Annotated in this window: 45 protein-coding genes and 1 tRNA gene; 16 read left to right on the plus strand and 30 right to left on the minus strand. The window is 72.2% G+C overall.

What is annotated here, in order from left to right:
• Positions 1-206: 206 nt before the first annotated feature.
• The 3 genes from ACFY1P_RS24900 to ACFY1P_RS24910 form a co-directional block, all read right to left on the minus strand.
• Positions 207-1,100 (minus strand): cellulose-binding protein, encoded by an 894-nt coding sequence (locus tag ACFY1P_RS24900; RefSeq protein WP_390751916.1) that lies wholly within the window; start codon positions 1,098-1,100, stop codon positions 207-209.
• Between the two features lie 192 nt (positions 1,101-1,292).
• Entirely contained in the window at positions 1,293-4,412 is a 3,120-nt protein-coding gene (locus tag ACFY1P_RS24905) for an SUKH-4 family immunity protein (RefSeq protein ID WP_390751917.1), read from the minus strand.
• Positions 4,413-4,419: 7 nt separating this feature from the next.
• Complete coding sequence (locus ACFY1P_RS24910; protein WP_361533222.1) at positions 4,420-5,397, minus strand: SMI1/KNR4 family protein; 978 nt, start codon at positions 5,395-5,397, stop codon at positions 4,420-4,422.
• Between the two features lie 365 nt (positions 5,398-5,762).
• Between ACFY1P_RS24910 and ACFY1P_RS24915 the strand changes: the two genes are divergently transcribed.
• A complete protein-coding gene (locus ACFY1P_RS24915) occupies positions 5,763-6,302 on the plus strand; it encodes a YwqJ-related putative deaminase (RefSeq protein WP_361533219.1) in 540 nt (179 codons plus the stop codon).
• 4 nt (positions 6,303-6,306) lie between these two features.
• Complete coding sequence (locus tag ACFY1P_RS24920; protein WP_361533216.1) at positions 6,307-6,813, plus strand: SUKH-3 domain-containing protein; 507 nt, start codon at positions 6,307-6,309, stop codon at positions 6,811-6,813.
• 76 nt (positions 6,814-6,889) lie between these two features.
• Here the strand turns inward: ACFY1P_RS24920 and ACFY1P_RS24925 are convergent, their stop codons facing one another.
• On the minus strand, positions 6,890-8,266 hold the full coding sequence (locus tag ACFY1P_RS24925; protein WP_361533213.1) for a histidine kinase: 1,377 nt from the start codon (positions 8,264-8,266) through the stop codon (positions 6,890-6,892).
• 162 nt (positions 8,267-8,428) lie between these two features.
• On the opposite strand from ACFY1P_RS24925, the gene ACFY1P_RS24930 reads away from it, so the two are divergent.
• The 5 genes from ACFY1P_RS24930 to pth all read left to right on the plus strand — a co-directional run bounded on the left by ACFY1P_RS24930 (position 8,429) and on the right by pth (position 12,573).
• Positions 8,429-8,499, plus strand: a tRNA-Gln gene (locus ACFY1P_RS24930).
• Between the two features lie 118 nt (positions 8,500-8,617).
• Positions 8,618-10,084, plus strand: coding sequence for a bifunctional UDP-N-acetylglucosamine diphosphorylase/glucosamine-1-phosphate N-acetyltransferase GlmU (gene glmU, locus ACFY1P_RS24935; protein WP_361533210.1), 1,467 nt, complete (start codon positions 8,618-8,620; stop codon positions 10,082-10,084).
• Positions 10,085-10,157: 73 nt separating this feature from the next.
• Entirely contained in the window at positions 10,158-11,135 is a 978-nt protein-coding gene (locus ACFY1P_RS24940) for a ribose-phosphate diphosphokinase (protein WP_116212181.1), read from the plus strand.
• A 185-nt stretch (positions 11,136-11,320) separates the two neighbouring features.
• Complete coding sequence (locus ACFY1P_RS24945) at positions 11,321-11,899, plus strand: 50S ribosomal protein L25/general stress protein Ctc (protein WP_361533207.1); 579 nt, start codon at positions 11,321-11,323, stop codon at positions 11,897-11,899.
• 83 nt (positions 11,900-11,982) lie between these two features.
• Positions 11,983-12,573 carry an aminoacyl-tRNA hydrolase gene (gene pth / locus ACFY1P_RS24950; RefSeq protein ID WP_361533204.1) on the plus strand — a complete coding sequence of 197 codons (591 nt, stop codon included), beginning with the start codon at positions 11,983-11,985 and terminating at the stop codon, positions 12,571-12,573.
• A gap of 211 nt (positions 12,574-12,784) precedes the next feature.
• Here the strand turns inward: pth and ppc are convergent, their stop codons facing one another.
• Positions 12,785-15,538, minus strand: coding sequence for a phosphoenolpyruvate carboxylase (ppc, locus tag ACFY1P_RS24955; protein WP_390751970.1), 2,754 nt, complete (start codon positions 15,536-15,538; stop codon positions 12,785-12,787).
• 213 nt (positions 15,539-15,751) lie between these two features.
• On the opposite strand from ppc, the gene ACFY1P_RS24960 reads away from it, so the two are divergent.
• Positions 15,752-16,732 carry an acyl-CoA desaturase gene (locus tag ACFY1P_RS24960; protein ID WP_390751918.1) on the plus strand — a complete coding sequence of 327 codons (981 nt, stop codon included), beginning with the start codon at positions 15,752-15,754 and terminating at the stop codon, positions 16,730-16,732.
• Positions 16,729-17,421, plus strand: coding sequence for a TetR/AcrR family transcriptional regulator (locus ACFY1P_RS24965; protein ID WP_361535032.1), 693 nt, complete (start codon positions 16,729-16,731; stop codon positions 17,419-17,421). The genes ACFY1P_RS24960 and ACFY1P_RS24965 overlap by 4 nt, the downstream gene beginning before the upstream one ends.
• 167 nt (positions 17,422-17,588) lie before the next feature.
• On the opposite strand, the gene ACFY1P_RS24970 is transcribed toward ACFY1P_RS24965, so the two are convergent.
• Entirely contained in the window at positions 17,589-18,383 is a 795-nt protein-coding gene (locus tag ACFY1P_RS24970) for a trans-aconitate 2-methyltransferase (protein WP_361532699.1), read from the minus strand.
• A 153-nt stretch (positions 18,384-18,536) separates the two neighbouring features.
• On the opposite strand from ACFY1P_RS24970, the gene ACFY1P_RS24975 reads away from it, so the two are divergent.
• Entirely contained in the window at positions 18,537-19,034 is a 498-nt protein-coding gene (locus ACFY1P_RS24975) for a MarR family transcriptional regulator (RefSeq protein ID WP_361532696.1), read from the plus strand.
• Here the strand turns inward: ACFY1P_RS24975 and ACFY1P_RS24980 are convergent.
• The 4 genes from ACFY1P_RS24980 to galT all read right to left on the minus strand — a co-directional run bounded on the left by ACFY1P_RS24980 (position 18,993) and on the right by galT (position 23,239).
• Positions 18,993-19,769: a LuxR C-terminal-related transcriptional regulator gene (locus tag ACFY1P_RS24980; protein ID WP_390751919.1), complete on the minus strand. Its 777-nt coding sequence runs from the start codon at positions 19,767-19,769 to the stop codon at positions 18,993-18,995. The two genes, ACFY1P_RS24975 and ACFY1P_RS24980, sit on opposite strands and share 42 nt — an antisense overlap.
• Positions 19,770-20,088: 319 nt before the next feature.
• Entirely contained in the window at positions 20,089-21,243 is a 1,155-nt protein-coding gene (gene galK / locus ACFY1P_RS24985; protein WP_390751920.1) for a galactokinase, read from the minus strand.
• Complete coding sequence (gene galE / locus ACFY1P_RS24990) at positions 21,240-22,202, minus strand: UDP-glucose 4-epimerase GalE (protein ID WP_361532687.1); 963 nt, start codon at positions 22,200-22,202, stop codon at positions 21,240-21,242. Before galE ends, galK begins: the two co-directional genes overlap by 4 nt.
• Complete coding sequence (gene galT / locus ACFY1P_RS24995) at positions 22,199-23,239, minus strand: galactose-1-phosphate uridylyltransferase (protein ID WP_390751921.1); 1,041 nt, start codon at positions 23,237-23,239, stop codon at positions 22,199-22,201. Before galT ends, galE begins: the two co-directional genes overlap by 4 nt.
• A 103-nt stretch (positions 23,240-23,342) precedes the next feature.
• Between galT and ACFY1P_RS25000 the strand changes: the two genes are divergently transcribed.
• Positions 23,343-25,013 (plus strand): sodium:solute symporter family protein, encoded by a 1,671-nt coding sequence (locus tag ACFY1P_RS25000; protein ID WP_390751922.1) that lies wholly within the window; start codon positions 23,343-23,345, stop codon positions 25,011-25,013.
• Positions 25,014-25,049: 36 nt separating this feature from the next.
• A complete protein-coding gene (locus ACFY1P_RS25005; RefSeq protein WP_361532678.1) occupies positions 25,050-25,283 on the plus strand; it encodes a hypothetical protein in 234 nt (77 codons plus the stop codon).
• Here the strand turns inward: ACFY1P_RS25005 and ACFY1P_RS25010 are convergent.
• The 14 genes from ACFY1P_RS25010 to ACFY1P_RS25075 form a co-directional block, all read right to left on the minus strand.
• The gene (locus tag ACFY1P_RS25010) at positions 25,240-25,989 is read right to left on the minus strand and encodes a LuxR C-terminal-related transcriptional regulator (protein WP_361532675.1); all 750 of its coding nucleotides are present in this window, start codon (positions 25,987-25,989) and stop codon (positions 25,240-25,242) included. The two genes, ACFY1P_RS25005 and ACFY1P_RS25010, sit on opposite strands and share 44 nt — an antisense overlap.
• A gap of 312 nt (positions 25,990-26,301) precedes the next feature.
• On the minus strand, positions 26,302-27,699 hold the full coding sequence (locus ACFY1P_RS25015; protein WP_390751923.1) for a PQQ-binding-like beta-propeller repeat protein: 1,398 nt from the start codon (positions 27,697-27,699) through the stop codon (positions 26,302-26,304).
• Between the two features lie 1,059 nt (positions 27,700-28,758).
• Positions 28,759-30,570, minus strand: a complete 1,812-nt coding sequence (locus tag ACFY1P_RS25020; RefSeq protein ID WP_390751924.1) for an ABC-F family ATP-binding cassette domain-containing protein — start codon at positions 30,568-30,570, stop codon at positions 28,759-28,761.
• A 642-nt stretch (positions 30,571-31,212) separates the two neighbouring features.
• Positions 31,213-33,705, minus strand: coding sequence for an ABC transporter permease (locus tag ACFY1P_RS25025; RefSeq protein ID WP_390751925.1), 2,493 nt, complete (start codon positions 33,703-33,705; stop codon positions 31,213-31,215).
• Positions 33,706-33,812: 107 nt separating this feature from the next.
• The gene (locus ACFY1P_RS25030; protein WP_390751926.1) at positions 33,813-34,004 is read right to left on the minus strand and encodes a DUF397 domain-containing protein; all 192 of its coding nucleotides are present in this window, start codon (positions 34,002-34,004) and stop codon (positions 33,813-33,815) included.
• A complete protein-coding gene (locus ACFY1P_RS25035; protein WP_390751927.1) occupies positions 34,001-34,810 on the minus strand; it encodes a Scr1 family TA system antitoxin-like transcriptional regulator in 810 nt (269 codons plus the stop codon). Before ACFY1P_RS25035 ends, ACFY1P_RS25030 begins: the two co-directional genes overlap by 4 nt.
• Positions 34,811-34,918: 108 nt before the next feature.
• Positions 34,919-35,836 (minus strand): 4-(cytidine 5'-diphospho)-2-C-methyl-D-erythritol kinase, encoded by a 918-nt coding sequence (locus tag ACFY1P_RS25040; RefSeq protein WP_361528893.1) that lies wholly within the window; start codon positions 35,834-35,836, stop codon positions 34,919-34,921.
• Positions 35,837-36,639: 803 nt separating this feature from the next.
• The gene (gene rsmA / locus ACFY1P_RS25045; protein ID WP_390751928.1) at positions 36,640-37,512 is read right to left on the minus strand and encodes a 16S rRNA (adenine(1518)-N(6)/adenine(1519)-N(6))-dimethyltransferase RsmA; all 873 of its coding nucleotides are present in this window, start codon (positions 37,510-37,512) and stop codon (positions 36,640-36,642) included.
• Positions 37,509-39,017, minus strand: a complete 1,509-nt coding sequence (locus ACFY1P_RS25050) for a ubiquitin-like domain-containing protein (protein ID WP_390751929.1) — start codon at positions 39,015-39,017, stop codon at positions 37,509-37,511. Before ACFY1P_RS25050 ends, rsmA begins: the two co-directional genes overlap by 4 nt.
• Positions 39,018-39,115: 98 nt before the next feature.
• Positions 39,116-40,033: a TatD family hydrolase gene (locus tag ACFY1P_RS25055; RefSeq protein WP_361528899.1), complete on the minus strand. Its 918-nt coding sequence runs from the start codon at positions 40,031-40,033 to the stop codon at positions 39,116-39,118.
• Positions 40,034-40,066: 33 nt separating this feature from the next.
• A complete protein-coding gene (locus ACFY1P_RS25060) occupies positions 40,067-40,540 on the minus strand; it encodes a hypothetical protein (RefSeq protein ID WP_361528901.1) in 474 nt (157 codons plus the stop codon).
• A 162-nt stretch (positions 40,541-40,702) separates the two neighbouring features.
• Positions 40,703-41,581 (minus strand): 16S rRNA (cytidine(1402)-2'-O)-methyltransferase, encoded by an 879-nt coding sequence (gene rsmI, locus ACFY1P_RS25065; RefSeq protein ID WP_361528903.1) that lies wholly within the window; start codon positions 41,579-41,581, stop codon positions 40,703-40,705.
• Between the two features lie 425 nt (positions 41,582-42,006).
• Positions 42,007-43,626: a penicillin-binding transpeptidase domain-containing protein gene (locus ACFY1P_RS25070; protein ID WP_361528905.1), complete on the minus strand. Its 1,620-nt coding sequence runs from the start codon at positions 43,624-43,626 to the stop codon at positions 42,007-42,009.
• Positions 43,627-43,801: 175 nt separating this feature from the next.
• The gene (locus ACFY1P_RS25075) at positions 43,802-45,562 is read right to left on the minus strand and encodes a dolichyl-phosphate-mannose--protein mannosyltransferase (protein ID WP_390751930.1); all 1,761 of its coding nucleotides are present in this window, start codon (positions 45,560-45,562) and stop codon (positions 43,802-43,804) included.
• 127 nt (positions 45,563-45,689) lie between these two features.
• On the opposite strand from ACFY1P_RS25075, the gene ACFY1P_RS25080 reads away from it, so the two are divergent.
• Positions 45,690-46,253: a hypothetical protein gene (locus tag ACFY1P_RS25080; RefSeq protein WP_390751931.1), complete on the plus strand. Its 564-nt coding sequence runs from the start codon at positions 45,690-45,692 to the stop codon at positions 46,251-46,253.
• 3 nt (positions 46,254-46,256) lie between these two features.
• Here the strand turns inward: ACFY1P_RS25080 and ACFY1P_RS25085 are convergent, their stop codons facing one another.
• Positions 46,257-46,577, minus strand: coding sequence for a hypothetical protein (locus ACFY1P_RS25085; protein WP_390751932.1), 321 nt, complete (start codon positions 46,575-46,577; stop codon positions 46,257-46,259).
• A gap of 261 nt (positions 46,578-46,838) precedes the next feature.
• Here ACFY1P_RS25085 and ACFY1P_RS25090 point away from each other — a divergent pair, with 261 nt between their 5' ends.
• Positions 46,839-47,318, plus strand: coding sequence for an SRPBCC family protein (locus ACFY1P_RS25090; protein ID WP_390751933.1), 480 nt, complete (start codon positions 46,839-46,841; stop codon positions 47,316-47,318).
• A gap of 250 nt (positions 47,319-47,568) precedes the next feature.
• Here ACFY1P_RS25090 and ACFY1P_RS25095 read toward each other — a convergent pair whose 3' ends face one another.
• Together ACFY1P_RS25095 and ACFY1P_RS25100 are read right to left on the minus strand one after the other, a co-directional pair.
• A complete protein-coding gene (locus ACFY1P_RS25095; RefSeq protein WP_361534278.1) occupies positions 47,569-48,354 on the minus strand; it encodes an SDR family oxidoreductase in 786 nt (261 codons plus the stop codon).
• 33 nt (positions 48,355-48,387) lie between these two features.
• Positions 48,388-49,560, minus strand: coding sequence for a serine hydrolase domain-containing protein (locus ACFY1P_RS25100; protein ID WP_361534281.1), 1,173 nt, complete (start codon positions 49,558-49,560; stop codon positions 48,388-48,390).
• Between the two features lie 548 nt (positions 49,561-50,108).
• On the opposite strand from ACFY1P_RS25100, the gene ACFY1P_RS25105 reads away from it, so the two are divergent.
• Complete coding sequence (locus ACFY1P_RS25105; protein ID WP_390751971.1) at positions 50,109-51,200, plus strand: HoxN/HupN/NixA family nickel/cobalt transporter; 1,092 nt, start codon at positions 50,109-50,111, stop codon at positions 51,198-51,200.
• A gap of 108 nt (positions 51,201-51,308) precedes the next feature.
• Positions 51,309-53,348, plus strand: a complete 2,040-nt coding sequence (locus tag ACFY1P_RS25110) for a DHA2 family efflux MFS transporter permease subunit (RefSeq protein WP_390751934.1) — start codon at positions 51,309-51,311, stop codon at positions 53,346-53,348.
• A gap of 1 nt (position 53,349) precedes the next feature.
• Here the strand turns inward: ACFY1P_RS25110 and ACFY1P_RS25115 are convergent, their stop codons facing one another.
• The 3 genes from ACFY1P_RS25115 to ACFY1P_RS25125 all read right to left on the minus strand — a co-directional run bounded on the left by ACFY1P_RS25115 (position 53,350) and on the right by ACFY1P_RS25125 (position 57,650).
• A complete protein-coding gene (locus ACFY1P_RS25115; RefSeq protein ID WP_361534287.1) occupies positions 53,350-54,546 on the minus strand; it encodes a MarP family serine protease in 1,197 nt (398 codons plus the stop codon).
• 199 nt (positions 54,547-54,745) lie between these two features.
• Entirely contained in the window at positions 54,746-56,947 is a 2,202-nt protein-coding gene (locus ACFY1P_RS25120; protein ID WP_361531412.1) for an MMPL family transporter, read from the minus strand.
• Positions 56,948-57,047: 100 nt separating this feature from the next.
• Positions 57,048-57,650, minus strand: a complete 603-nt coding sequence (locus ACFY1P_RS25125; protein ID WP_361531409.1) for a TetR/AcrR family transcriptional regulator — start codon at positions 57,648-57,650, stop codon at positions 57,048-57,050.
• Positions 57,651-57,671: the final 21 nt, after the last annotated feature.

Below are 57,671 nucleotides of genomic sequence, written 5' to 3' on the forward strand. Positions count from 1 at the left end.
TCCCCAGCCCGGAGGCCCCACCCCCGGCACCCACCACCACCCAAGCCCGGCCGGCGATTGAGGCCGCCCGCCGCAGGCGCACACAACCCGCACCCGACAACGGCGAACCCCACAACCACAGCCCGGCCGGCGCTTGAGGCCACGCCCGAAGGGCGTCCCGCCGCAGGCGCGAACCGAGCCGCACCCAACAACGAACCGCACCCCCATCAATCCGCCGCCTCCCCCACCGGCTTCCCCGTAAGCGCCGCCAAAGAATGCCGCACATGCGCCATATGCGACCGCAACTCCTCCCGCCGTTCCTCGTGCTCACGAAGCACCCGCTCCGTGTCACGGACGATCCGCTCCTCACGCACACGAGCCTGCGCGATCAGAGCCGCGGCCTGGGCGTCCGCGTCCTCCTGCCCGTGGCGGGCCGCTTCCTCCGCCTCCGCGTAGCGGCGCTGGGCCTCGGCCAGGGCGTTGCGGCCGTACTCCTCCATGGCGGCGACGCGGACGTCGAGCGCGGCCTCGTGTTCGGCGATCTCGTGGCCCGCCGCGTCCCAGCGTTCCGCGTGGTCCTTCTCCTGCTCGGCGAGGGCGTCGGCGGTGCGCTCGCGCATCTCCTTCAGGGAGGTGACCGCCTCGGTGCGGCGGGCCTTCGCCTCGCGCTGGGCGACGGCCCGGACGTCGTCGGCGACGGAGTGCGCGGCCAGTCCGGCCTGCCGCGCCCAGTCCTCCGCCTCGGCGCGGACCTCCGTCGCGTACTCGTGGGCGGCGTCCCGCACCGCCCGCCCGTGGGCGTCGGCGGCGTCCATCAGGGACGTCGCCTCCGCCTCCGCCCGCTCCTGCAGGCCCGCCGCCTCGGCCTGCGCGGTGAACAGCAGGCCCTGCGCGCGGTGGCCCAGCGACTCGTACGTCTGCGGCGGCAGCTGCTGCACCAACTGCCGCAGGCGCGCGACCTCGTCCTCCATCTCGCGCGCGAGCACCGTCAGCCGCGCCGCGCGCTCCCACGCCTCGTCGCGGCGCCGCTCGCACTCGACGAGGGCACGGTCCACCTGTTCAGGGCGGTAGCCACGGCCCCGTACCACGGTGAAACCGTCAGGAGATACCGATGAACTCATCCTCGAAGCCCCTCATATCCCGGACAACCGAATGACGCGGTCCGGCGCACATCATTCCTGGACGGCGTGAGTGCCCAGAACCCGACACTCCGCCCGCTTCCTCCCGCAAGGTTGTGCCGACCGACGACGCGGGGCGCCCGCCCCTTCGTCCAAGGGTCGAACGCCCCGCGTCGTCGACACATCGGCCGGCCCCTAGAAGAGACCGTCCCACATCTGCTCCACCAGCACCGCCCACCAATTCTCCGGCGACGCCAGGGCGGCCGGGTCCAGCGCCGCCAACTGCTCCTGGAAGTCCACGGTCCAGCGGCCGGCCTGTTCCGGCGTCAGGCCGTAGCGCCAGCGCCACATCTTGCCGAGGAGCGCCAAAGAGCGAACGAACTGGGGGAGGCTCGTGTTGACGAACTGCGGCGCCACGGAACCGCCGTCCGCCCCCGCCTCCATCGGCACGGCCACGATGTGCGCCGTGCCGTACTGCACGCACAGCTGACGGCCGTAGTCGCTGCCCATCACCAGATACGAGCCGGCGTCCGGCGCCGGGCGCACCCCGCGCTCCGCCGCCAGCTCGGCCAGCGTCGGCACCGGGCGGCCGGGCTGTGCCTGGCCCCAGAAGAACGGGCCGAGGTCCATCGGCAGGCCCGCCCAGACGAGCGTCTGCGCCACGATGTCCGGCACGCCCTGCCGCGACACCGCGCGCTGCTCGAAGCGGAACACACCCTGCGGACCGAACGACTCCGCCAGCTCCCGGCCGATGACATCCGGCCCGACCGGCGGCAGTTGGGCCGAGCCGGACAGCGGCACCCGGTTCGGCGCCGGCCGCGCCGGGCCGTCGGCGACCTGGTGCAGCTCGCCCTGATGCTCAATCAGGTGCCGCATGCCCTGCTGCCGGGTCGCCAGGTCCCGGCCGTACGCGGCGGTGTGGCTGATCCGCACCTGCGGCCAGGTCTCCCGCACCATGCGGGCGCAGTAACCACCCGGCAGATCACAGGACTCCAGCTCCGTGTGCAGCTCCAGCACCTGCTGCGGCGGCACGTTCATCGCCCGCAGCTCGTGCAGGATCTGCCACTCGGGGTGCGGCGTCCCCGGCGCGCTGCGCCGGATCAGCTGCTGCTCCGAACCGTCGGCGGCGCGGTAGCGCAGCACGGCCATGTAGCCGGGCCCCACGGTGGGCACCCCGGCGGGCTGCGGCGGATAGCCGTAACCCTGCGGGGCGGCGGGTACCTGCGGGGCGCCGGGAGTGCCGGGGCCCGCGAGCATGGTGGCCGCGTGGTGCACGGGCGCACCGGGCGGCTGCCCGGGAACGCCCGGGGCACCGGGCGCGTGCGGTACGCCGGGGCCCGGCGTACCGGGACCGGCGAGCATGGTCGCCGCGTGGTGCACCCCACCGGGCCCCTGCGGCGGCCCCTGCGGGGCACCGGGAGGCTGGGGTGCGCCAGGAGCCGGCGGGGCGCCGGGAGGCCGGCCCGGTGCACCGGGAGCCCCCGGGGCGGCGGGCATGCCGGGGGTGCCCGGGGTGGCCAGCATCGTCGCGGCGTACGCGGCACCGGGGCCCTGCGGGGTGCCGGGGGGACCCGGGGGCTGCGGGGCGGCCGGGCCCTGAGCGGCACCCGGGGCGCCGGGAGCCCGAGGCGCCCCAGGAGGCTGCCCCGGAACACCGGGAGCACCGGGGGCATGCGGAACCTGCGCCGCACGCGCACCGGGCTGCCCGGGGGCAGCGGGAGCGCCGGGCATACCGGGCCCACCGGGCTCGGCGAGCATCGTGGCCGCCGCGTGCGCCGCACCGGCGCCGGGCGCGCCAGGCGCACCGGGAGGACCGGGCGGTACGGGCCCGCCGACGCCCGGAGTCCCCGGCGCTGCCGGGGCGTTGGGCGGCTGACCGGGCACGCCAGGCGCACCCGGAGGCCGCGGCACGCCCACACCAGGAGCCGCCGCTGGACCACCCGGAGCAGGCGCCGCCGGTCCCTGCGCACCCGGGCCCGCCGGGTCGTCGAGCGCCGGGGCGATCGCCGTACGCGGCAGCGCGCTGCCCGCGGGCATCAGCGCCGTCTTGGCGTCGGGACCGACGCCCGGCACCGGGAAGTCGTCCTCGTCCGTACCGGACAGGGCGGGGGCGAGCACCGTGGCGGGCAGCCCGACGGAACGGTCCCCGTCGTCCTCGCCCGCGTTCGTGTCGGCCCAAGGAGTCGCCGACGCGTCGGCGGCCCCGCTCGTGGCCGACGACGCACCCGCGTCCGGCCACACGGAAGCGTCGGAATCCGCCCCCGGGGCGGAGGAAGCGTCCGGCCAAGCGGCCGCACTGACCTCAGGCGCACCCGAGACCCCACCGGCCGCACCCGAAGCACCGTCAGCACCCGGGGCAGTCGCGGGCGCTGCCGCGCCCGGCGCGGAGGGGGCATCCGGCCAAGCGGAACCCGCCGCCACGGAAGCACCCTTCGAACCCGCGCCCGCCGCAGACGCACCGGCAGACACACCCGCCGACCCACCGGATCCGTCTTCCGACGCGGAGGCAGCATCCGGCCAAGCGGCCGCACCGGCCGCAGACGCACCCGGCACCGCAGGCGCACCGGCGACCCCAGCACCCGTCCCTGAAACACCATCAGCACGCGACGCAGGCGCAGGCGCCACAGGCGCACCCGGCACCGCAGGCGCACCCAAGGCCCCAACGCCCGCACCCGAAGCACCGGACGCCGCCGCAGGCGTGACCGCATCCGGCCCCGGCGCAGCCGAAGCAGCCGAACCCGCAGCCCCACCGGAACCCGCCGCCACAGCCGCGCCCTTCGAGCCCGCGCCCGCCGCAGGCGCACCCGCAGGCGTCACACCCCGCCCCTCGGACGAATCCGTTCCGGGGGCCGACGTCGCGTCCGACCAGGCCGGGGCCGGCCCGCTCGGCCCGCTCGGCGCGGCCGACGTGCTCGAAGACGACGGGCGGCGGTCCGGGATGCCGATCGCGTCGGCCGCGTCCTGGAGCCACTGCGGCGGGCTGAGCAGGAAGGACGTCGCCTCCAGGTCCAGCCGCTTGGGCGGCGCGTCGGACGGCGGCGGCAGTTGTTCGTCCACAGCCCCGTACTCCTCCTCGTACCGGCGGATCACCTCGCCCACCGGCAGACCCGGCCAGAGCGTCGTCTCGCCGCTGTCCCGGGCTATGACCAGGCGGGCCCGGCCGCCGTCCGACGTCGGGCCGTCCTCGCGGTCCTCCGCCCAGACCACGAAGCCCAGGTCGAACTCCCGTACCCGCACCTCGCGGTGCAGATACGCCGGCACGTCGCCGTTGACCCAGCGCTCCGCGCGCTCCTGTGCTTGCGCGAACGTCACCATCCCGCGCTCACCCCTCCACCGGGACGGCGTACGCGAAGCCACCGTCGACCATCAGGTTCGCGACGGTCTCCAGCTCCGGCGGGCCACCGGCCAGCCGGGAGAGAAACGCGTCGAAGTCCTCACCGCAGGGCAGCAGCAGCCGCTCCACCCGCTCCTGCACCGTCCAGCCGTCCCGGTCGCGGGCGTCGTCGAACGGGCAGAACCACACCGTGCCGAGCGACTCGCCCTTCACCTTCACCGCGAGGACGCCGCCCTGCACGAAGCCGACGCCCAGATAGTCCTTGGTGAAGTGGTCGCGCAGGCACTTGTTCACATAGACCAGGTCGTTGACGGCCGCTTCGTCGCGCACCGTGAAGAACGGCTGGTCGATCAGGAGCCCGAGCTCCGCGTCGAGCGCGGCGCCCACCGGCGCGCAGCCGCCCGCGGCCTTCAGGAAGGCGCGGTACGCGCCGGGCAGGCGGTAGCCGAGGTCCTCCTCGACGCCCTGGACCTGTTCCTCCGTCACCGCCAGGTCCCGCTGCGGCAGCGCGAAGTGCACCGGACGCGTCTCCTGCAACGGCCGCGTGCCGCGCTTGTCCTGGTCCACCGCCGCCGTCGCCAGCCCCGCGTGGTGCCGCAGCAGCGCCTTCACCTCGACCGGGACGAGCTCCAGCCGGCGCGTGCCCGCCACGTGGTGCCACGTCCAGCCGTGCGGCGTCGCCACGCTCGGCAGGCTCGCCCACAGCTCGTGTCCGGCGGCGTGCTGGGCGGCGTTGGCCGACACGTAGTCCGTCAGCCGCAGCTCGTCGACGCCGAAGCCCTCCGGCGGTTCCGCGATCTCCGCGGCCGCACGCGCGTACGGCGAGAAATCCGGGAAGCCGTCCTCGTCCACCCGCACGCCCTTGGGATGGCGCGCGGCACGGACCGGATCCGGGAAGTGCACGACCTGCCCGGCATAGGCCGTGTTCGGTGGCGCGGCGTGCTGCCCGAGCCGACCTGTCGTCATGGCGGATGCCCCCTGCTGACTCTGTCACCTGACGCCCAGGACACGTGCGGCGGACACCGCGGGCCACCGGGCCACCGGCCGCGCCACGGGGCGGCCCGGCCGGTCGGTGTCCCCATGGCCGAGAACACCCCGTTCGGCACAGCCTATGCGCTGCCGCGAGGCGGGGACCGCCCAGCGGACCGCACGCACCGCGCCACGCCGCCCGGGCGCCACTGGCCGCCCCCGGCGCCGCATCCCATAGTGATCACACGACACATGAACACCACACGGCACGCACCCAACCCCGACCTGACTTCCACACCCGCCATCCCATTTGGCAGGCTGATCCCCGCAACAGGGGGATTGCACGGGAGGGAAGAACCACCATGCACACGACTCAGGACCGCCAGCCCGTGGACGAACGCGCCTCCGCACCCGGAGACCCCCGGCTCAGCTGGAGCGCCACCGACGACGCGGACAGACCGCCGGCCCTGCTCCACCGCCGCGACGGCATCCTGCCCCTTGTGGCCGCCGCGCTCTCGGTCCGCGGCGAGACCCTGACCTGCACCGGGGGCAAGGCCGACCAGCCGCCGACGCTCCATCCGCTCGTCCAGGACTTCCTGGACACGCTCACCAGCGACCGGCGCGAACGCTTCACCGGCCGGTGCCCCGAGGCCGTGCTCCTCACCCGCTATCTGAGCGCCTTCGAGGCGGGCCGGAGCAAACGTGCCGCCCGCAAACCGCTCACCCACAGCGAGGCGAAACGCGCCCTGAAGCACGCCAAGCTCACCGCCCGGCACATCCGCGAGGACGGCGACCCCCGGCACGGCGGCTACGCGGCCCCCTGCCGCTCCTGTACGGCCCTCCTCACCCACTTCGGCGTACGGAGTGTCGACCCCGCCGCCCCGACCAACGGCAAGGGCTGACCCCATGCGCGCCTTCGAACGCACCGCCGCCACCCGCTTCCCCGTCGCCGTCGACGCCGCCCTCCGCGAGGCCGGCTGGCAGCCCGGCCGCTGGGACATCAAGGCCGCCGAGAACTGGGCCGACGCCCTGCGCGCCCACACCTCCCCGGCCGGGCACCGGCACACGGTCTTCCCCGCCGCGGTCGAGGCGTGGGCCGAATTCGGCGGGCTGCACGTCACCGCGCCCGGTCCCGGCCGCCACATCGCGCCGACGCCCTTCCACATCGACCCGCTGCACGGCCTCCACCTCGCCCGCACGGTCGCGGACCTCGGCCGCGCGCTGGGCGCCGAGGTGTGCCCGCTCGGCCAGGAGGCGGACGGGCAGGCCCTGCTCGCCATCGACACCCACGGGCGGGTCTACAGCCTCGACCACAGCGGCGACTGGTACCTCGGCTCGGACATCGACCGCGCCATCGGCACGCTCGTCACCGGCGCCCGTCCCTCCCGTCTGTCGGCGGGACCGCGCGCGTAGGAGTGCCGGGCGGCCCGGCGCACCGCCCTCACGGGGGTCGACTTCCGGCCAAAAGCAGGGCGGTAACCGGCCTAATTCAGGCCGCCATCCGGCCTTCCTCCGACGGGATCACCGCCGAGACCCGGAATCCACCCACATCCGTCACGCCCGCCACAAAGACCCCACCGAGCGCCGACACCCTCTCGCGCATCCCGACCAGGCCGTTGCCGCCGCTCGGCAGGCCCACGTCCGCGCCGCCGTCCGGGGGGCCGTTCTCCACCTGGAGGGCCACCTCGCCCTCCCGGTGCGCGACCCGCACTATGGCCTTCGCGCCCGGGGCGTGCTTGTGCACATTCGTCAGCGCCTCCTGCACCACGCGGTAGGCCGTGCTCTCCACCCGCGCGCCGTGCGAGCGCTCCTCGCCCTCGACACACAGATCCACCGCCATGCCCGCGGCCCTCGACAGACCCACCAGGTCCTCGAGACCGTCCAGACACGGGCCGTCACCGGCGGCGGCCTCGGCGGCCCCGGCTCCGGCCCCGGCGGCCACCACGCTCTCCGACACCCGTGCCGAGGCCACCGCGGCGACCTCCGCCAGCCGCTGCGAATCCGCGGCCGAGGACTGGGCGGCCACCGGGCCGTCCGACGACGTCCGCAGCACCCCCAGCATCTCCCGCAGCTCCGTCAGCGCCTGCCGGCCCATGTCGCCGACCAGGCCCGCGTTCTTCGACGCCTTCTCCGGATCCTTCAGCGCCACCGCCTGAAGCGCCGCCGCGTGCACCACCATCAGCGACACCCGGTGGGCCACCACGTCGTGCATCTCCCGGGCGATCCGCGTGCGTTCCTCGTTACGGGCCCACACCGCGCGCTCCTCCGCCCGGTCCGCCAGCAGCGCCAGCTCGCGCTCCAGGCCGTCGGCCCGCTCCCGCAGGCTCTCGACCAGCCGGCGGCGCGCCCCCACGTACAGCCCCAGCAGCACGGGCGGCGCGGACAGACCCAGCGCCATCAGCGCCGAGAAGAACACGGTGAGCCAGATGCCCGGGTGGTAGCCGTCCTGCGACATGTCCTGGTGGAAGCGCACGTACGTCACCACGAACGTGCCCGCCACCGACACCCCGGCCAGCACCACCGTCAGCCGCCGCGCCACGTCGGACGCCGCCAGGGTGTAGAGACCGACGATGCTCAGCAGGAAACCCATCTCGGCCGGTGTGATCGCGATCGACACCAGCACCACGGCTATCGGCCAGCGCCGCCGCAGCAGCAGCGACGCCCCGGCCGGCAGCCCGATGAGCAAGCCGACCGCAGCGGGCAGCCCCGCGTCGCTCGCGAAACCGATCCCCTCCAGCGCGCACTCCAGCGCCGACAACAGCGCGAGCGTCACGTCCAGCACCAGACTCCGACGCCGCCCCCACCACCACGGCCCCCCGGGCGCGCCCCGCGCGCCCGCCTCCGCGATTGCCCCCGTTGTGGTCATACCACCCAGACTACGGGCGCCCGCCACCGGTTTTCCCTCCCGCGCGGGAGCGCGGGCGGGCGCGAAGAGGGACCCGCACCGTCGCACCGAGGCCGTGCCGTACGGCATAGTGGTGGCTGCGCTCGTGCCCGATCCATGAAATTGGACACAGCGGACGAACCATCCCGGGTCGTCTAATGGCAGGACAAATGGTTTTGGTCCATTGAATGAGGGTTCGATTCCTTCCCCGGGAGCTCACAGGCCGCACATCCACGGGTCCTGACCGCCCAGGTCAGGACCCGCCCGCGTTTCGGCCCTCGAACGCACCGGTATCCTTCGGATGTCCACCACCCGAAGCCGAAGGGCACACCCGTGAGCGCCAACCGCCCGGCAGCCGTCGTCGTCCTCGCAGCGGGTGAGGGCACCCGCATGAAGTCGGCGACCCCCAAGGTCCTCCATGCCATCTGCGGCCGCTCCCTCGTCGGGCACGTCGTCGCCGCCTCCCGCGAGCTGGACCCCGAGCACCTCGTGGTGATCGTGGGGCACGAGCGCGAGAAGGTGTCGGCGCACCTGGCCGAGACCGACCCCGCCGTCCGCACCGCCGTGCAGTACGAGCAGAACGGCACCGGCCACGCCGTGCGCATGGGGCTGGAGGAGCTCGGCAACGGCGGCGTCGTGCTGGACGGCACCGTGGTCGTCGTCTGCGGTGACACCCCGCTGCTCACCGGCGGCACGCTGCGCAGGCTCAGCGACGTGCACGCCGCCGACGGCAACGCCGTCACCGTGCTGACCGCCGAGGTCCCCGACTCCACCGGCTACGGCCGCATCGTGCGCGACGCGGCCACCGGCGCCGTGACCGCGATCGTCGAGCACAAGGACGCCACCGAGGAGCAGCGCGCGATCCGGGAGATCAACTCCGGTGTCTTCGCGTTCGACGCGCAGCTGCTGACCGACGCCCTCGGCAAGGTCCGTACGGACAACAGCCAGGGCGAGGAGTATCTGACGGACGTCCTGGGCATCCTGCGCGAGGCCGGGCACCGGGTGGGCGCGGCCGTGGCGGGTGACCACCGGGAGATCCTGGGCATCAACAACCGCGTCCAGCTCGCCGAGGCGCGCAAGCTGCTCAACGAGCGCCTGCTGCACGTGGCGATGATGGACGGCGTGACGGTCGTGGACCCGGCGTCGACGCTGATCGACGTGACCGTGACCTTCGAGCGCGACGCGGTCGTCCACCCGGGCACCCAGCTGCTGGGCGCGACGCACCTCGCCACCGGCGCCGAGGTCGGCCCGAACTCCCGGCTGAAGGACACCTCGGTCGGCGCGGGCGCGGTCGTGGACAACACCGTCGCGGACGGCGCGGAGATCGGCGAGGGCGCGAACGTCGGCCCGTACGCCTATCTGCGTCCGGGCACCCGGCTGGGGACGAAGTCCAAGGCGGGCGCGTACGTGGAGATGAAGAACGCCGTGATCGGCGAGGGCACCAAGGTGCCGCACCTCTCCTACGTCGGGGACGCCACGATCGGCGAGTTCACCAACATCGGCGCCGCGAGCGTCTTCGTGAACTACGACGGCGTGAACAAGCACCACACGACGATCGGCTCGCACTGCCGGACCGGCTCGGACAATATGTTTGTGGCTCCGGTCACGATCGGGGACGGCGCCTACACCGCGGCCGGCTCGGTCATCACCAAGGATGTGCCCCCGGGTTCGCTGGCCGTCGCACGTGGACAGCAGCGGAATATCGAGGGCTGGGTGGCTCGTAAGCGCCCGGGAAGCGCAGCCGCACAGGCCGCTTCCGCCGCTCAGCAGGACGGTCGGGACACCGACGCCGAACAGTGACCGTGACACGGGCGCGTCGTGCGGGGCGTACCGTGATAAGCGCACACAAAGCGACATCCAAGGAGACTGTGCTGTGACCGGGATCAAGACGACCGGCGAGAAGAAGCTGATGCTCTTCTCCGGCCGCGCCCACCCCGAGCTTGCCGAGGAGGTCGCGCACCAGCTGGGCGTCGGCCTGGTCCCGACCAAGGCATTCGACTTCGCCAACGGCGAGATCTACGTCCGCTTCCAGGAGTCGGCGCGTGGCGCCGACTGCTTCCTGATGCAGAGCCACACGGCTCCCATCAACAAGTGGGTCATGGAACAGCTCATCATGATCGATGCGCTGAAGCGGGCCTCGGCCCGGAGCATCACCGTGGTCGTGCCGTTCTACGGTTACGCGCGCCAGGACAAGAAGCACCGCGGCCGCGAGCCGATCTCGGCGCGCCTGGTCGCCGATCTGTTCAAGACCGCGGGCGCCGACCGGATCCTGACGGTCGACCTGCACACGGACCAGATCCAGGGCTTCTTCGACGGCCCGGTGGACCACCTGTTCGCGCTGCCGATCCTCGCGGACTACGTGGGCGCCAAGGTCGACCGCGACAAGCTGACGGTCGTCTCCCCGGACGCCGGCCGGGTGCGCGTGGCCGACCGCTGGTGCGACCGGCTGGGCGCGCCGCTGGCGATCGTGCACAAGCGCCGTGACAAGGATGTCGCCAACCAGGTCACGGTGCACGAGGTCGTCGGTGACGTGAAGGGCCGGGTGTGTGTCCTGGTCGACGACATGATCGACACCGGTGGCACCATCTGCGCCGCCGCGGACGCGCTGTTCGCGAACGGCGCGGAGGACGTCATCGTCACCGCGACGCACGGTGTGCTGTCGGGTCCGGCCGCGGACCGGCTGAAGAACTCCAAGGTGAGCGAGTTCGTCTTCACCAACACCCTGCCGACGCCGGGCGAGCTGGAGCTGGACAAGATCACGGTGCTGTCGATCGCGCCGACGATCGCGCGCGCGGTGCGCGAGGTCTTCGAGGACGGTTCGGTGACGAGCCTCTTCGAGGAGCAGGCGTAAGTCGCCCGCTGACTGATCGATTTCTGGGCGGCCTCCCCGCCGGGTACACTGCACAAGTTGCTCGGCGAGGGAGGCCGCACTTTTTTTCGGTGCGGCGGTCCGTTATCGACGCGCTCTTCGTAGCAGGTCTGTCGTGGGCCGGGTAACGGCCGTCAGATCCTTTTTCTTATCTACGAGGAGTGCGTATGTCCGAGGTCAAGATCCCCGCACAGATCCGCCGCGAGTTCGGCAAGGGCTTCGCCCGCCGCGCCCGTGTCGCCGGCCAGGTTCCGGCCGTCGTCTACGGTCACGGTGGCGAGCCGGTCCACGTGACCCTGCCGGGCCACGACATGATGATGGCGCTCAAGACCCCGAACGTCCTGCTCTCCCTGGACATCGAGGGCCGCACCGAGCTGGTCATCCCCAAGGCCGTCCAGCGTGACGCGCTCAAGGGCTTCCTGGTCCACGTCGACCTGCTGGTCGTCGCCAAGGGCGAGAAGGTCACGGTCGAGGTCCCGGTCCACACCGAGGGCGAGCTGGCCCCGGGCGGCAACCTGCTCGAGCACGTGCTGAACACCCTGTCGGTCGAGGCCGAGGCCACCCACCTCCCCGAGGCCGTCGTCGCGAACATCGCGGGCCTCGAGGCCGGCGCCTCCGTCCTGGCCAAGGACATCGTCCTGCCGGCCGGTACCTCCCTGGCCGTCGACGGCGACACCGTCGTCCTCCAGGTGCTGGCCGCCCAGACCGAGGCTCCGGCCGAGGCCGCCGAGGGCACCGAGGCCTGATCCAGGCCCTTCCCTCGTTTTTCCCGCCGCCGCCCCGCTCTTGTCGAGTGGGGCGGCGGTCGGCTGTGGAGGAGAATGTTCGGATGACGGACGACACGAGCCCTTGGCTGATCGTGGGGCTGGGCAACCCGGGCCCCGAGTACGCGGCGAACCGCCACAACGTCGGCTTCATGGTGGCCGACCTGCTGGCGGAGCGGCTGGGGGCGAAGTTCAAGGCGCACAAGTCGCGGGCGCAGGTGGTCGAGGGCCGGCTCGGCGCGCCGGGCCCCTCCAGCCGCCGGGTGGTCATCGCGAAGCCGATGTCGTTCATGAATCTGTCGGGCGGCCCGACGGCGGCGCTGCGGGACTTCTACAAGGTGCCGGTGGAGCGGATCGTCGCGGTCCACGACGAGCTCGACATCGATTTCGGCCAGCTGCGGCTGAAGCTGGGCGGTGGCGACAACGGCCACAACGGCCTGAAGTCGATCACGAAGGCGATGGGTCCGGACTACTGCCGCGTGCGTTTCGGCATCGGGCGGCCGCCGGGTCGTATGCAGGTGGCCGACTTCGTGCTGAAGGATTTCTCGTCGCCGGAGCGGAAGGAATTGCCGTTCGAGGTGGACCGGGCCGCTGACGCGGTGGAGACGCTGATCGTTGACGGCCTGGAGCGGGCGCAGGGCACGTACAACTCGTAGCGGAACTCCTGCCTGCGGGCCGGTTGCCGCCTGCGGCGGGCTTTTTCCCCTACCCGCCCCTTCCCGGAACTGGGGCTCCGCCCCAGACCCCGAAGCACGCTTCGCGCGCTGTCCTCAAACGCCGGACGGGCTGATTTCAGCCCGTCCGGCGTTTGAGGACGCGGCCGCAGGCCGCTCCCGCCGCAGGCGCAGCGGGCCCGCGCCCAGAAGATCAGCCCGTGTTACGCAGGCCCGCAGCCACCCCGTTCACGGTAAGAAGCAACGCCCGCCCCAGCAACGGATCCGCCGTCTCCCCCCGCTCCGCAGCCTGCCGCTGGCGCGCGAGAAGCGTCACCTGGAGATACGAGATCGGGTCGAGATACGCGTCGCGGATGTGGAACGTCTGCCTCAACACCGGGCTGGAATCGAGCAGTTCCCGCTCCCCGGTGATCCGCAGGACCTCCTGCACGGTCAGCTCGTGCTCCGCGCGGATCGTGGCGAAGACGTGCTTGAGGCCGTCCGGGACGAGCGTGTCGACGTAGTGCTGGGCGATGCGGAGGTCCGTCTTGGCGAGGGTCATCTCGACGTTGGAGAGGAAGTTCTGGAAGAAGTGCCAGTGTTCGTGCATTTCGTCCAGGACGTTGTCGAGTCCGGCCTCGCGGGCGGCCTTGAGGCCGGAGCCGACGCCGTACCAGCCGGGGACGATCTGGCGGGACTGGGTCCAGCCGAAGACCCAGGGGATGGCGCGCAGGCCGTCGAGGCCGGCGCCGGAGTCGGGGCGGCGGGAGGGCCGGGAGCCGAGGTGGAGCTCGGCGAGCTGGTCCACCGGCGTGGAGGCGAAGAAGTAGGCCGGCAGGTCCGGGTCCTCGACCAGGCGGCGGTACGCGCCGTGGGCGGCGTCGGAGACCGTGTCCATGGCGGCGTCCCAGCGGGCGAGTGCCTCGTCGGACTGGCGCGGTGAGGTGTGCAGGGCGGAGGCCTGGAGCGTGGCCGCGACGGTCAGTTCCAGGTTCTCGCGGGCCAGGGCGGGGATGAGGTACTTGTCGGAGATGACCTCGCCCTGCTCGGTGACCTTGATCTCGCCTTCGAGCGTGCCCCAGGGCTGGGCGAGGATCGCGTCGTGGGTGGGGCCGCCGCCGCGGCCGACGGTGCCGCCGCGGCCGTGGAAGAGGCGCAGCCGTACGCCGTAGCGGTGGGCGACGTCGCGGAGGCGGCGCTGGGCGCGGTGGATCTCCCACTGGGAGGTGGTGATGCCACCGAACTTGGAGGAGTCGGAGTAGCCGAGCATGACCTCCTGGACGTCCCCGCGCAGCGCGACCAGGCGCCGGTAGGAGGGGTCGGCGAGCATCTCGTCGAGGATCCGGTCGGCTTCCTTGAGCTCGTCGGTGGTCTCCAGGAGCGGCACGATGCCGATCTTGGCCCAGCCGGCGTGCAGGTCGAGGAGTCCGGCCTCGCGGGCCAGGACGGCGGCGGCGAAGACGTCGTCGGCGCCCTGGCACATGGAGATGATGTAGGACTCGACGACCTCGGGGCCGAAGCGCTCCAGGGCCTGCTTGATCGTGCGGAAGACGCCGAGGGTCTTCTGCCCGCCGGCGTCCAGCGGCGCGGGCATGGGGGACAGCGGGCGGCGCGAGCGCAGCTCCTTGGCGAGGAGCTTGCGGCGGTAGTCGCGGGGCATGTCGGCGTAGCGCCAGGACTCCTCGCCGAGCCGGTCGAAGAGCTGGCCGAGGGCGTGGTGGTGGGCGTCGGCGTGCTCGCGGACGTCCATGGTGGCCAGGTGCAGGCCGAACGCGGCGAGCGTGCGCAGGGCGCGCTCCAGGCGGCCGTCGGCGATCAGGCCGCCGCGGTGGGCCCGCAGGGAGTCCTGGATCAGCTGGAGGTCGGCGAGGAGTTCGCCGGTGCCGAGGTAGTCGCGGCCCTCCTGGTGGGGGGTGTCGCGGGCGAGGCGCTCGCGGGTGTTGACGAGCTTCTGCCGGACGCAGGTGGCCTTGAGGCGGTAGGGCTCCTCGGCGTTGAGGCGCTTGTAGCGCGGGCTGATCTCGGGGAGGAGTTCGAGGTCGCGCTGGAGGGAGGAGAGGAGCTCCTCGGTGGCGCCGCTGTTGCGGATGGAGTTGGAGAGGGCGCTGCGCAGCTGGTCGACGAGTTCGAGGGCGTCGGTGATGCCGTGCTCGTGCTGGAGGATCAGGACGTCCCAGGTGACCTGGGGGGTGACGTTGGGGTTGCCGTCGCGGTCGCCGCCGATCCAGGTGCCGAAGGTCAGCGGGCGGGTGGTGGCGGGCAGGGCGAGGCCGACGCGGTCGAGCTCGGCGGCGAGGTCCTCCAGGACGTCGCCGACGGCGTTGGCGTGCAGCTCGTCGAGGTAGTAGATGGCGTTGCGGGCCTCGTCCGTGGGCTCCGGGCGGGCGACGCGGAGCTCGTCGGTCTGCCAGAGCAGGTCGATGTTCTCGGCGAGGCGCAGGTCGGTGCGGCGCTTGTCCCCGGTGACGCCGGCGGGCGCGTCGAGCAGCTCGGCGATGCGGCGGAGCTTGTTGAGGACGCTGCGGCGGGCGGCTTCGGTGGGGTGCGCGGTGAAGACGGGGCGTACGCCGAGGTGGTCGACGGTCTGCCGCAGGTGCTCGGGGTCGGCGTCCTTGAGCTGGTCGGCGGTGCGGGCGAGTATCGAGCCCTCGGCGTCGCGCTTGGCCTGGAGCTCGCGGCCGCGGTGCACCTGCTCGGTGACGTTGGCGAGGTGGAAGTAGGTGGAGAAGGCGCGGACCAGCTTGGCCGCCGTCTCCAGATCGGTGTCGCCGAGGAGCCGCGCGGCGGCTTCGCCGTCGGTGCGGGTGAGGGCCCTGACGCGCTCGACAAGGTCGAGGAGGTCCTCGCCCTCCTGGCGGACCAGGGTTTCGCCGAGGAGGTCGCCGAGGCGCCGGATGTCGGCGCGCAGGGCGGCGCTGCGCTGTGCTTCGGCGTCGTTCCGCGGGGATTCCTCGGCGGCGAGGCTGATGGGGTCGGCACTGCTCACAGGTGCGGCTCCTTGCAGAGTTTCTGGCACGTCTGGAGGGTTTGCGGACCGCGCTGTCCGACGGTGACCAGCATAGGTCGCCACCCGACGCGCGGTTGTCCACAGCCCTCTTGCTCCGGAGCGCCGCCCTGCCATACTTACGTAGCCGTAGGTTACGGACCCGTAGCCATGCCCCGAGCCCCCTTAAGGGATCTCATGACTGCAAGCCCCGACGTGATCGAAGACGCGCCGAAGGCCCAGGAAACGCCGCTCCCCTCCGCCACTCTGGGCAGTGACAGCAAGCGCTCGGTGGAGCAGCTCGCGCTGTTGCTGTTCATCACCGTTCCGTTCGTCGCCCTGCTGGCCGCCGTCCCACTGGCGTGGGGCTGGGGGGTGAGCTGGCTCGATCTCGGGCTGATGGTGGCCATGTATTACATCGGCTGCCACGGCATCACGATCGGGTTTCACCGGCATTTCACGCACGGCGCGTTCAAGGCGAAACGGCCGCTGAAGGTCGCGCTGGCGATCATGGGGTCGATGGCGGTGGAGGGGCCGCTGGTGCGCTGGGTGGCGGATCACCGCAGGCACCACCGCTTCTCGGACGCGGAGGGTGACCCGCATTCGCCGTGGCGCTTCGGCGAGACCGTGCCGGCGCTGCTGAAGGGCCTGTGGTGGGCGCACGTCGGCTGGATGTTCGACGAGGAGCAGACGCCGCAGCAGAAGTACGCGCCCGATCTGATCAAGGACCCGGCGATCCGGCTGGTGTCGCGGCAGTTCGTGCTGTGGACGGCCGTGTCGCTGCTGATCCCGCCGCTGGTCGGCGGATTGATGACGTGGTCATGGCAGGGCGCGGTGACGGCGTTCTTCTGGGGTTCACTGGTGCGGGTGGCGTTGCTCCACCATGTGACGTGGTCGATCAACTCCATCTGCCACGCGGTGGGCAAGCGCCCCTTCAAGTCGCGGGACCGCTCGGGCAATGTGTGGTGGCTGGCGGTGCTCTCCTGCGGTGAGTCCTGGCACAACCTGCACCACGCCGACCCGACCTCGGCCCGGCACGGCGTGCTGAAGGGCCAGCTGGATTCGAGCGCCCGCATCATCCGCTGGCTGGAGAAGGCCGGCTGGGCGTACGACGTGCGCTGGCCCGACGCGGACCGCATCGACTCCCGGCGGAAGGAAAGCGCCGTTCACGCGGCATGATTGACAGCGTGGCGACCGACAGCAAATCCAGCAGTGACAAGAACCGGACCCCTGCTCCGGGAGCCCGGCGCACCCGCCGCGTGCGGATGACCGGCGCGGAGCGCCGGGAGCAGCTGCTGGACATCGGTCGCACCCTCTTCGCCGAGCGGGGGTTCGAGGGCACCTCGGTGGAGGAGATCGCGGCGAAGGCCGGGGTCTCCAAGCCGGTGGTCTATGAACACTTCGGCGGCAAGGAGGGGCTGTACGCGGTGGTGGTCGACCGCGAGATGCGGCAGCTGCTCGACATGGTGACGGGCGCCCTGACGGCCGGGCACCCGCGGGAGCTGCTGGAGCAGGCCGCCTTCGCCCTGCTGGACTACATCGAGACATACACGGACGGCTTCCGCATCCTCGTCCGCGACTCGCCCGTCGCGCAGTCCACGGGCACCTTCGCCTCCCTCATCAGCGACATCGCCACCCAGGTCGAGGACATCCTGGGCCTGGAGTTCAAGGCCCGCGGCTTCGACGCGAAGCTGGCCCCCCTCTACGCCCAGGCCCTGGTGGGCATGGTCGCGCTCACGGGCCAGTGGTGGCTGGACGTCCGCAAGCCGAAGAAGGCGGAGGTGGCGGCGCACTTGGTGAATCTGGCGTGGCACGGGCTGGACGGGCTGGAGCCTAAGCCTCGCCTTGTGGGCCACCGGAGGTCGTAGCGGCCGTCGTCGCCTTGCGGCGGCCTTCTTTTTCTTTCCCCAGCCCCGCCCCTTCCCGAACTGGGGGCTACGCCCCCAGACCCCCGAAGCACGCTTCGCGCGCTGTCCTCAAACTCCCCCAGCTACCGCTGGGGGAGTTTGAGGACGAGCGCCGCAGGCGCTGCGCGTCAGCGGACCCGCGCCACCACGAAAATCCTCCGGAACGGAAAGACCGTGCCCCGCGGCCCCGCCGCATACGCCTCGCGCAACAGCGACCCGTACGTCGCGAGGAACTCCGCCACAGCCTCCGCATCGGACCCCAGCGCCGTCAGGACCGGCCGCAGGGCCGTGCCCTTCGTCCAGTCGAGGACGGGGTCCGGACCGGGCAGCAGCTGTACGTACGTCGTCTCCCACGCGTCCACCTCCAGGCCCAGGCCCGCGAGCCGGTCGAGGTATTCGCCCGGCTCCAGGACGTGGCCGCCGCGGTAGAGGCCGCCCAAGCGGGCGCGCCAGCGCGGGCTTTCGCAGAGGTCGTGGAGCAGGACGTGGCTCGGTGCCGTGAAGTTGCCGGGGACGGTGAAGGCGAAGGTGCCGCCGGGCGCGAGGGCCCGTACCCAGGCGGGGAAGAGGTCCTCGTGGCCGGGGATCCACTGGAAGGTCGCGCTGGAGAAGATCAGGTCGTACGGGTCGGCCGGGGCCCAGTCGGCGAGATCGACCCGCGCGAAGTCGACCAGGCCGCCACCGGCGGTGCGCTCCGCCTCGGCGAGCATCTCCGCGGAGTTGTCGAGTCCGGTGATCCGCGCGCCGGGCCAGCGCTCGGCGAGGAGGGCGGTGACATTGCCGGGGCCGCAGCCGAGGTCCACGATGCGGGCGGGCTCGCCCGGCAGCTCGGGAACGCGGGCGAGGAGGTCGTGGACGGGGCGGGTGCGGTGGCCGGAGTGGCGGAGGTACTGCCGCGGGTCCCATGTGGGTGCGCTGGTCATGAGTGAAGCCTCCAGACAGGGGCGCGCGTACGGGCAGGGGGGCGCTCAGCGCCCCGTACGTACGGGTTCCGTACGCCGATGACTCCAGCATCCGCCCCAAAGTCTCTTGACGTCAAGAGACTTCATGTCGACAGACCAACTACACTGATCGTCATGGAGGACGAGGTCGATCGACTTGTGTCAGCGTGGCGCCGCGAGCGCCCGGACCTCGACGTGGAACCGCTCGAGGTGCTCAGCCGCGTCAGCAGACTGGCCCGCCACCTCGACCGGGCCCGGCGACTGGTCTTCGCGGAGCACCAGCTGGAGCCGTGGGAGTTCGACGTGCTCACTTCCCTGCGCCGCGCGGGCGATCCCTATCAGCTCTCCCCCGGCCAGCTGCTCACCCAGACGCTGGTCACCTCCGGCACCATGACCAACCGCATCGACCGGCTCGCCAAGCGCGGCCTCGTCGAGCGGCTGCCCGACCCCAGCGACCGCCGGGGCGTGCTGGTGCGGCTCACCGCCGAGGGGCGCGACCGCGCGGACGAGGCGCTCGCCGGGCTGCTCGCCCAGGAGCGCGCCATCCTCGCCCGGCTGCCCGGCGGGCAGCGCCGCGAACTGGCCGATCTGCTACGTCAGTTGACCGCCCCGTTCGACAATGTGCCCGGCTAGGTCGACCGGCCCCACCCCGGCCCGCCGGGCCAGCGCCACCGCCGCGAGCGTGGAGTGCACGCCCAGCTTCCCCAGCACGTTCTGCATGTGCGTGCGCACGGTGTGCGGGGAGAGATAGAGCCGCTCGGCGACGGCCTTGCGGCCCAGTCCGGCGACCATGCAGCGCAGCACCTCGCGCTCGCGCGGGGTCAGCGACTCCACGAGCCGCTCGCTCTCGGTGCGGTGCTTGCGCGCGGCCGTGAGCTCCCGCAGCACCCCGGTGAGCAAGGCAGGCGGGAGGTGCGTCTCGTCCCGCAGGACGCCCCTGATGACGGCCAGCAGCCGGGACAGCGAGCAGTCCTTGGCCACCCAGCCGCCCGCGCCCGCCTGGAGCGCGGCGGCGGCCCGTCTGGGGTCGTCGCGCTCGGCGAGCACCACCGTCCGCACGGCGGGCTGGCCGCTGCGGACGCCCGCCACCAGCGAGATCCCGTCGACGACGCCCTCCGCCGGCGCGCCCTCGTGCCCGGGCACGCGCTGGCCCGGCACGACGTCCGCCGCCACCGTGCCCAGATCGGCGTCGATCAGGAGCACGTCGAAGCGACGGCCCTCGCCCGCCGCGCGCTCCAGAGCGCGCATCGCCGCCGGACCGCTGCCGGCCGCCGAGACGTCCACATCCTGCTCGGCCGCGAGGGCAGCGGCGAGCGACTCGGCGAAGATGCGGTGATCGTCGACCACCAGAACCCGAATTCGTGCCACAGCCACCCCCATGTCCCGGGTAGGCGGGCAGTGCGGGTACGGCGCCCGGTGCCGGGGTCGCCACGCGCGCACGGCCGCCGCCGTGCCATGACAACTACCCCGCCCCCGGGCGTCGTACCTGACTGTCTCGCCCCCTGATCAGCGTCGGCCCCCACCGGCGCTGTGCATCAGCGTACGGCGGGGGTCCGGCGACGGAAGCCGATTGGCAAAACTGCCTGACCCGCGTGTTTATGGTGAGCTTTCTGTTCAGTATTGGGGCAGTGAACGACATGGAACGACTCGATGTTGTCCATGTACCCGCCGGTTTTCGCACTCCGGCCTACGCCAGCCGACGGGCGCCCGCCCCCGCGACCACCGCAAACACCCGCGGCCGGGCGTGGCCGGCTCGCGCGAAGGCGCCCAGAACGGCGCGTTCCACATCCGCCGCACGCTCCGCGGGCGCCAGCGCCACCACCGATCCGCCGAACCCCGCGCCGGTCATCCCCGCGCCCAGCGCCCCCGCGGAATTCGCAACCGCGACCGCCAGGTCCAGCTCCGGGCAGGAGACCCGGAAGTCGTCGCGGAGCGAGGCGTGCCCGGCGTCGAGGAGCGGTCCGACGGCCCGGACGTCGCCCGCGTCGAGGCGCTCGACGACCTGCCGGACGCGCTCGTCCTCGGTGACGACATGACGCACCAGGGCCCGTAGCCCTGAGTCCGGCAGCCGGTCCAGGGCGTCCTCCAGGCGGTCGTGGGGCACATCGCGCAGCGCGCGTACGCCCAGCGCGCGGGCCCCCGCCTCACAACCGGCGCGCCGCTGCGCGTACGCGCCGTCGGCCAGCGCGTGCTTCACGCGGGTGTCGACGACCAGCAGCCGCAGCCCGGCGGCCTCCGGGTCGAAGGGCACCTGGCGGTGGGTGAGGTCGCGGGTGTCCAGGTGGAGCGCGTGTCCGGCGACGCAACTGACCGACGCGGTCTGGTCCATGATCCCGCAAGGGACGCCGACGAAGGCGTTCTCGGCCCGCTGGCAGATCCGGGCGGTCTCCCGTGGGTCGAGGCCGAGCCCGGCCGTCCCCGCGAGGGCGAGGGCGACGGCGCACTCCAGGGCCGCCGAGGAGGACAGCCCGGCGCCCTGCGGGACGTCGCCGTCGATCTGGAGGTCGGCGCCGCCGAGTTCGTGGCCGGCCTCGCGCAGGGCCCACAGCACCCCGGCGGGGTAGGCGGCCCAGCCGGTGGTGCGGCCCGGTGCCAGGTCGGCGGGGCCGAGTTCGGCCCAGCCGGTGGCGGGGTCGTCGCCCCGGTGCAGGCGCAGCCGGCCGTCGTCGCGGGGCGCGGCCGCGGCCCGTACGGTGTGCGGGAGGGCGAGCGGGAGCACGAACCCCTCGTTGACGTCGGTGTATTCACCGATGAGGTTGACCCGGCCGGGGGCGGCCCAGACCCCGGTGGGCGGGTGCCCGAAGGCCCGCTCGAAGGCGTCGGCCGCGGCGCGGGCGCTCATTCGGCCGCCACGCGCCGGGCGAACTGCCAGGCGTCCCCGATGATTTCGGCCAGTGCGGTGCGGCGCGGGCGCCAGCCGAGGGTCTCGGCGGCCCGCGCGGCGGAGGCCACCAGGACGGCGGGGTCGCCGGGGCGGCGGGCGGCGGCGGTCTGCGGGACGGGGTGGCCGGTGACCTTGCGGGCGGTCTCGATGACCTCGTGGACGGAGAAGCCGTTGCCGTTGCCGAGGTTGCAGATCAGGTGCTCGCCGTCGCGGGCCGCGGAGAGGGCCAGGAGGTGGGCCTCGGCGAGGTCGGCCACGTGGATGTAGTCGCGGACGCAGGTGCCGTCGGGGGTGGGGTAGTCGTTGCCGTAGACGGCCACGGACTCGCGCTCGCCGAGGGCGACCTGGAGGACGAGCGGGATGAGGTGGGTCTCGGGGGTGTGCCGCTCGCCGTGGTGCCCGTGGGCGCCCGCCACGTTGAAGTAGCGCAGGGAGACCGCGGCCAGGCCGTGGGCCACGCACTCGCCGCTGATCATGTGGTCGACGGCGAGCTTGGTGGCGCCGTAGGGGTTGGTGGGGGCGGTGGGGGCGTCCTCGGTGATCGGGACGGTCGCGGGCTCGCCGTAGGTCGCGGCGGTGGAGGAGAAGACGAGGGTGCGCACGCCCGCGTCGCGCATGGCGGCCAGCAGGCCGGCGGTGCCGCCGACGTTGTTGCGCCAGTACGGCTCGGGGTCGGCGACGGACTGGCCGACCTGGGAGTACGCCGCGAAGTGCAGCACCGCCTCGTAGGAGCTGTCCAGCCACTGCCCGGCGTCCTGCACGCGGCCCTCGATGAAGCGGGCGCCCTCGGGGACGCTCGCGCGGTGGCCGGTGGAGAGGTCGTCGAGGACGGTCACGCTGTGCCCGGCGGCCAGCAGGTGGGCGGCGACCACGCTCCCGACGTATCCGGCGCCGCCCGTGACCAGGTATGTGCTCATGTGCTGGCTACCTCTCGCAGTCGCTCGGCCGCGGCCTCGGGCGGCACGTCGTTGATGAACACACTCATGCCGGATTCGGAACCGGCGAGGAACTTCAGCTTGCCGGGAGCCCGGCGGACGGTGAAGAGCTCCAGATGCAGGGCGAATTCACTCCTGTGGGGGTGGCGGAACGGCGCCTGGTGCCAGGCGGAGATGTACGGCGTGGGCTCCGGGCTGCCGAAGATCCGGTCGAAGCGCCGCAAGAGTTCCAGATAGACCCGCGGGAACTCCGCGCGGGCCGCGTCGTCGAGGAAGCGCAGGTCGGGGACGCGGCGGCGGGGGTGGAGATGGACCTCGTACGGCCAGTGCGCGGCGTACGGCACGTAGGCCGTCCAGTGCTCGGTCTCCAGGACGATCCGGCGGCCGTCGGCGCGCTCGGCGGCCAGGGTGGCGTCGAAGAGGTTCTCACCCGTCTCGCGGCGATGCCCGGCCACGGAGGCGAGCACGCACTCGGTGCGCGGGGTGGTGAAGGGGTAGCCGTAGATCTGGCCGTGCGGGTGACCGAGGGTGACACCGATCTCGCGGCCGCGGTTCTCGAAGCAGAAGACCTGGGCCACCGAGGGGAGTTCGGCGAGCTCGGCGGTGCGGTCGGTCCAGGCGGCGAGGACGAGCGCGGCCCGTTCGTCGTCGAGGCAGGCGAAGGAGGCGTCGTGGTCGGGGGTGAAGCAGACGACCTCGCAGCGGCCGGAGTCCCCGGCGAGGGAGGGGAAGCGGTTCTCGAAGACGACCACGTCGTAGTCGGCCGCGGGGATCTCGGTGTCCCGGCCGTCGCGCGAGGGGCACAGCGGGCAGGCGTCGGGCGGCGGGTGGTGGGTGCGGCCCTGGCGGTGGGAGGCGATGACGACGCTGTCGCCGAGGAGCGGGTCGCGGCGGACCTCGGAGGCGGTGGCGACGGCGTCGAGGCGCCGCCGGTCGGGGGCCTCGCGCACGGTGTCGTCGCGGAGGTCGTAGTAGAAGAGCTCGCGCCCGTCCGCGAGCCGGGTGGCCGTCCGCTTCATCCGGAACCTCTCTCACCGAACAGTCCGAACACCTTCACACACAACTCAACACAAGGAAGCATGACCCAACAACGCCGTCAACAGCGAGCGATTGAGGTGACCCATGCGCGAACTGGCCGAAGGGCTGCGCCTTCCCGTCAACGGACTCGACTACACGATCCTCGCCCTGTACTTCGCCGTGGTCCTGGGCATCGGCTTCGCGGCCCGCCGCTCGGTCCGCACCAGCCTGGACTTCTTCCTCTCGGGCCGCTCGCTGCCCGCGTGGGTGACCGGCCTGGCCTTCGTCGCCGCCAACCTCGGCGCCACGGAGATCCTCGGCATGGCCGCCAACGGCGCACAGTACGGGGCGTACACCGTCCACTGGTACTGGATCGGCGCGATACCGGCCATGGTCTTCCTGGGCCTGGTGATGATGCCGTTCTACTACGGCTCGAAGGTGCGCTCCGTGCCGGAGTTCCTGCTGCACCGCTTCGGGCCGTCCTCCCACCTGCTGTCGTCCGTGATCTTCGCGGTGTCGTCCGTGCTGATCGCGGGGGTCAACCTCTACGCGCTGGCGCTGGTGCTCCAGGCGCTGCTGGGCTGGCCGCAGTGGGTGGCGATCGTGCTGGCGGGCCTGTTCGTCCTCGCGTACATCACGCTGGGCGGGCTCTCCTCGGCGATCTACAACGAGGTGCTCCAGTTCTTCGTCATCCTCGCCGCGCTGATCCCGCTCACGGTCGTGGGCCTCCAACGGGTGGGCGGCTGGCACGGGTTGTCCCACACCCTCGAGGACAGCCGCGGCGGCGACTATCTGAGCGCCTGGGGAGGCACGGGAATCGGCCACGCCAACCCGCTGGGCGCCAACTGGCTGACCATCGTGCTGGGTCTGGGCTTCGTGCTCAGCTTCGGCTACTGGACCACCAACTTCGCCGAGGTGCAGCGCGCGCTGTCCGCGAAGAACCTCGGCGCCGCCCGGCGCACCCCGCTCATCGCCGCCTTCCCCAAGCTCCTCATCCCGCTCGCCGTGGTGCTGCCGGGCCTGATAGCCGCCGCCATGGAGCCGGCCCTGGGCCGCTCCGGCGGCGACCTCAGCTACAACGACGCGATCCCCGTGCTGATGCGCGACCTGCTGCCGAACGGCGTGCTCGGGCTCGCGGTCACCGGGCTGCTCGCCGCCTTCATGGCGGGCATGGCGGCCAACGTCTCGTCCTTCAACACGGTCTTCACCAACGACATCTGGGCCGCCTACATCCGCAAGGACCGCCCGGACGCGCACTATCTGGCGACCGGCCGGTGGGTGACCGCGATCGGGGTGATCGCGGGCATGGGCACGGCGTTCATCGCGTCGTCGTTCAGCAACATCATGAACTACCTCCAGACGCTCTTCTCGTTCTTCAACGTGCCGCTGTTCTGCGTCTTCATCATCGGCATGTTCTGGAAGCGGGCCACGGCGGCCGCGGGCTTCTGGGGGCTGCTGTCCGGCACGGTCGCCGCGATGCTCAACTACTTCTGGCTGTACAAGCAGGGCGTCGTCGCGATCCCCTCCGACCAGGGCGCCAACTTCGTCTCCGCGATCGTCGCGTTCGCGGTCGGCGCGGTGGTGACGGTGGCCGTCTCCTACGCCACAAAGCCCAAGCCCGTCTCCTCGCTGGCGGGGTTCGTCTACGGCACGACCGCGCCCGGCGTGCCCGAGCCGCCCGCCGAGGGCGACGACGCGTGGTACCGCAAGCCCGCGCTGCTCGGCTGGGGCGCCGTCGTCCTCGCCGCCGCCTGCTACGTCCCGTTCTCCTTCTGACCCCGCCCGGGACGCCTGGATTCCTACGGAGTTGCCATGAAGCGCAAACAACGGCTGTTCGACCTGCGGCTGATCATCGGCGCGCTGTTCGCGGTGTACGGCGTGATCGTCACCGGCGCCGGGATCGCCGCCTCGGACGCGGACCTGGACAAGGCCCAGGGCATCAACATCAACCTCTGGACGGGCCTGGGCATGCTGGCGCTCGGCGCCTTCTTCCTGGTGTGGTTCAGGCTCCGCCCTGTGGCCCCGCCGGAGGACGGGGAGGGATGACGCGGCCCGTGACCGCGGGGGCGGCGGTCGCGGTGGCGGTGGCGCCCGCCGCGCGGTCGAGGAGGCCCGTACGCGCCGCGAGGGCCGCCGCCTCCAGCCGGGAGCCCACGCCCAGCTTCATCAGGACGCGCTGCACGTGCGTGCGCGCGGTGCTGGGAGCTATTCCCATGCCCGCCGCGATCAGCCGGGTGTCCTCGCCCTCGGCGACCCGCACGAGCACCTCGACCTCGCGCGGGGTGAGCAGCTGGAGCAGCCGGGCGCCCTCGTCGTCGGGCTGGGCGGCGGGGTTGAGGAGCTCGGCGAAGGCGCCCTGGAGCAGCTGCGGGTCGACGGCGGCCTCACCGGCGCGGGCCTTCATCATGGCCCGCTCGACGCCCTCGATGCGTTCGTTGTGCCGGACGTAGCCGGAGGCGCCCGCGGCGAAGGCTGCGGCGATGCCCAGCGGGCTCGGCACCGGGCCGAGCACCACGACGGCCACCTGCGGCCGCTCGCGCTTGATCCGCACGACCGGGTCGAAGGCCCCCGGCTCGGCGGGCGTGGCGGTGCCCAGCAGGCACACCTCGGGAGCGCGGCTGACCACCAGGTCGGCCGCGCCCGCGCTCGGCGCCGCGGCGGCCAGCACCCGGTGCCCGCGCAACTTCAGCGCGGAGGCGAGCGCCTCCGCCAGCAGTCGGTGGTCGTCGACCACCATGAGCCGCACGCCCATGCGCTTGCCCCCTGTCGCCCGCGTACGTCTCTATGTCGACCCCTCTTGCCCCCGGAAGCTACACGCTTGTTCGACGTTCCGCGCCCCTTACCGGTGAGAAGTCCCCCGGAATGCCGAAATCCCTGCCAATCACGTGTACTTCGAGACTGAAACGGATCGTTCAGGCACGGAGGCGTGACGGGCAGGGATACGACTTTCAGCGTGCTTCCTCGTGCGCCAAGCGATCGGAAACGACTACGGCACGGGCGCTACGACGAAGGGCCGGCCGGTACCGGCGTCAACTTGCGGTACCGGCCGTTCCGCACGGTGGGATCAGCTCCCGCCGAAGACCGCCATCATGTTCTCGCGGTCCAGGCCGGGCGACTGCTTGTGGACGTAGTCCGAGCCGAGGAAGAGCCGGCCCTGCGCCCAGAGCCCCTGCTTGAACTGCGGGGAGAGGTCCTGCTCGATCTTGGCCGAATCATCGGCGTTCTTCAGCAGCACATCGGCCTTGTAGGTCTTGGGGTCGATGCGCAGCACCTGCCCGCCGCCCTTGTACGTCGCGTTCTGGTAGCCGATCGGGAAGCCGTCCTTGTCGACGCCGAGCGGGACCAGCTGGGCGCCGGGGACGCCCTCGGTCTTGCCCTTGGTCTGGCCGGTGTTGAGGTCGAAGGCGACGATCTCGTTGACCTGGCCGGGCTGGTCGGAGTCGCCCGAGGAGTGCTGCTTGGTGGGGAGGTAGAGCGAGTCCTTGGTGATGGAGATCTTGGTGCAGCCCTCCACCTCCGTGGACGGGCACTTGGGCTCGTAGTTGCCGTTGCCCGTGGAGATCTTCGACTTCAGCTTGCCTTCCTTGGCGCTGTCGTCGATCACCATGAAGTCCGAGGCGCCGTTGCCGGTGGAGTCACCCGCGGAGACGGCCACGACCAGCGGGTCGGTGGACGCGATGTGCGGGTAGTTCAGGCCCATCGGCATCTTGTACTCGGACTTGACCCCGCCCGACTTGGGGTCGAGGGTCTGGATGCTCAGCTGCGGCCGCTGGTAGTCGCCGCAGCGGCGCACGGCCACGAGCTTGTCGCCGCCGCCGTAACCGGCGTCCTTGCAGTCGTCACCGTCGACCTTGGGCTTCCACAGCTCCTTGCCGCCGTCCAGCGACCAGGCCGCGCCGCCGCTGAGGCCACCCGCGGCGACGGTGCCGCCGCCGATGGTGACCTCGCTGAAGGTCATGTCCTTGTCGCCGGTCTTGGCCGACTTCTGCCAGAGCTTGGTGCCCTTGTTCAGGTCGAGGGCGACGACCTGCGTGCAGGGACCGCCGTACGGCTTGTCGTCCGTCTGCTTGCCGTCGCTGACCAGCACGACGGCCTTGCCGTCCGCCGTGGCCTGCGGGTTCGCCCAGCAGACCGCGCCGTCGAGCGGGATCTCCCACTTCTTGCCGCCGGACAGGCCGTAGCCGGTGACCTTGTAGACGTCCGACTTGGCGACGACCTGGTCGGTGGCCCACATGCCCTGGGCGCTGACCATGTCCTTGACGTCCTGCGACGGCACGCTGAACAGCAGCTTCCCGTCAACGGTCTTGGGCTTGGGACCGCTGCTACCGCCGCCGCCCGTCTGCGAACTGCCGGAGCCCTTGGTGGCCTGATCGTCCTTGCCACCGCCACCCGAGGTGGCGTACCAGATGCCACCACCGACGACGAGCGCCAGGGCTACGGCGGCGGAGACGATGATCGCCATACGCCGCTTGCCGTTCCCGTTGGCGGCGGGATTCGGGGGGCCAGGAGGGTAGGCGCCGAAGCCTTGGCCCGTGCCGGGCTGGCCGAATCCGTGCGGCGGGCCGGGCTGACCGAAGCCTTGCGGCGGGCCGGGCTGCGGGCCGGGCTGGCCGGGATAGCCGTAGCCGCTCGGCGGCGGGCCCTGCGGTACGCCTGGCGGCGGGCCCTGCGGGGCGTTCGGCGGGGGCGGAGGCGTCTGAGGCTTCTGGAATGCCGGGGGCGGAGGCGTCTGCGGAGCCTGTGGGGCCTGCGGAGCTTGCGGGGCCGGGGGCGCCGGGGGGTAGCCGTAGCCCGGCTGCCCGCCCTGCGGCGGCGCCGGCGGGTAGCCGTACGAGGGGTTCGGCGCTCCGAAGCCTCCGCCTGGCTGCGCCGGGGGAACCCCTGGCGGCTGGTTGGGCGGCTGGGGCGGCTGTGACATCAGCTTTCCTCTTTACGCGGGTGCGTCACCCGTCCGTTCTCCCCCGCGCTCCCGGCGACCGTGGCCGAAAACGACCGAAAATCCACCGGGAAGGAGCGAATCGGGCGCGCATCCCGCCAGTCGGGCGGCAGGCGAGCGGATGTCTTTTGTATCACCCGATTCCGGGGTCCCAGGTGCGGTTGAGGGGGTTCGGGGGGTTGCCGTGACGAGACCGTTGCGAGGTCTTTCGCTGGGGCGGTTTCCGGCCATGCGCCGTTGTCGCCTGCGGCGCTTGTTCCCCAGCCCCGCCCCTTCCCGAACTGGGGCGCTGCCCCGGACCCAGATGTGCGGGTCCGTCGGCTGACGCGCAGCGCCTGCGGCGCTCGTCCTCAAACTCCCCCAGACTTCGTCCGGGGGGACCCCCAAGGGCGCTGGGGTCCGGGGTCTCCCCGGTTTCGGGAAGGGGCGGGGCTGGGGAACAAGCCCGCCGCTGGGGGCACCTCCCAGCGTTAGCTGGGGGAGCACTCAAGCCGCACCCGGGCACGGGTCCGGGGCGGAGCCGCGCATCAGATGCTGCGGGAAGGGGCGGGGCTGGGGAACAGACCCCGCCGCAGGCGCCAGCCGCTACGCGTCCTCCGCCAACTCCAGCCAGCGCAGCTCCAATTCCTCCCGCTCCCCCGCCAACTCCCGCAGCTCAGCGTCCAGCTTCGCCACCGCGGCGAAATCCGTCGCCTGATCCGCGATGGAAGCGTGCAGCTTCGCCTCCTGGTCGGAGATCCGGTCCAGCCGCCGCTCGATCTTCTGGAGCTCCTTCTTCGCGGCGCGGGCGTCCCCCGCGGACTTCGCGGACTTCGCGGGAGTCGAGGCCGGCGCCGGAGCGGCAGCGGGAACCGCAGCCTCGATGACCCGCTGCCGCCGCTCGAGGTATTCGTCGAGGCCGCGCGGCAGCATCCGCAGGGCCTTGTCGCCGAGCAGGGCGTAGACGCGGTCGGTGGTGCGCTCGATGAAGTAGCGGTCGTGGCTGATGACGACCATGGAGCCGGGCCAGCCGTCGAGGAGGTCCTCCAGCTGGGTCAGGGTCTCGATGTCGAGGTCGTTGGTGGGCTCGTCGAGGAAGAGGACGTTGGGCTCGTCCATCAGCAGCCGCAGGATCTGGAGCCGGCGGCGCTCACCGCCGGAGAGGTCGCCGACCGGCGTCCACTGCTTCTCCTTGGTGAAGCCGAACTTCTCGCAGAGCTGCCCGGCGGTCATCTCCCGGCCCTTGCCGAGGTCGACCCGGTCCCGCACCTGCTGGACGGCCTCCAGGACCCGCTTCGCGGGGTCGAGTTCGCCGACCTCCTGCGAGAGGTAGGCGAGCTTGACCGTCTTGCCGACGACGATCTTCCCGGCCGCCGGCTGCTTCTCGCCCTGCGTACGGGCCGCCTCGGCGAGCGCCCGCAGCAGCGAGGTCTTGCCCGCGCCGTTCACACCGACCAGACCGATGCGGTCGCCCGGACCGAGCTGCCAGGTCAGGTGCTTGATCAGCTCCTTGGGGCCGGCCTGCACGGAGACGTTCTCCAGCTCGAAGACGGTCTTGCCGAGCCGGCTGTTCGCGAACTTCATCAGCTCCGCGGTGTCGCGCGGCGGCGGCACGTCCGCGATCAGCTCGTTGGCCGCCTCGATGCGGAACCGCGGCTTGCTCGTACGCGCCGGGGCGCCGCGCCGCAGCCAGGCGAGCTCCTTGCGCATCAGGTTCTGCCGCTTGGCCTCCTCGGTCGCGGCGATCCGCTCCCGCTCGGCACGGGCGAAGACGTAGTCGCTGTAGCCGCCCTCGTAGTCGTGCACGGTGCCGCGCTGGACGTCCCACATGCGGGTGCAGACCTGGTCCAGGAACCAGCGGTCGTGCGTGACGCACACCAGCGCCGAGCGGCGCGCCCGCAGGTGGGCGGCCAGCCAGGAGATGCCCTCCACGTCGAGGTGGTTGGTGGGCTCGTCCAGGACGATCATGTCCTGCTCGGCGATCAGCAGCTTCGCGAGCGCGATGCGGCGCCGCTCACCGCCCGAGAGCGGGCCGATGACCGTGTCCAGACCGCCCTCGAACCCGGGCAGGTCCAGGCCGCCGAAGAGCCCCGTCAGCACGTCCCGGATCTTGGCGTTGCCCGCCCACTCGTGATCGGCCATGTCGCCGATCACCTCGTGCCGGACGGTCGCCTTCGGGTCCAGCGAATCGTGCTGCGTGAGCACACCGAGGCGGAGGTGACCCGCGTGGGTGACCCTGCCCTTGTCGGCCGTCTCCAGCTTGGCGAGGATGCGGATGAGCGTGGTCTTGCCGTCGCCGTTACGGCCGACGACGCCGATCCGGTCGCCCTCGTTGACACCGAGGGAGACGCCGTCGAGGAGGGCACGTGTCCCGTACACCTTTTCGACGGCTTCCAGATTGACGAGGTTGGTGGCCATTCCGCTCCTTTGGGTGATCGGCTTTCCAGGGTAGTCGGAGTGGTTTGGGTGCAGGTCCGCTGCGCCTGCGGCGAGCGGCCTCAAACGCCGGCCGGGCTGGGTGTGTGGTGGGTGCGCTTTCCGCTGGGTGCGGGGGCGGTTTTTGGGTGCGGGTCCGTTGCGCCTGCGGCGAGCGGCCTCAAACGCCGGCCGGGCTGTGGTTGTGGGTGCCGGGGGCGGGGCCTCCGGGCTGGGAACCTGGAACGCGGTGCGGGCACTGTTCTGCGTATCGGGTGCTGTCAAGACGCACCGCGTTCCAGAACCCCACCCTCCGACCCCACCCCCTCCCACCGGAGGGCAACATCACGCTTCGGGGCACGCCATGCTTTTGTTTTCAGCCCGTCCGGCGTTTGAGGACGCGGCCGCAGTGCGCTCCCGCCGCTGGGGGGCACCTCTGGGGGCACCCCCGGACGGAGTCTGGGGGAGGTAGCTGGGGGAGGCAACGGACCCGCAGGTCGGGGTCTGGGGCAGAGCCCCAGTTTCGGGAAGGGGCGGGGTAGGGGAACAGGCCCGCCGCAGGCGCAACGGGCCCGCAGCCGGGGGCCTGGGGCGCGTGCCCCGGTTCGGGACGGGGTAGGGGAACAAGCCCGCCGCAGGCGCCCCCTACCCCGCCACCTCCACCGGTCGAGAACGAAGCGCCCACCCCACCGGCACAAGAGTGGAAAGCAGGGTCACCCCCAGCCCCCCACAAACCACCGCCGCATAGATCCACACCGGCCCAGACACACCGCAAGACGCCGCCACCCCGAAAGGAACAAGCGTCGTCGCCGCCGCGACAGTCCCCAGCAGCAGGCCCACGACCGCCACCAGCACGCCCTCCACCGTCATCATCCGGAGGACCTGCCACCGCGTGGCCCCCACCAGCCGCTGGAGCGCGAACTCGCCCCGGCGGTTGCCCACGGCGACAGCAGTCGTGTTCACGACGGAAAGCACCGTGTAGCCGACGAGCATCGCGATGATCAGGTAGTTGACCGACGCCTGCGTGCGGTTGTCGTGGGCGTGGGCGGCCAGCACCGTGTCGCGGCCGCTGATCTTCATGCCCGGCCCCGCCACGGCGGAGAGGTCCGTGCCCGGAGCGGTGCGTACCAGGATCTGGGACGGCAGGCCCGTCGTCGTGTGCGGAGCGAGGAGTTCCGCGCTGGTGAGCAGAGTCTCGAAGCCCTCGCGGCCCTTGAAGAGGGCGACGACGCGTACGTCCACCACCGCCCCGTCGCCCAGGCGCAGCCGCATCTCGTCGCCCACCGCGCGGTGCAGGCGGTGCGCCACGCTCTCGGGGAGGGCGACGGCCGCGCCGCGCAGGTCGCGCAGGCTGCCCGCGCTCGCCTCGGTGGTGAGGGTCTGCGTGACGCCGTCCGCGCTGACGCCCCTCAGGGGGAGGCCCTTCTTGGGATCGGCCTTGGCGTCGGTGTAGCCGGTGCTGGTGACGTACGCACCCGCCGCCGTGACACCCGGCACCGCGCGCACCCGGTCGAGCAGTGCCGGGTCCACGCCGCCCGCCGCGGTCGTGATCACCGCGTCGGCCCGCAGGTCCTCGCTGAACGCCTTGTCGGTCATGGCGGCCTGCGTGGTCTGGAGGTAGAGCATGCCCGTGGCGAGGGCGCTGGCCAGCATGACGGGGGTGGCGATCGCCGCCATCTTGGCAGCGCGCGCACGGCAGTTGATGGCGGCCAGCCTGCCGGGCGCGCCGGTGAGGAGGCGTACGGGCCAGTGGAGCAGCACGGTGACGGCCTTGGTGAACCACGGGCCCAGCAGGGCCAGCGCGATCGCGCAGCACATCACCGTCGGGCCCGCCGTGCTGGCGGCCACCGGGCCGCGCAGCACGAGCGAGGTGACCAGCGTCAGCGCGACCGTGCCCGCGAGGAACAGCAGCCCGACGGCGATGCGCACGGGATGCAGCCGGTCCTTCGGTACGGCCGTCTCCCCCAGCGCCTCCACCGGCTTGGCCTTGACCGCCCGCGTGCAGCCGAGGAGACCGCCGGCCACGGCGGTCAGCAGCAGCGCCCCGTACGCGGGCATCGCCGGGATCCAGCCCTGGCTGAACTCGACCGTCTCCGCGATCATTCCGCTGTCGACGAGCGTGTCGTAGAGCCACCGCCCCGCCAGCGGCCCCGCGGGCCAGGCCGCCGCCGCGGCGAGGACCATGACCATCAGCGTCTCGCCCAGCAGCATGCGCCGCAGCTGGCGCGGGGTCGCGCCGATCGCCCGCAGGAGGGCGAGTTCGCGGCCGCGCTGCTGCGCGGACAGCGCGACCGTACCGGCCACGACGAACACCGCCACCAGCACGACCAGCCCGCCGACCACCCCGGAGAGCGCGACCAGGTCCTCGCCGCCCTGGACCACCTCGGGGTGCTCGACGCTGCCGCGGTCGTCACCGGTCAGCAGGGTCACGCGCTGACCCGCGAGCGCCTCGGCGACCCCCTTGCGCACGGTACCCCGGTCCGCGCCGGGCGCGAGGGCGACCGCGATGTCGGCGACCGTGTCCGGCCGCCCGGACAGCCGCACGGCGTCGGCCATGGAGAAGAACAGCGTCGGCCGCGGCACGTCCCGCGCGGTGGCCACACCGCTCACGCGGTACGTGGCCGAGCCGCCGTGCGCGACGATCCGTACGTCGTCCCCCACGCCGACGCCCGCCCGGCGGGCGGTCCCGCCGTCGAGAACGACCTCCCCCTGCGCGGGCGCGCCGCCGGAGGTGAGGGCGTACGGGGTGAGCGCCGCGGATTCCCAGCCGTGCGCCTCCGCCTTCGCGGGTTCCCCGCCACCGAGCACCGCCGCGTCGAAGGTCCGCTCCCCGACGGCCGTACGGACCCCGGGCACGGCTCCTACCTTGTCGGCCAACTCGGCCGGAATCTCGACCCGTTCAGGAAGCGTGGTGGTCTTCTTGTGCTTCTTGCTCGTCTTCACCTCGTGCGTCCGGTCACCGGCGACGAGGATGTCGGCGCCCGCGAGGCGCTGCGGCGGGACGTTATTGCGGATGCCGGTCTCCATCAGCCCGCCGCACGCCATGACGAGCGTGGCGCCGATGAAGAGGGCGAGGAAAGTGGCGGTGAATCCGCCTATCCGATACCGCAGCGACCGCGCTGCGAGCTTCCCCATCATCGACGGCCACGCCCCTATTTCTTGCTGTCCGGCTTACGGGTCCACGCTAGGGAGCGGCGCGGTTCCGGCCCATGGGAGCAGCAGGTCGATGGGGGGTGGGGGTAGCCCTACCCGTCGGTCGTGTCAGCTGCGGCGTAGGTGATGAAGGCCGCCCAGGCATGGGCCCCTATGGCGATTCTGGGGCCGTCCTTGCGCTTGGAGTCACGTATGTGGACGGTGTGGGAGAGGGCGACTTCGACGCATTGGTCGCCCTCGGTTTGGCTGTAGCTCGACTTAGACCATGCTGGTTCACTGCTCACAGCTCTTCCGCCACCTTTCTGATGAATTGGGCTGAGCCTTCGGCGTCGAGCGCACACATACGGATCATGGAATGGCGTTTCGCGAGCTCGCCTACCTTCTCCGGATCCGTATACAACATGCTCGTCCCCTGCGCCTCTTGATAGCCGTAGTGCCTGTGCCCGGGGACCTCCAGCAGCGAGAACGAGCCACCGATCGCCGGGCCGGCGCCCTGCCCGAGGGGCAGCACTTGGATGGATACGTTGCGCAACTCGCCCACTTCCAGAAGGCGGTTGAGCTGACTCTTCATCACCTCCGGGCCGCCCACAAGCCCCCTCAGTGCGGCCTCATGGATCACGAAGCTGAACAGCGTGGTCGGCCTCATCAGCAGCGCCTGACGCTCCATCCGCCCCGCAACTCGCGCCTCGACGGTGCTGTCGTCCACGGGTGGGCAGTGACTGGCCATGAGCACGCGTGCGTATTCCTCGGTCTGCAACAGCCCGGGGATGAGCAGCACGTCGTACCAGCATTGGGCGACCGCTTCGGCCTCGATAGCCATGTACTCGCGCACCCGACTGACGAACTTGTCCGGCTCCAAATACGGATGGACCGCCGCCAACTTCCCGTTCGCACCGCACATTTGGTCGGCGATCTCCAGGAGACGCTGGGTGGGCCGCCGCCTGCCCTGCTCCATGGACTTGATGGTTTCCGGACCGTACCCGGCCTCTTCGGCCAGTTCCTCGCGGGAGATGTTCGCTTCCGTGCGCCACAGCTTGACTTGGTTCCCGGACAACCGCCACGCCATCGGCGGCTGGGAGAGTTCACCCATCTCGCACCCTGCCCCTTCGTACCTCTGTCGGTACCAACGGAGGCTAGGCACAAGCAAGCCGCATACAGGCCCAATTCGAAGGAATTCTCCCCGCACGGGTGAACGGGGCTACAACACAGTCGCACCCTGCACCGGGCCGGAGGTAACGCGTACGGCCCGGCACGTACCGGAGGCACTGAGGGCGGCGGCGACCTTCTCGGCGGATTCGGCGTCCTGTACCAGGAATGCCGTCGTCGGGCCCGAGCCGGAGACCATCGCGGCCAGCGCGCCCGCTTCCGTACCCGCGTCCAGGGTGTCCACGAGGGAGGGGCGGAGGGAGACGGCGGCGGCCTGGAGGTCGTTGGAGACGGAGGCGGCGAGGGCGAGCGGGTCGCCGGTGCGGAGGGCGTCGAGGAGGGCGGGCGAGGGCTCGGGGTCGGGCACGTCGGCCGACGTGGCGCCCGTGCCGGAGGCGACCCGCAGGCGGTCGCACTCGGCGTAGACGGCGGGCGTGGAGAGCCCGCCGTCGGCGACGGCGAACACCCAGTGGAACGTACCGCCCACCGGCAGCGGCGTGAGGATCTCACCCCGGCCACGCCCGAGCGCGGCCCCGCCGACGAGGCTGAAGGGGACGTCGCTGCCGAGCTCGGCGCAGATGTCGAGGAGTTCCTCACGGGAGGCACCCGTGCCCCACAGGGCATCACACGCCAGCAGCGCGCCCGCGCCATCCGCACTGCCGCCGGCCATGCCGCCGGCGACGGGGATGTCCTTGGCGATGTGAATGTGCACCCGGGGCTCGCGCCCATACCGCGCGCCCAGGGCGAGCGCCGCGCGCGCCGCGAGGTTGGTGGCGTCGAGGGGGACCTGCGCTGCGTCCGGGCCCTCGCAGGTGATCTTCAGGGTGTCGGCTTCGGTGACGGTGATCTTGTCGTGGAGGCCTACGGCGAGGAAGACGTTGGCCAGGGCGTGAAAGCCGTCTGGGCGGGCGCCGCCTACTGCTAGCTGGGCGTTGACCTTGGCGGGTACGCGGACGGTGACGGCGGTCACTTCGGCTGGCTCCTCGGGTCGGTGTGGGAGTCGATGTTATCGACGGGATCCCGACCGGGGCTCACGCCCCGGGCCCCCGGCCGCGGGTCGGCTGGCGCCTGCGGCGGGCTTTCCCCCAGCCCCGCCCCTTCCCGAAACCTGGGCTGCGTGCCCCGGCCCCCCGGCTGCGGGTCAGTTCACCGCCTGCGGCGGGGGCGGCCTGCGGCCGCGTCCTCAAGCGCCGGACGGGCTGTCTTGTTCCCCAGCCCCGCCCCTTCCCGAAACTGGGGGCAAGCCCCCAGACCCCCACGACGCCGCGTGCCCCGGAACTGGGGCTGCGCCCCTGGCCCCCAGCAACACGCTTCGCGCGTTGTCCTCAAACGCCGGACGGGCTGAAAAGCAAAAGCGGCGCGCCCGGCTGAAAAGAAGAGACCGGCGGGCCCGGCGAGAAAGGCAAGACGGGCACGTCCCACGGCCCTGATGTTGCCCTCCGGCGGGAGGGGGTGGGGCCGGAGGGTGGGGTTCTGGAACGCGGTGCATCGTCACAGTGCTCAATGCGCATTACCGCACGCACCGCGTTCCAGGTTCCCAGCCCGGAGGGGCCCCCCCCCGCCCCCGCCCCCCCCCCCGCCCCGCCCGGGGGGGGGGGGGGGGGGTTGGGTGGTTTTTTTATCGGGGGTAATACTAAACTGTAAAATTGGCCACCCCCCCCCCCCCCGGGGGCCGGGGCCCCCCCCCGGGCGCCCCCACCCCCGGCCCCAGCCACCACCCGAGCCCGGCCGGCGATTGAGGCCACCCCACCCCAGCGCACAAGCAACCCGCACCTACACCTTGCGCTCAGCAATCGCCACGAACTCGTCCACCGTCAGAGACTCCCCCCGCGCCTGCGGCGAAACCCCGGCCGCGACCAGCGCCGCCTCCGCCGCCGCAGCAGACCCCGCCCAACCGGACAGCGCCGCCCGAAGCGTCTTCCGCCGCTGCGCGAACGCGGCGTCCACGACCGCGAAGACCTCTTCGCGCGAAGCCGTCGTCTCGATCGGCTTCGCGCGCCGCACGAGGGACACGAGCCCGGAATCGACGTTCGGCGCGGGCCAGAAGACGTTCCGCCCGATGGACCCGGCGCGCTTCACATGGGCGTACCAGGCGGCCTTCACGGACGGCACGCCGTAGACCTTGGAGCCGGGGGCGGCCGCGAGGCGGTCGGCGACCTCGGCCTGGACCATGACGAGGGTGCGCTCGATGGTGGGGAACTGGGCGAGCATGTGGAGCAGGACGGGCACGGCGACGTTGTAGGGCAGGTTGGCGACGAGCGCCGTGGGGGCCGGGCCCGGAAGCTCCCGCACCTGCATGGCGTCGCTGTGCACGAGTGCGAAGTGGTCGGCGCGGGCGGGCAGCCGGGCGGCGATGGTCGCGGGGAGGGCGGCGGCGAGGACGTCGTCGATCTCGACGGCGGTGACCCGGTCGGCGGCCTCCAGCAGGGCGAGGGTCAGGGACCCGAGCCCGGGGCCGACCTCGACGACGACGTCGTCGGGCCGCACCTCGGCGGTCCGGACGATGCGCCGGACGGTGTTGGCGTCGATCACGAAGTTCTGGCCGCGCTGCTTGGTGGGGCGTACCCCCAAGGCTGCGGCCAGCTCGCGGATGTCCGCGGGGCCGAGGAGGGCGCCGGAGTCGTCTGTGCTGGGGCTGGAGCTCACCCGTGAAGTTTACGGCCGCACACGGGCCACGGGGTCGCCCCCCGGCTGACGTACAGCTTCTTGGCCCGCAGGGTCTGCTCGGAGGCGGGTGCGTCCTGGGGGCGGCCGCTGCCGCCGAGGGACTGCCAGGTGTGGACGTCGAACTGGTAGAGGCCGCCGTAGGTGCCGGAGGGGTCGACGGCGTCGGGCCGGCCACCGGCCTCGCACTGGGCGAGGCCGCTCCAGTTGAGCCCCTCGGCGCCCTGGACGGTGGTGGGGCGGGGCTTGGTGCCGACCCGGACGATCTCGGTGCGGGGTTCGCGGACGGTCTCGGAGGAGATCTTGGTGGGCTTCTGCCTGACGCCGTTGACGATGCGCAGGGCGTAGGTGGTGCGCTCGACGCCCTTCTCGCCGCGCTGGGAGACGACCTCGGTGCCCTTGTAGAGGGTGGGGTCCTCGTGGCGCTCGGTGTCGAAGTCGATGGGGGTCTCGCGGGTCTCCTCGGTGCCGGTGATCCGCATGACGGAGATCGTCTGGCCCTCGCGGGGGAAGCTGTCGGGGTCCACGGAGGTGGTGTCCTGGCCGTGCAGGGTGATGCCGGCGGCCTCGACGGCCTCGTGGACGGTGGCGGCGTTGGTGCGGATGGTGCGCTCGCGGCCGTCGGCCATGAAGGTGACGGTGCGCTCGGTGCGTACGTCGAGGTCGAGGCCGTGGCGGGAGATGGGGGCGGTGCGGGCGGCGGAGAGGTAGGCGCCCTCGGCCCGTACGCCGAGCTCGCGCAGGGCGCCGTCGACGGTGCGGGCGTGGGTCCACACCTGGTGGTGGCGGCCGTCGAGGGTGAGGGCGAGGGGGCGTCCGTAGCGGACGGAGATCTCGTCGCCGGCGGTGAGGCCGTGGTGGTGGCCGGGGGTGACGGCGTCGTGTTCGCCGAGGGCGACGTGCTGGTCGGCGAGGAGTTCGTCGACGCTGTCGGCGAAGGTGTGCAGGGTGCGGGCCTTGCCCTCGACGTCCAGCCGGACGGTCTTGTCGGCGGCGACGAAGGAGGACGTGCCGCCGGCGAGGAAGGCCACGACGAGGGCCTGCGGGATCAGCTTGCGCAGGGCGTCGGGGCGCTCACCGGCCCGCTTGCGGCGCCCGGCGCCCCGGTGGGAGGCCCCGCGGTCACCACGGTCGCCGCTGTCCCCGCTGTCCCCGGTGGACGGCTCGGAGGCGTCAGGGCCGGCGGCGGGCTCGTCCGGGCCCTGCGGGGCGAGCGGCTGGCGGGGCAGGTGCGGCGGCTCGTGGAGGTCCTGCGGCTCGTACGGCCCGGCCTCCCGGGGCTCGGGCAGGAAGGGGTCGTAGGGGCCGGTGACCGGCGGCTCGTATATCCCGTAGCGGTCCTCGGGCCCGGGCACGTCATAGGGCACGTACGGGGCGTAGGTGCCGTACGGCGTGGCCGGCTCGTACGGGTTGTACGGGTCGTAAAGCGGCGGTGCTTCCGGCGCACCGCGACGTGCGGCACGGGGGCTGCCCGGTGCATGAGTCACGCGACACTCCCCTGGGTCGAGCTATCGGCCCGGGACTGTAGCGGAGGGAGGGTCACTCTCCAAAGTCAGATAGTCACACTGTGTCGCACACTCATCCGTCAGTAGCCGAACGCCCTTGCGGTGTTCTCGGCGACCGCCGTGGCCAGGGCGTCCTCCGCGACGCCGCGGTAGCCGGCCATCGCGCGCAAAGTGACCGGAATGAGGTACGGCGCGTTGGGCCGTCCGCGATACGGCATCGGGGTCAGGAAGGGCGCGTCGGTCTCCACCAGGATGCGGTCGAGAGGGGCCACGGCGAGTGCGTCGCGGAGGTGCTGGGCGTTCTTGAAGGTGACGTTCCCGGCGAACGACATGTAGTAGCCCGCCTCGGCGCAGACCTTGGCCATCTCGGCGTCGCCGGAGTAGCAGTGGAAGACGACCGTCTCGGGCGCGCCCTCCTCGCGCAGGACCCGCAGGACGTCGTCGTGGGCCTCGCGGTCGTGGATGACCAGGGCCTTGCCGTGCCGCTTGGCGATGTCGATGTGGCGGCGGAAGGAGCGCTCCTGGGCGGCCATGCCCTCGGGGCCGGTGCGGAAATAGTCCAGGCCCGTCTCGCCCACGCCGCGGACGTGCGGCAGCGCGGCCAGGGCGTCTATGCGCTCCAGGGCCGCGTCGAGGGCGGCGTCGCCGCCGGGCTCGCGGGCGCCCTGCCGGGACCAGCCGTCGGGGTCGCCGAGCACGATCCGGGGGGCTTCGTTGGGGTGGAGGGCCACGGCGGCCCAGACGCTCTCGTGTGCGGCGGCGGTCTCGGCCGCCCACGTGGAGCCCGCCACGTCGCACCCGACCTGGATGACGGTGGTCACGCCGACGGACGCGGCCTTGGCGAGGGCTTCTTCCACAGACCCCTGCTGCATATCCAGGTGGGTGTGGGAGTCGGCGACGGGCACCGCCAGCGGCTCCGGGAGCGGCGGAGGGACGTCCTTGTCGTTCTGATTCCGCTTACTGCCGGAGTTGCCGCTGTTCGATGCTGTTGCCGCCATGCACGCGATTCTAGAGATCGCGGCGGACCGGGCTCACTTCCGGTGGTGGAAGGGGTGCAGCAGGTCCGACAGGTGCCAGTGGTGCTCGTGCTCGTGTTCCGGTGTCCCGGTGGCCTCACCAGGCTCGCCCGGCGCGGCCGCGAGCGGGCCCGCGGGCGCCTGGCCGGTGGCCGGCACGGCCGACTTCGCCGGGCTGTGCAGCACATCGGCGATCTTGGAGACCCGGCCGGAGCGCATGATGCGCACGACGTGCTCGCCGCAGTTCTCGCAGGTGGGGTTGGTCAGCGGCGACGGAACGCGCGAGCCGTCCGCGTAATAGACCACGAAGGGCCGACCCTCGGTGTCGGTGTGGTGCTGGATCTCGTACGACTGCTCCCAGCCGTGCCCGCATCGCATGCAAGCGAAGGAGTACGACTCGTGGGCAGGCTCGGCTGTGCCCTGCGCGGGCACCGGGGGCCGGGTGGCTATCGGCCGGACACCGTTCGAGGTTCCTGCGATCTCGCTCATGGCAGCTCCTCTTGTCCTGAGGACAAGTTATCTCCGGGATCGGACGTCCCACGTACAGGGAACGCCTATCCCGGCGATGACGCAGCAGCCCTGCCCCGAATTGGGGCAAACTTGGCGGCGCACTGTCCAAAGTGCCTGGCCACAAGGCCTAAGCTTTGCTTTTCACGATAGTCCTTTACCCGTGGATGGGCCCTGCTGTGCGGCATTCTTTGCCGCCACGACGGCATCGAACACCTCTCGCTTGGGTAGGCCTGCTTCGGCGGCCACGGCCGCGATGGCCTCCTTGCGGCGCTCGCCCGCCTCCTCCCGCACCCGCACCCGGCGCACCAGCTCGGTCGCGTCGAGATCCTGCGGGCCGGGCTCGGCGGCGCCCTCGACCACGATGGTGATCTCGCCGCGCACGCCCTCGGCCGCCCAGGCGGCGAGCTCCTTCAGGGGGCCGCGCTTGACCTCTTCGTAGGTCTTCGTCAGCTCGCGGCACACGGCGGCGCGGCGGTCGGCGCCCAGCACCTCGGCCATGGCGGCGAGGGTGTCGTCCAGCCGGTGCGGCGCCTCGAAATAGACCAGCGTCCGGCGCTCGTCCGCGACCTCGCGCAGCCGCCCGAGCCGCTCGCCCGCCTTGCGGGGCAGGAACCCCTCGAAGCAGAACCGGTCCACCGGCAGCCCGCTCACCGCGAGCGCCGTCAGCACCGCGGAGGGCCCCGGCACGGCCGTGACCTTGATGTCCCGCTCCACGGCGGCGGCGACCAGGCGATAGCCGGGGTCGGAGACGGAGGGCATCCCCGCGTCGGTGACCAGCAGCACGCGCGCCCCACCGGCCAGCGCCTCGACGAGCTCCGGGGTGCGGGCCGACTCGTTGCCCTCGAAGTACGACACCACACGGCCGGTGGTGTGCACGCCGAGCGCCTGGGTGAGGCGGCGCAGGCGGCGGGTGTCCTCGGCGGCGATCACTTCGGCGGCGAGGAGTTCTTGGGCGAGGCGGGGTGGTGCGTCTGTGACGTCACCGATGGGGGTACCTGCGAGTACGAGCGTTCCGGTCACGGCTCCATCCTCTCAGGGGTGGGGGGTGCGGGTGGCGGCCCCGGGCTCGGCTGCGGGTTGTCCGCGCCTGCGGCGGGCTTTGTTCCCCTACCCCGCCCCTTCCCGAAACCGGGGAGACCCCGGACCCCAACCGCGCTTCGCGCGGTGTCCTCAAACTCCCCCAGCTACCTCCCCCAGACTCCGTCCGGGGGTGCCCCCAGAGGTGCCCCCGGACGGGCTGGATTTGGCTGATGTGGGCACGCAATTTCAGCCCGTCCGGCGATTGAGGACTAGCGCCGCAGGCGCTGCGCGTCAGCCGACGCACCCCCACAACGGGGTCTGGGGCAGCGCCCCCACGCGGCGGAGCCGCAAATTCAGATGCAGCCGGGAAGGGGCGGGGCTGGGGAGCAAAAGCCCGCCGCAGGCGAAAAGCCGAAAACAAAAGATCAACCAGCCCGAAGCACCGCAGCCACAATCGGCCCAGCCGAATCCCCGCCATGGCCACCGCCCGGAACGACCGCCGCCGCGGCCACATCCCCCCGATACCCCGCGAACCAGCCATTCGGCTTCGGCTGCCCGTCGATCTCCGCGGAGCCCGTCTTCGCCCCGATGTCGTCGCCGAGCCCCGACATGGCCCGGCTGCCCGTGCCGGAGACGGCGGTGAGCCGCATCATCGAGCGCAGCTGCTGGGCCACGGTGGCCGGCAGGGCGCGGGACGCCTGTGCCAGTGGGCGGTTGTCGAGGGACGGCGCGACGACGTACGGCTGGTGGAAGGAGCCGGCGCGTACGGTCGCGGCGACCGAGGCCATGTTCAGGGGCGACATCTGCACCCGGCCCTGGCCGATCATCGCCGCGGCCTTGCCGGAGTCGGGGTCGGCGGGGACGCTGCCGTCGTAGCTGGGCAGGCCCGTCTTCCACTCCTGGCCGAGGCCGAAGACGTCCCGGGCCTCGGCGGCGAGGGCGCCGTCGGGGACCTCGCCGGCGAAGGAGATGAAGGCGGTGTTGCAGGAGGCGGCGAAGTCCTGGGCGAAGGTGGCGCCGGGGTTCTCGCTCTCCTCGACGTTGTGGAACTTCATGCCGTAGGTGGCGTACTTCGGGCACGGCACCGGCTTGTTCGGGGTGGCCTTGCCCTGTTCCAGCAGCATCGCCGCGGTGATGATCTTCATCGTGGAGCCGGGTGGGGTCTGGCCCATGAGGGCCGCGTTGAACTCGGTCTTCTTGGAGTTGGCGATCGCCAGGATCTCGCCGGTGCTGGGCTTCACGGCGACGACGGACGCGTCGGTCTGCCGGTCGACGGCGGACTCGGCGGCGCGCTGCGCGGACGCGTCGATGGTCGTACGCAGCTGCGCGGGCTTGCCCTTGGAGAGAACGTACAGGGTCTTCGGCGCCTTGCCGGGGCTCGTGGGGTCCACGGCCCGTACCTCGACGGCCGGTTCGCCGCCGGCCTTCTGCCCGTACCGCTTGCGCAGCTCCGGCAGTACGGAGGCGAGCGAGGGGTAGTCCTTGGCGTCCAGCGTCGTGCCGTCGCGGTCGACGGCGGTGATCTGCGGGTCGCCACTCACTTCCGTGGTGAGTGATTCGCCCTGGGAGAGCTGCGGGTTGACGACCGCGGGCTGCCAGTCGACGAGGGCGGCCCCGGTGGACCTGCCGCGGACGACGCCGAGCGAGGACTCGTAGCTCCAGGTGGCGCGCTGCGTGCCGTAGACGACCTCGGCGGTGACCGAGAACGGCACCTTGGTGCCGGTGGCGGCGCCCTGCCTGAAGCTGACCTTCTCGACGTGGGCCGTCTTGCGGTAGCCCGTGAGGGCAGCAGTGGCCGCCGCGGCGTTGTCGGTCAGGGCCGCGGCCTTGCTCGCGTCGCCCGACTCCCAGGCCGCGAGGAAGTCGCGCGCGGTTCTGTCGACCTCGGCCTCCGTGGGCGGCCCGGTCTTGACGGGCGCCGCCGCCTCGGCCTGGCCGCCGGAGGTGTCCGTGACCGCGTTCACGACGTTGTACGCGCCGAGCCCCGCAGCCCCCGCCATCGCCGCGGCCACGACCCCGATCGCGACCTTCGCTCCCTTGTGCATGTCCCATCCCCCTACAGGTCCCCACCCACGGTTTTAATCAGGTGATTAAAACCTCTGGACGGCGACTCTACGGGACAGGGGTGACAACAGGGGCCCAGATGGCCGGAATCCACCGTTCCGGGTCTGACACTTCGTCACATGCGGTGCTTTCGGATCCAGCCATCGGGTCCAGTCGTCAGATCCAGGAGTCGAACCACATCCGGTTGCGCCATGCCTCGATGGGGATGGGGCGGCCGGTGTAGAGGGGGTAGAAGTAGACGAAGTTCCAGGCGATGAGCAGGACGAGCGTGCCCGCGCCGATCGCGCCGAGCACCCGGCGCCGCTCCGTGGATCCCGGCGGCCCCAGGATCGCCCCGATCATCATCGCGAGGGCCAGGCACAGGAACGGTACGAAGACGACCGCGTAGAAGACGAAGATCGTGCGTTCCTGCCACATGAACCACGGCAGATAACCCGCCGCGACCGCGCACAGCACCGCGCCCGCGCGCCAGTCGCGCCGGAATCCCCAGCGGTAGATCAGATACAGCAGCGCGAAACAGGCCGCCCACCACAGCAGGGGCGTGCCCAGCGCGAGCACCTCGCGGGCGCACTTGTCGGCCGCGTCCTTGGGGCAGCCGTCGGTGCCGGGCGCCGGGGACTCGTAGAAGTACGACACGGGGCGGGCCTGGACGAGCCAGCTCCAGGGGTTGGACTGATAGGTGTGCGGCGAGGAGAGGTTGGTGTTGAACCTCCACACCTCGTGCTCGTAGTGCCACAGGCTGCGCAGCGGGTTGAGGACACCGGCCAGGAAGCCGTCCGGGCTGTAGCCGCCGCTGGTCTCCGCCCAGTGCCGGTAGAAGCCGCTGTGCTGCCAGCCCTCCTTCTCGCTGTACGTGCCGCTATTGACGAACCACCCCGTCCACGACGCGAGATAGACGGCCAGGGCCACCGGCACGGTCGCCAGGAACGCCCACGGGGTGTCGCGCCGGAGCGCGGCCAGGGCGGGGTGGCGGGCGCCCGCGACGCGGCGCGAGCCCATGTCCCAGAGCACGATCAGCAGGCCGAAGGCGGCCAGATAGACGGCGCCGTTCCACTTCGTGGCGCAGGCCAGGCCGAGGCACACGCCGGCGGCGATCCGCCACGGCCGCCACCCGAGCCTCAGCCCGCCGCCGACGTCCGCGTCCGGGCGGGCGAGCCCGTCCTCGTCCACGGGCAGCGCGGCGGCGAGGCGGGCCCGCGCCTTGTCGCGGTCCACCAGGACGCAGCCGAAGGCCGCCAGCACGAAGACCATCAGCACCGAGTCGAGCAGCGAGGTGCGGCTCATCACGAAGTGCAGGCCGTCGACGGCGAGCAGGGCGCCCGCGAGGCAGCCGAGGAAGGTGGAACGGAAGAGGCGGCGGCCGATGCGGCACAGCATCAGCACCGACAGCGTGCCGAGCAGCGCGACCATGAAACGCCAGCCGAAAGGGTTCAGCCCGTACAGCCACTCACCGACGCCGATGACCCACTTGCCCATCGGCGGGTGCACGACATAGCCGGGGGCGTCGGCGATCTGGTCGTGACCAGCGATGATCTTGTCGTTGATGTTGTCCGGCCACTTCGCCTCGTAGCCGTACTTCCACAGGGCCCAGGCGTCCTTGGCGTAGTACGTCTCGTCGAATATCACCGCCTTGGGGCTGCCGAGGTTCCAGAAGCGGAGGATTCCGGCGAAGAGGGCGACGAGCAGCGGGCCGGTCCACCCCGACCAGCGCGCGAGCAGCCGCGCACGCCCCGGCCCCGCGCCGAGCCGCGCCCACACCCGCGTACCGGGCTCGGGGAACGCCGGCACGAGCCGCTCCCGCACGTCCGGCTGCGGCCCGCGCGCATAGCCGAACCGCCCGAGTCTGCGCTGCCACGCAGGCTGCCACTCGTCTGCGGTCTGGCCCTGCCGGGCTTGGGTCGCGGTGTCACTGGTCACCGCGCCATCGTAGGGAACGCCCCTGTGGGAGTGCCGGGGACGGCGCGCGGGGGTTTGCGGGGAGGGGGCCCGGCCCGGAAAGCGACTCTTGACCTCAAGCTCACTTGAGGTACCAGAGTGCGCAGGCATGACGATCAAGAACCCCCGCCTGCACGACATCATCCGGCCCGATACCGGGACCTTCCTGCTCAGCCGCTGGGGCACCGGGACCCCCGAGCGGACGCGGCTCGCCGCCGATGCCGTCATCGAGGAGTGGCGGAGCGGGGCGAAGCCCGCCGGGCATCTCGCTCAGCACGCCTATCTCGACGTGGACGGCAGCGGGATCCTGCATTACGCGCAGTGGCGGAGTGACGAGGAGCACCTGGAGTTCGCCCGGGCGCTGCGGCCCGCGGTGATCAGCCGGGTCGACCGGCTCGTGCCGGGCATCGAGCGGCCCGGGCTCAGCCGGACCCGGCTGCACCGCAGCACCGTGCTGGATGCCGAGCGCCCGGCGGGGATCCTCGCGGTCTCCACGCTCGCCCACCCGGACGTCGAACCGCAGCCCGGCGCGCTGGCCGCGCACGTGCACGTCACCGCGGACGGCGGCCGGGCGATCGAACTCGCGGAGTGGGCGGACGCGGCGGCCTACGAGGCGGCGGAGCGGCGGCCGGGCGCGGACGTCAGGCTGTACACGTACTTCCGGGCCGTCTGAGGGTCATGGGCAGGTGTGGCCCTCCGGCGGCTGACCGATCGAGAACAAGCCGCCGCCCGTGTCCGAGGCGCACATGTTGACCGTGGAGTCGCCGTTGGGTGCGTTGGTGCAGCCGGTGCCTCCGGCGGCGTTCGAGGGGACCGTGATTCCGGCCGCACCGACGAGCGAGCTGAAGGCGGGGTCGGTGCCGGTGGCCATCCTGGTGCAGTGCTGCGGGATGGTCGTGGCCGCGTGCGCCGTACCGGCCATGGCGCAGGGCACGGCGGCCAGCGTGAGCACGGCCACGGACACGATGCGGGCGAGGCGGCGGACGGTGTCTCTCATGGTGTGACTCCCTCGTCGAGGCTGCCAAGTGCCGGTTCCCCGGCGGCGTTTCGAGTATGGGCGGACGACACGGGCCCCACGAGGGCGCGTGGGTGCGGCGGGCGCGCGAGCCGTACGGCGTATGCGGCGGGTGATGATCAGCCCGACGATGGAGGGTGCGGGGGCGCGAGAGGGTGACACGGTTGTCCACAAGCACGCAGCTCAGCACTCGTGTTCCACAGCCGGGCGGCGGCCGGGCGTATCCGCCCCTAGGCTGGCGAAATGCGACACAGTGATGCGGTGGCCGGCGGCGAGGGGCGGCCGTCCTTCGCGTACGTGCTCTACATCGAGAGCTCCGCGGCCGACGTCTGGCGCGCGCTCACCGACGCCGAGCGGACGGCCGCGTACTGGGGTCACGCCAACGTCTCCGACTGGCAGCCCGGCTCCTCCTGGGAGCACCGGCGGACGGACGGCACGCACGTCGCCGACGTCGTCGGCACGGTCCTGGAGGCCACGCCGCCGACGCGCCTGGTGACCACCTGGGCGCTGCCCGGCGGGGAGCGGCCGGGTGGGCCGTCCAGGGTGACGTTCGGGATCGAGGAGTACGGCGAGATCGTCCGGCTCACCGTGACCCACGAGGACCTCGCGGACGAGGCGGAGCGGGCGGAGGCGGCGAGGGGGTGGGCTGCGGTGCTCTCCAATCTGAAGACGTATCTGGAGACGGGGCGGGGGCTGGCGAAGGCGCCTTGGCTTATGCCGTGAGCGGGCGCCTGCGGCGGCGCTTTGTTCCCCAGCCCCGCCCCTTCCCGGCTGCGTCTGATGTGCGGCTCCGCCGCGTGGGGGCTTCGCCTGCGGCGCTTTGTTCCCCTACCCCGGCCCCTTCCCGAAACTGGGGCTTCGCCCCAGACCCCCTGACCGCGCTTCGCGCGGTGCCCTCAAACGCCGGACGGGCTGAATCGCACGGACCGTGAGTTCGTAGCCTGCGGCCCGCCACCCGCCGCAGGCGGCCCGCTCACCCGCCACGCATCGCCCGTTTCAGGCCCAGGTCGGTCGCGAGCAGGCCGCCGTCCACCGGCAGGGTGATGCCCGTGATCCAGGACGCGTCGGGTGAGGCGAGGAAGGCCACGGCGGCGGCGATATCCTCGGGGCGGCCGACGCGGCCCAGGGGGTAGAGCGGGGCGGCGCGCTCCAACACGTCCTCGCGGCCGTCCCAGTTGGGGGTGTGGACCGTGCCGGGCGCGACGAGGTTGACGCGTACGCCGCGCGCCGCGCAGTGCCCGGCCAGGGTCCGGGTGAGGCTCGCGAGGCCCGCCTTGGCGGCGCTGTAGGCGTGGTTGCCGAAGTCCCGCTCGCCGTTGACCGAGCCGACCGCGACGACGCAGCCGCGCCCGTCCGCCGCGGCGAGGTGCGGCATGGCCGCGCGTACGCACCGGAAGGCGCCGGTCAGCGTGACGTCGAGGTCGCGGAACCAGTCCTCGTCCAAGGTGTCCTCGACGTACCGCTCGTCGGGGTGGCAGGACAGGGCGTTGTTGACGAGGACGTCGAGCCGGCCGAAGCGGTCGACGGCGGTGGCGACGGCGGCCTCGACCGCCGCCCGGTCGGCGACGTCGCAGGGGAAGGACTCGGCGGCCAGGCCGTCGGCGCGCAGGGCGGCGGCCGCCTTCCCGGCGCGCTCACCGTCCAGGTCGGTGACGAGGACCCGCGCGCCCTCGGTGGCGAACCGCCGCGCGGTGGCCGCGCCGATGCCGCGCCCCGCGCCGGTGATCAGTACGGCGTAGCCGTCGAAGCGTGCTGCCATGCGGCAAGCACTACCCGGGCCGGGGCCCGGCAATCACGCGAGGGCGGCGCCCACCGCGCGGACGAGCGCCTGGGCGCGGGGGTCGGCGGTGACGTTCTTCTGCATGCCGTTGGTGACATAGCCGAAGGAGATGCCCGACTCGGGGTCGGCGAAGCCGAGGGAGCCGCCGCGGCCGGGGTGGCCGAAGGAGCCGGGGGCCAGCAGCGGGGAGGCGGCGCCGTGCAGCATGTAGCCGAGGCCGAAGCGGGTGCCCACCACCAGGACGCGGTCCGGTCCGGCCGACTCCTCCGTACGGGCCAGGGTGAGCGTCGCCGGGGCGAACAGCCGCCGCGTGCCGTCGAGGTCGCCGAGGAGCGCGGCGTAGAAGCGGGCCAGGCCGTCGGCGGTGGCGACGCCCGCGGAGGCGGGGAGTTCGGCGGCGCGGTAGGCGGGGGCGTTCTCGTCGGCCTGGGGCTCGATGGCCGCGAACGCGCGGCGGGTGAGGGAGGCCGGGTCGCGGTAGGCGTCGGAGACGGCCTTCTTGGGACGCATCCGCAGCCCCGTCGTGGCGGGGTCGGCGGGCGGCTCGACGTCGGCGATCCGCCCGGCGCGCGCCTGCTCGGAGGCGGGCAGGCCGATCCACAGGCCGGCGCCGTAGGGCGCGGCTATCTCCTCCGCGACCCAGCTGCCGACCGTGCGGCCGGTGACGCGCAGGACGAGCTCGCCGAGGAGCCAGCTGTACGTCTGTGCGTGGTAGCCGTGCGCGGTGCCGGGCTCCCAGGCGGGCGCCTGCTCGGCGAGGGCGGCCGGGCCGCTGACGCCGTCGACGGCCTGGGCCGGGGTGAGCGGGGTGTCGAGGACGGGCAGGCCGGCGCGGTGCGAGAGCAGGTGGCGGACGAGGACGCGCTCCTTGCCCGCCGCCTTGAACTCGGGCCAGTACGTGCCGACGGGCGCGTCCAGGTCGACGAGGCCGCGCTGGTGCAGGAGGAGCGGGACGGCGGCGGCGACGCCCTTGGTGGCGGAGCGTACGACCTGGGCGGTGCCCTGCTCCCACGGCGCGGTGGAGGAGCCGTCGGCGTCCTTGGTGCCGGCCCAGAGGTCGACGACCTTGTGCCCGTGCCGGTAGACGGCCACGGCGGCGCCGCGCTCGCCGCGCCGGGCGAAGTTCTCCGCGAAGGCGTCCCGGACCGGTTCGAAACCGGCCGTCACCGTGCCTTGGACGTCCACCGCTGTCTCCTGCTCCGCTGTTTGTTGCGTATAAGGGCTCACACCATGGTGCCGTGCCGCGCTCAATGCGCGTAGACCGGGGTGGATCGGGGCGTTCTTCCGGCTCCCCGCCGGGGGTCCTTCCGGGGGCTTCGCCCCCGGGCCCCCTTTGGGGTGCGTCGTCGGGTGCGAGCCGTCTTGGGCTGGTCGCGCAGTTCCCCGCGCCCCTGACGGGGCACGTCTGGACGTTGACCGCCCCCACCGGGCCGGCGGCCGACGATGAAACATGGCCCACATCAGGGGCGCGGGGAACTGCGCGAGAAACCCCCACCGGCCCGCAGGCACCGCACCGCGCCAGAGCGCAGGCGCAGGCGCAGGACAAGAGGCGCACACCGCGCCGCACGCGCAGCCCCGTGCCCCCGCCCACTAATGCGACCCACTTGCAGCTGCGCGCGCCCCGCGCCTACCTTGTGCCGTCAATTGCGCACCATCAGGAAGGGGCCGTCATGGTCTCCACGACCGCCGTCCAAGATCCAGCCCTCTCCCGTTGGCAGCGGATCACCGGCGTGATGACGGCGGCCGAGTGGCGGCGGATGGGCGGCATGGTCGCGTTCATCCTCGCGCTGCACGTCGTCGGGTGGTTCGTCCTGGTGGCCATCGTCGCGCCCGAGCACTACAGCCTGGGCTCCAAGTCCTTCGGGATCGGCATCGGCGTCACCGCGTACACGCTCGGCATGCGGCACGCCTTCGACGCCGATCACATCGCGGCGATCGACAACACCACCCGCAAGCTGATGCACGAGGGCAAGCGCCCGCTCTCGGTCGGCTTCTGGTTCTCGCTGGGGCACTCCAGCGTCGTCTTCGGCCTGACCTTCCTGCTCTCGCTCGGCGTCAAGGCGCTGGCCGGGCCCGTACAGGACGAGAACTCGCGGCTGCACGAGATCACCGGCTGGATCGGCACCACCGTCTCCGGTGCCTTCCTCTACCTCATCGCGATCTTCAACATCGTGATCCTGGCCGGGATCTGGAAGGTCTTCCGCAAGATGCGCGCCGGGCACTTCGACGAGGCCGCGCTGGAGGAGCAGCTCAACAACCGCGGGCTGATGAACCGGCTGCTCGGCCGGGTCATGAAGTCGATCACCAAGCCGTGGCAGATGTATCCGCTGGGCCTGCTCTTCGGCCTCGGCTTCGACACCGCGACCGAGGTCGCCCTGCTCGTCCTCGCCGGTTCCGGTGCCGCGTCGGGTCTGCCCTGGTACGCGATCCTGTGCCTGCCGGTGCTGTTCGCGGCGGGGATGTCGCTGCTGGACACCATCGACGGTTCGTTCATGAACTTCGCCTACGGCTGGGCCTTCTCCAAGCCGGTGCGCAAGGTCTACTACAACCTCACCATCACCGCCCTGTCCGTGGCCGTGGCGCTGATCATCGGCACGGTCGAGCTGCTCGGACTGATCGCCGACAAGCTCGGCCTGCACGGGGCGTTCTGGGACTGGATCGGCGGCCTCGACCTGAACACCGTCGGCTTCGTGATCGTCGGTCTGTTCTTCGCCACGTGGGTGCTCGCCCTGGTCGTCTGGAAGGTGGCCCGCATCGAGGAGAAGTGGAGCGTCGCCGTCCGGCCGGCGCGGGCGGAGGCGGCCGCCGAGGTGACCACCGGCTGAGCCGAGGGGCCCGTCACCCGCGCGCCGTCTGCGGTGGCGGGAGGTCGCGGATGGCCGAATGCTGAGCTTCGGGGGAGCCGCGGGGGAGAGCCGTAAGGAGGCCCGCCGATGCCCACGGCCACCGCGCAGCCCACCGCGGACGTCCCGGCGCCGCCGGAGCTCGGCAGGCGCCGCACCAATCTGGTCTTCGTCACCATCGTGCTCGGCATGCTGCTGGCGGCCCTCGATCAGACCATCGTCTCCACCGCGCTGCCCACGATCGTCGCGGACCTGGGCGGCGGCGGGCACATGGCGTGGGTGGTGACCGCCTATCTGCTGGCGGAGACGGTCTCGACCGTGCTGGTCGGCAAGTTCGGCGACCTCTTCGGGCGGAAGGTCGTCTTCCAGCTGAGCGCGGTGGTCTTCGTCGGCGGCTCGGTCTTCGCGGGCGCGGCGAACTCGATGCTCATGCTGATCGCCGCCCGCGCGCTCCAGGGCATCGGCGGCGGCGGGCTGATGGTGACGGCGATGGCGCTGATCGCCGACGTCATCCCCTTGCGCGAGCGCGGCAAGTACCAGGGGGCGCTCGGCGCCGTCTTCGGGGTGACCACGGTGGTCGGGCCGACGCTCGGCGGGATCTTCACCGACCACGCCACCTGGCGCTGGTGCTTCTACGTCAACGTGCCCGTCGCGATCGTCATGGTCGTGATGGCGGCCCGGACGATCCCGGTCGTCCGCTCGCCGGTCCGGCCGGTGATCGACTACCTCGGCATCGTGCTGGTCGCGCTCGGCGCCTCGGGGCTGGTGCTCGGCCTGGAGTGGGGCGGCAACGAGTACGCGTGGGGCTCGGCGGTGATCGTCGGCCTGTTCGCGGGGTCGGTGGTGCTGCTGGGCCTGTTCGTGCTGGTGGAGCTGCGGGCCAGGGAGCCCATGCTGCCCATGCACCTCTTCCGCAACCCCGTCTTCGTCGTCTGCTCCGTGCTCAGCTTCATCGTGGGCTTCGCGATGCTCGGCGCGATGACGTATCTGCCGACCTACCTCCAGTACGTCGACGGGGTCTCCGCCACCATGTCCGGCGTCCGCGCGCTGCCCATGGTGGCCGGGCTGCTCGGCGCGTCCATGCTCTCGGGCATCGTGGTCAGCCGCACCGGGCGCTACCGCGCCTTCCCCATCGCGGGTACGGCGGTGATGGCGCTCGGCCTCTTCCTGATGTCGACCATGAACGCGTCGTCGGGGCCCTGGCTGGAGTCGCTCTACATGTTCGTCCTGGGCGTCGGCATCGGGCTGGCCATGCAGGTGCTGACGATCGCCGTGCAGAACACGGTGGCGTACCACGAGCTGGGCACGGCGACCTCGGGCGTGACGTTCTTCCGTACGCTCGGCAGCTCCTTCGGCACGGCCATCTTCGGCACGCTCTACAGCAACCAGCTGCGGCCGAACCTGACGGAGGCGCTGCTGCGCTCACCGGGCGTGCCGCCCGCCGCCGTGCAGAGCCCGCAGGGGCTGAAGCAGTTGACGCACGCGCAGGCGGCGCCGGTGATCGACGCGTACGCGGACACCGTGAACTACGTCTTCTTCTGGGTCGTGCCGGTGGCCCTCGCGGGGTTCGTCGTGGCGTGGTTCCTGAAGGAGGTGCCGCTGCGGGACAGCGCCCGGGCCGGGGCCTCCGACATGGGCGAGGGCTTCGCGGCCCCGGACTCGGCCGAGGCGGAGCGGCAGTTGGAGCGGGCCGTGGCGAGCGTGATGCGCAAGGAGCAGGGCCCGCCCGTGAGCCGGCGCGTCCTCGCCGAGTCGGGCAGCCCGCTGGGTCCGGCCGAGGCGTGGACGCTGGGCCAGATCCACTGGCGGCTGCGGGTGCGCGGCGAGGCGACGCTCTCCTCGGTGGCCCTCGCGCACCGGATGCCGCCGGAGGTCCTCGAACCGGCCTTCGCCCGTACGGCGGGCGCGGGCTACGCGTTCGCCGAGGGCGACCGGCTGTTCCTGACGCCCGCGGGCGAGGCCGAGATCGAGCGGCTCGGCGCCGCGTGGCGGTCCTGGCTGTCGGCCCGGCTGGAGGACTGGGACGTCGGCGACACCGAGGACCGCGCCCTCCTCGACCGGGCCCTGGACGCGATGGCGGCCCGGCTGCTGGAGGAGGACGAGCAGGGGCAGGAGCGGATCGCGGTCTGAGTCAGAGGGCCGCCCGCGTTCCCGTGCTCACCGGGGCCGTGGCCGTGCGGGCCTCGTCGGCCGCTGCCGCGACCTGGCCGGCGGTGAGGGCGTAGCCGGTCTCTGGGTCGGAGGTGGAGCGGGCGAAGACGACGCCGTAGACCTTGCCGGAGGGGGTGAGGAGGGGGCCGCCGGAGTTGCCGGGGCGGACGGTGGAGCGCAGGGAGTAGACGGTGCGGGTGGTGACGCCGTCGCCGTAGATGTCCTGGCCCTTGGCGCGGACCTCGTTGGCCACGGTCGCGGCGCGCAGGTCGAGGCCGCCGTTCTCGGGGAAGCCGGCGACGACGGCCGCGTCACCGCGCTTGGCGGTCTTGTCGAAGGGCAGGACGGGGGCGTCGAGGCCCGGCACGTCGAGGACGGCGACGTCGGTGCGGGGGTCGAAGAGGACGACCTTGGCCGGATACGCGCGGCCGACGCCGCCCACGCGCACGGTCGGGCTGTCGACCCCGGCGACGACGTGGGCGTTGGTCATCACGTGGTGGGAGGCGTAGACGAAGCCGCTGCCCTCCTGGCCGCGGCGGCCGTCGCGGACGTTCGCGACGCCCTCGACCTTGACGACGCTCTCGCGGGCGGCGCGGCCGACGGCGGGGGTGACCGCGTCGCCGGAGGGCTTGGTGACGGCGGTGGCGGGTTCGTTCTCGAAGGGGTTGAAGACCTGGGGGAAGCCCGCACCGGCGAGGGCGTCGGTGGTGCGGCTGAACCAGGTGGGGGCCTGCTCGGGCATGGCCTTCTGCACGGCGCCGAGCAGGGCGGAGTCCTTGATCTCGCGGGTGAGGAGGGTGGAGTTCGCCGAGACGAGGACGCTGGCGGCCACCCAGCCGACGAGCAGGACGGCCAGGGAGTTGACGGCGGCGCCGCCTATGCCGTCGACGCCGCGCACGGGTGCCCAGGTCAGGTGGCGGCGCAGGCGCCAGGCGAGCCGCCCGGCGAGCGCGTGCCCGAGGGCGGCGGGCAGGAGGACGACCAGGACGGCGACGACGGCCGCGGTCGAGGTGCCCGCCTCGAAGGGCTCCAGGGCATAGGGCAGCGCCCAGACGCCGAGCACGGCGCCCCCGAGGAAGCCCGCGAAGAGCACGAGGCCGGCGATCAGGCCACGCCGGAAACCCGATACGGCGTAGGCGACGACGATCAGCATGAGAAGCACATCGAGCAGGTTCAACGCGGAGCCCTTTCCATCACACGCGCCCCCGACCGCGCCCACAAGGTATGTGGACTAGAGAAAACGCCCGTACGGGGACCAACGGTTCCCTCGCATGGCGCAGCCCACAGGCGGCCGGGGGTGTGCGGGGGCGCGAAAGGCCCGGCGGCGGGCCCCCGGTGCCGGGGGCCCGCGCCGGGCCTTCGTGGGCGGACGGCCGTCAGACGCCGACCAGTTCGCGCTTCTCGTCGGGGTCGGCCGAGGGGGTGGAGAGCTGCTTCTGGAGCTGCTCGCCCTCGACGTCGACGTTCGGCAGGATCTTGCCGAGCCAGCCGGGCAGCCACCAGGCGGCCTTGCCGAGCAGGGCGAGGACGGCGGGCACGATCGCCATGCGGACGACGAAGGCGTCGAAGAAGACGGCGATGGCCAGGCCGAAGCCGATCATCTTGATCATCGATTCCGAGGAGCCGATGAAGCCCGCGAAGACGCTGATCATGATGACCGCGGCGGCGGTGACCACGCGGGCGCCGTGCCGGAAGCCGGTGACGACCGCCTGGCCGGGGCGCTCGCCGTGGACGAACGCCTCGCGCATGCGGGTCACGAGGAAGACCTCGTAGTCCATCGCGAGACCGAAGACCACGCCGACCATGAAGATCGGCATCATGCTCATGATCGGGCCGGTCTCCTCGACGCCGAAGAGCGAGCCGAGCCAGCCCCACTGGAAGACCGCGACGACCGCGCCGAGGGCGGCGACCACGGACAGCAGGAAGCCGAGGGCGGCCTTGAGCGGGACGAGCACGGAGCGGAAGACGACCATCAGCAGCAGGAAGGCCAGGCCGACGACGAGTGCCAGATAGGGCAGCAGGGCGTCGTTGAGCTTCTGCGAGACGTCGATGTTCATCGCCGTGGAGCCGGTGACGAGCACCTTGGCGCCGGTGTCCGAGGTGATCCTGCCGCCCTTGTCGCGGATCGCGTGGACGAGGTCCTCGGTCTCCTTGCCGGTCGGCTTGGACTTGGGCACCACGGTGATCGTCGCGGTGTCACCGGCCTTGTTGAAGTTGGCCGGGGAGACCATGGCGACGTCGTCCATGCCCTTGATCGTCTTGACCACGGTGTCGGCGGCGGCCTTGGGGTCGCTCGCCTTCGCCGCGTCGGTGACGATCATCAGCGGGCCGTTGAACCCGGCGCCGAAGCCGTCGGCCAGCATGTCGTACGCCTTGCGCTGGGTGCTGCTCTTGGGCTGCGCCCCGTCGTCCGGCAGGCCGAGCTGGAGGGAGGCCGCGGGCACGGCGACCGCGCCGAGGCCGAGCACACCGGCGGCCAGCACCCAGATGGGCTTGCGCAGCACGAAGCGGGCCCAGCGGGTGCCCATGTTCGGCTTGCCGGTCTCCGCCGGGCGGCCGTCGCGCTTGCGGTCCTTGCGGGCCAGCACCTTGCGGGGCGCGAAGCCCAGCAGCGCGGGGATGAGGGTGAGCGCGATGAGCACCGCGATGGCGACCGTGCCGGCGGCGGCCAGGCCCATCTTGGTGAGCATCGGGATGTTGACGACCGCGAGGCCGGCCAGCGCGATCACCACGGTGAGGCCGGCGAAGACCACCGCGGAGCCCGCGGTGCCGACGGCCCGTCCGGCCGCCTCCTCGCGTTCGCGGCCCTCGGCCACTTCCGCGCGGTAGCGGGAGACGATGAACAGCGCGTAGTCGATGCCGACCGCGAGGCCGATCATCATCGCCAGCGTCGAGGTGTTGCTCGACAGGTCGAGCACCGGCGCGAGCGCCGCGATCGAGGAGACGCCGATGCCGACGCCGATGATCGCGGTGAGCAGCGGCAGACCCGCGGCGACCAGCGAGCTGAAGGTGATCAGCAGGACGACCGCGGACACCGCGATGCCGATGATCTCCGAGCCGCCCTCGGGCATGGACTGGAGCGCGCTGCCGCCGATCTCGACGGTCAGCCCGGTGTCACGGGCGTGCTGGGCCGCGCCCTTGAGGGTGTCGCGGGAGGCGTCGGTGAGGTCCTGCGCCTTGGCCTTGTAGCTGACCGAGGAGTACGCGGTCGTGCCGTCCTTGCTGACGGCGTGCGCCTTGAAGGGGTCGGCGGCCGAGGCCACCTGGGGACCGGCGAGCTCGGCTACGGCCTTCTCGACCGCGGCCTGGTTCTTCACGTCGGTGATCTTCTGGCCGTCGGGGGCCTTGAAGACGACGCGGGCGGCGGCCCCGTCCGGGGTCTGCCCCGGGAAGCGCTGCTCCAGCAGGTCGAAGGCGGCCTGCGCCTCGGTGCCCGGGATGGAGAAGTCGTTGTTGGTGGACTTGGACGCGGTGGCGGCACCCGTGCCGGCGAGCACCAGCAGCAGCACCCATATGAGGGCTGCGTACCAGCGGCGCCGGAAGGCGAGCCGGCCGAGTCTGTAGAGGAACGTGGCCACGAGGCGTTGTGCTCCCGTCGTGTCGAGATATGGCGGAACAGGGCGTGAGGTACCGGCCCGACGACGAGAGCGGCGCGTCAGGTGGGAGGTGGTGGTGGGATCAGAGGCCGAGTGCGGGGACCATCACGGCATCGATGTAGTGGGCCAGATACGCGCAGTCGGCGGTCCGGTCCTCGATCAGGTGGCGGGTGACGAAAGCGCCGATCATCATGTGCCCGACATAGTCGAGCGCCGGATTGTCGGCGGCGATCTCCCCCCGCTCGACGCCGCGGCGCATCATCGCGCGGAGCCCCTCGATCTCGGGCTCGATCAGCAGTTCACGCAGCGCGCGGCGCAGATCGGGGTTGGTGTGGACGGCGTGGCCCAGCCCCCGCATGAGGGCGGCGTCCTTCTCCATCTGCGCGTCGTCGGCGACGCACAGCATGGCCTGGAGGTCACCGCGCACCGTGCCGGTGTCGATGGCCGACACCTGGACCGGCTTCTGATGCCGCAGCGCGCTCGCGACCAGCTCGGGCTTGCCCTTCCACTGGCGGTAGAGGGTCGCCTTGCTGGAGCGCGTACGGGCCGCCACGGCGTCCATGGTGAGGGCGTCGTAGCCGACCTCACGCAGGAGCTCCAGGACGGCGGCGTAGAGCTCGCCTTCGCGTTCGGGCGTCAGCCGGGTGCGGCGCGGCACCGTCGGCTCGGGTCTGTCCACGGTCATGCGTCACTCCCTTCAAGGCTC

Origin of the sequence: Streptomyces sp. NPDC001407 (assembly GCF_042895325.1) — a bacterium.
Taxonomy (GTDB): domain Bacteria; phylum Actinomycetota; class Actinomycetes; order Streptomycetales; family Streptomycetaceae; genus Streptomyces.

Excerpts from the sequence above, each read along its gene's own strand:
- galE (WP_361532687.1), bottom strand. The coding sequence starts at position 22,202 with ATGAGCACATACCTGGTCACGGGCGGCGCCGGATACGTCGGGAGCGTG.
- ACFY1P_RS25105 (WP_390751971.1), top strand. The coding sequence starts at position 50,109 with ATGACGGCGGCCGAGTGGCGGCGGATGGGCGGCATGGTCGCGTTCATC.
- ACFY1P_RS24960 (WP_390751918.1), top strand. The coding sequence starts at position 15,752 with ATGACTGCAAGCCCCGACGTGATCGAAGACGCGCCGAAGGCCCAGGAA.
- ACFY1P_RS25095 (WP_361534278.1), bottom strand. The coding sequence starts at position 48,354 with ATGGCAGCACGCTTCGACGGCTACGCCGTACTGATCACCGGCGCGGGG.
- ACFY1P_RS25090 (WP_390751933.1), top strand. The coding sequence starts at position 46,839 with ATGCGACACAGTGATGCGGTGGCCGGCGGCGAGGGGCGGCCGTCCTTC.
- ACFY1P_RS24945 (WP_361533207.1), top strand. The coding sequence starts at position 11,321 with ATGTCCGAGGTCAAGATCCCCGCACAGATCCGCCGCGAGTTCGGCAAG.
- ACFY1P_RS25125 (WP_361531409.1), bottom strand. The coding sequence starts at position 57,650 with ATGACCGTGGACAGACCCGAGCCGACGGTGCCGCGCCGCACCCGGCTG.
- ACFY1P_RS25110 (WP_390751934.1), top strand. The coding sequence starts at position 51,309 with ATGCCCACGGCCACCGCGCAGCCCACCGCGGACGTCCCGGCGCCGCCG.
- pth (WP_361533204.1), top strand. The coding sequence starts at position 11,983 with ATGACGGACGACACGAGCCCTTGGCTGATCGTGGGGCTGGGCAACCCG.
- ACFY1P_RS24975 (WP_361532696.1), top strand. The coding sequence starts at position 18,537 with ATGGAGGACGAGGTCGATCGACTTGTGTCAGCGTGGCGCCGCGAGCGC.
- ACFY1P_RS25060 (WP_361528901.1), bottom strand. The coding sequence starts at position 40,540 with ATGAGCGAGATCGCAGGAACCTCGAACGGTGTCCGGCCGATAGCCACC.
- galK (WP_390751920.1), bottom strand. The coding sequence starts at position 21,243 with ATGAGCGCCCGCGCCGCGGCCGACGCCTTCGAGCGGGCCTTCGGGCAC.
- ACFY1P_RS24905 (WP_390751917.1), bottom strand. The coding sequence starts at position 4,412 with ATGGTGACGTTCGCGCAAGCACAGGAGCGCGCGGAGCGCTGGGTCAAC.
- ACFY1P_RS25070 (WP_361528905.1), bottom strand. The coding sequence starts at position 43,626 with ATGCACAAGGGAGCGAAGGTCGCGATCGGGGTCGTGGCCGCGGCGATG.
- ACFY1P_RS24900 (WP_390751916.1), bottom strand. The coding sequence starts at position 1,100 with ATGAGTTCATCGGTATCTCCTGACGGTTTCACCGTGGTACGGGGCCGT.
- ACFY1P_RS24925 (WP_361533213.1), bottom strand. The coding sequence starts at position 8,266 with ATGACCACAACGGGGGCAATCGCGGAGGCGGGCGCGCGGGGCGCGCCC.
- ACFY1P_RS25015 (WP_390751923.1), bottom strand. The coding sequence starts at position 27,699 with ATGGCGATCATCGTCTCCGCCGCCGTAGCCCTGGCGCTCGTCGTCGGT.
- ACFY1P_RS24920 (WP_361533216.1), top strand. The coding sequence starts at position 6,307 with ATGCGCGCCTTCGAACGCACCGCCGCCACCCGCTTCCCCGTCGCCGTC.
- ACFY1P_RS25035 (WP_390751927.1), bottom strand. The coding sequence starts at position 34,810 with ATGGGTGAACTCTCCCAGCCGCCGATGGCGTGGCGGTTGTCCGGGAAC.
- ACFY1P_RS25000 (WP_390751922.1), top strand. The coding sequence starts at position 23,343 with ATGCGCGAACTGGCCGAAGGGCTGCGCCTTCCCGTCAACGGACTCGAC.
- ACFY1P_RS24965 (WP_361535032.1), top strand. The coding sequence starts at position 16,729 with ATGATTGACAGCGTGGCGACCGACAGCAAATCCAGCAGTGACAAGAAC.
- ACFY1P_RS24915 (WP_361533219.1), top strand. The coding sequence starts at position 5,763 with ATGCACACGACTCAGGACCGCCAGCCCGTGGACGAACGCGCCTCCGCA.
- ACFY1P_RS25005 (WP_361532678.1), top strand. The coding sequence starts at position 25,050 with ATGAAGCGCAAACAACGGCTGTTCGACCTGCGGCTGATCATCGGCGCG.
- ACFY1P_RS25025 (WP_390751925.1), bottom strand. The coding sequence starts at position 33,705 with ATGATGGGGAAGCTCGCAGCGCGGTCGCTGCGGTATCGGATAGGCGGA.
- ACFY1P_RS25010 (WP_361532675.1), bottom strand. The coding sequence starts at position 25,989 with ATGGGCGTGCGGCTCATGGTGGTCGACGACCACCGACTGCTGGCGGAG.
- ACFY1P_RS25055 (WP_361528899.1), bottom strand. The coding sequence starts at position 40,033 with ATGGCGGCAACAGCATCGAACAGCGGCAACTCCGGCAGTAAGCGGAAT.
- ACFY1P_RS25085 (WP_390751932.1), bottom strand. The coding sequence starts at position 46,577 with ATGAGAGACACCGTCCGCCGCCTCGCCCGCATCGTGTCCGTGGCCGTG.
- ACFY1P_RS24910 (WP_361533222.1), bottom strand. The coding sequence starts at position 5,397 with ATGACGACAGGTCGGCTCGGGCAGCACGCCGCGCCACCGAACACGGCC.
- galT (WP_390751921.1), bottom strand. The coding sequence starts at position 23,239 with ATGAAGCGGACGGCCACCCGGCTCGCGGACGGGCGCGAGCTCTTCTAC.
- ACFY1P_RS25080 (WP_390751931.1), top strand. The coding sequence starts at position 45,690 with ATGACGATCAAGAACCCCCGCCTGCACGACATCATCCGGCCCGATACC.
- ACFY1P_RS24970 (WP_361532699.1), bottom strand. The coding sequence starts at position 18,383 with ATGACCAGCGCACCCACATGGGACCCGCGGCAGTACCTCCGCCACTCC.
- ACFY1P_RS25020 (WP_390751924.1), bottom strand. The coding sequence starts at position 30,570 with ATGGCCACCAACCTCGTCAATCTGGAAGCCGTCGAAAAGGTGTACGGG.